We start from the raw sequence: 57,671 nt of genomic DNA, 5'->3' as shown, positions 1-57,671 counted from the left end.
CGGCATCTTCACCGGCCTCTGGGGCCTCATCTCCCCGCTGATCGCCCTCTTCGTGGGCGGCATCGTGGCCGGACGTTGCGCGGGCGTGCAGACGAAGGCGAGCGGCGGCATCCACGGGATGGTGATGTGGGGCCTCACCACGCTCGTGGGCATCTGGCTGCTCGGCAACATGGTCTCCGCCCTTGCGGGTGGGCTGTTCTCCGTCGGCAAGTCGGCCGTGCAGGCCACGGGTTCCGCGGTGTCCGCGGGCGCCTCGCAGGCGGGCGGCCTGGGACAGGTGGCCAGGAGCTTCGGGCTCGATGCCAATGATGCCCTGCGCCCCGTCAACGAGCGCCTGGTCGCGGAAGGCAAGCCCGCGATCACGGCGAACCAGCTCGAGGCCGCGACCAAGGACGTGGTGCAGACGGCGGTGCAGCAGGGCCGGCTCGACCGGCAGCTCCTGGTGAGCTCCATCGCCGAGAACACGGCCCTCTCGCGCGCGGATGCCCAGGAGGTGGCGAGCCGCGTGGAGTCCCAGTTCAACGCCGCCCAGGGCCAGGCGGGACAGGCCGTCCAGCAGGTGCAGACGGGCGCGCTCCAGGCCGCGGATGCCACCGGCAAGGCCTTCTGGGGCGTCTTCGGAGCCCTCTTCCTGGGGCTCATCTCCGCCATCCTCGGAGGCACCGTGGGCGTGAACAAGCGCCAGCGCATCTCCGCCGAGGGCGCCGTGGTGACGACTCCGCCCGAGGGTGGGCTGCCTCCGCCGCGCCGCGAGGTGTATCCGTAGACGCCTTGTCCAGGCTTGACGCCCTCAACGGGCCCGGTGCCTCCCACAGGCGCCGGGCCCGTTCGCACTCCGGACACCCCGAGAGGCCCGGGTTCCTGGACGAAGCCTGGACAGCAATGCGGCCGGGCGTCCGTCGTGACGCGCTGTGCCGCAACGTCCCACCGCCCCCATCGTTTGCCCTGGAACCACTCAACAGGAGGCAGCCATGTTCCAGCGCACGCAGTTGAGAGAAGGCATGACGGTCCGCAGCATCGACGGCGAGAAGCTCGGCAAGGTCTTCGCGCTGGGAGACGACTCGTTCCACATCGAGAAGGGACTATTCTTCCCGAAGGACTACCTCGTCCGGTACGCGGACATCAGTGACATCCGGGATGGGGAGATCATCCTCATGCACGGCCGCGAGAGCCTGCGGAGCCTGTCGGACACGGACAAGTACGGCAGCACCACCACCGGGTACGACACGACGAGCGGCCTCGGCACGAGCGCGGGCCTCGGCACGAGCGCGGGCCTCGGCACGAGCGCGGGTATCGGCACGGACACGGGCCTGAGAGCGGACGCGAGCACCGAAGTGGCCATCCCCGTGCACAAGGAGGAGCTGGACGTCACCAAGCGCGACGTGTCGGCCGGTGAGGTCCGCGTTCACAAGGACGTGGTGGAAGAGGTGAAGACGGTCAGCGTCCCGGTACGCCGCGAGCGCGTACGGGTGGAGCGCCGCGACGTCAATCCGGACCGGCCCGCCATGAACGCCTCCTTCCAGGATGAGACGGTGGTGGTGCCCCTGCGCGCCGAGGAGGTGGACGTCCACAAGCGCGCCGTGGTGGATGAAGAGGTGGTCATCCGCAAGGACTCCATCGAGGAGGAGCGCCGCGTGGCCGAGTCGGTCCGGCACGAGGAGGTGGAGATCAGCACTCCCGACGACGTGGACAGCAAGCGCTCGCTGAACCTCGGCCCCGATGACGATCCGCTCCTGCGCCGCCGGTAACACCCGGCGCCCAGGTGCACCCGGCCCCCCGGGTGAGGTTCTCCCGGGGGCCGGTCAGTGGACGACCTTCTCCGGCTCCCGCGCATCAGCGGGGTGCCTCGGCAACCGCACCGTGAAGGTGGTGCCCTCCGCATCGCGGGAGCGCACCTCCACGCTGCCCCCGTGGGCCCGGGCGATCTCCCGGACGATGAAGAGGCCCAGCCCCAGCCCCGACGTGGGGTGCGCATCGCCCTCCACCGCGCGCCGGAAGGGTTCGAAGATGCCCGCCAGCAACTGCTCCGGAATGGAGGGCCCCTCGTTGTGCACCTCCACGCGCACGGCCTCGCCCTCGTCATGGAGCGAGAAGCCCACGGACGTGTCCGCCGGGCTGTAGTCGAGCGCGTTCTTGCCCAGGTTGCCCAGCAACTGCGAGAGCCGGTCCGGGTCCCACTGCCCCACGAAATCGCCCTCGGCGTCCAGCCGCAGCTCCCGGCCCGGGAAGCCGATCTCCAGCTCCTCCATCACGTGCCGGCACAGGTGCCGGAGGTTGACGCGCTGGGGATGGATGGGAATGCCGCCCCCCAGCCGTCCCCGCGTGAAGTCGAGCAGCTCGCCAATCATCCGGCTCATGCGCTCCCCACTGGTGACGATGCGGCGCACCATCTTCGTGTGGCTGGCCGGAATGCCCTCGGTGCGCAGCAGCGCGTTGGCTGACAGCAGGATGGCGTTGAGCGGGTTGCGCAGGTCATGCGAGACCACGCCCAGGAAGCGCTCGCGGAACTCCGCCGTCTGGCGCAGCCGCTCCTCCTGCCGCTTGCGCTCGGTGATGTCCACCACCACGCCCCCCACCCCCAGCACCTGCCCGTCCCGTGCGCGGACCGGGAAGTAGTCCGCCATCCAGTGGTGCACGGTGCCCGGCTCCGTGGCCGTGATGGCGCTGTACTCGTGGGCTTGCATCGCCTCGCCCGTCTCCAACACCCGCCGCAACAGGGGCTCGATCAGCGGCGCCCTGTCCGGCACCACCTCGGCCACCGTCCGCCCCACGTGCTCCTCCACGGAGCGGCCGTTGGCGGCGGCCAGCGCCTCGTTGACGCGCAGGTAGCGCAGCTCCGTGTCGAGCAGGGCCATGCTCGCCGGCGCCCCGGCCAGCAGCGAGTCCAGCAGCGCGAGCGTCTCCGCCTGCTGGCGCTCCACCGCCCGCTCCCGGGCCGCGAGCTGCGCCTGGACGATGAGGCTCGTGGCCCGGCTCACCATCGCCCGGAAGAGCAGCTTGTCCTCGCTGGAGAACTCGAAGGCCGTGCGGCTGCCCATGTGCGCCACGCCGATGACCTCTCCCGCGTGCAGCAGGGGCACCCCGTAGAGGGCACGCGTCCCCCGGCTCCGGATGGCCTCGCTCTTCACCAGCGGATCCGTCGCCGCCGAGCGCACCTCCTTCGGGCACCGCTCGGCGGCGATCGCCCCGGAGAAGCCCTCGCCCAACCGCAGGCTGAAGCCGGAGGCCACCAGCTCCTCCAACCCCACCGAGGCGTGCACCCGGAGCACATCCCCCTCGCGCAGCAGCAGCGTGACGGAGTCCACCGCCTCGGTCGTCTCCAGCATCACGCGCAGCAGCTTGGGCAGGAAGATGTCCGCGTCCTCCGTGCCCAGCGCCGCCTCGGAGATGCGGTCGAGCGCCACCAGGGTGCGCTCCCGCGCCCGGGCATAGCGCGAGACGGCGGACGCCACGGCCTCGTCGAACGTCCGGTTGAAGCGCACCACCTCCTGCATCGCCACGGCCAGGGACGCCGCGCCGGCCGACTCGACGTGCTCCGCGTAGAGCTGGAGGATGCAGCCGCGCAGCAGGGCGTACTCCCCGGCCACCTCATCCAGGTCGAACCCCGAGTCCAACCGCTCCAGGGCATGCACCTCCGGCAGGTCCTCGAGCGACTCGTGGCCCCCGGTCCGCACCGTCTCCACCACGTGGGCGATCCGGTCCAGCAGATCTGGCAGGTGATCGAGCAGCCGGGGGCGGGAGAGATCTCGGGCAAAGGGAAGCCGGCGCACCGTGCGCTCCCACTCCTGCAAGAGGCGGACGCGGTTCTCCCGAATGAAGGAGCCAAGCTCCAACCGTTCCCGTTCCGTCCCGATGCCTTCGTTCTTGTTCATGACGAAGAACAGGAACCCCTGCCGCGCAGCGGATCTGGCGGCCTCTTCCGGGCGCCCGCTCCCCAGGCCGGTGGAGGAGGAGCCGGCGCCTCCCGGGCCCGTGGCTCAGTGCAGCGCCCTGTCCGGAGACGGCGCACGGGGGGCGTGCCGGGGCAGCCGCACGGTGAAGGTGGTGCCTTGCCTCTCGCGGGAGCACACCTCCACGCGGCCCCCGTGGGCCCGGGCGATCTCCTGGACGATGAAGAGGCCCAGCCCCAGGCCCGACGTCGGATGGGCGTCCCCCCGCACCGCGCGCCGGAAGGGCTCGAAGATGCCCGCCAGCAACTGCTCCGGAATGGGGGGCCCCTCGTTGTGCACCTCCACGCGCAGGGTGTCGCCCTCGTCGTGGAGCGTGAAGTCCACGGGTGTCTCCGCCGGGCTGTAGTCGAGCGCGTTCTTGCCCAGGTTGCCCAGGAGCTGCGAGAGCCGGTCCGGATCCCACGTCCCCAGGAAGTCTCCCGTCCCCTTCAGCCGCAACTCCCGGTCCAGGTGGACGGCCTCCAGCTCCTCCATCACGTGCCGGCAGAGGTGGCGGAGATTGGCCGGCCGGGGCGAGATGGGAATGCCCCCACCCAGCCGCCCCCGCGTGAAGTCGAGCAGCTCGCCAATCATCCGCACCATGCGCTCGGTGCTGGCGGTGATGCGGCGCACGGCCTTCAGGTGCTGCCGGGTCACGCAATCCGACTGCATCAGCGCATGGGCGGCCAGGAGGATGGCGTTGAGCGGATTGCGCAGGTCGTGCGAGACGATGCCCAGGAAGCGCTCGCGGAACTCCGCCGCCCGGTGCAGCTCCTCCTCCTTGCGCTTGGACTCGGTGACGTCCATCACCGCCGCGCCCAGGCCCATCACCCGCCCATCCGCCGCACGCACCGGGAAGTAGTCCGACACCCAGTGGTGGAGGACCCCCGGCTCATGGGCGCTCATGGCCTGGGCCTCGAGCCCCCTCAGCGGCTCGCCCGTCTCCAGCACCCGCCGCAGCAGCGGCTCCACCAGGGGGGCGTACTCCGGCAGCACCTCGGCCACCGTCCGCCCCCGGTGGGCCTCCACGGACAGGCCATTGACCCGGGCCAGCGCCTCGTTGATGTGCACGTAGCGCAGCTCCCCATCCAGGAGCGCCAGGCCCGCGGGCGCCACGGAGACCAGGGCGTCGAGCTGCGCCATCCGCTCCTCGGTCCGCTTGCGCTCGGTGATGTCCACCACCACCGAGCCCACCATGAAGACCTGCCCCCGCCCGTTCCACACCGGGTAGTAGCTCACCAGCCAGTGGCCCCGCTCCCCCGCCAGGCCCGGCGTGGTGCCCGACACCTCGAGTTCCAGCAGCGGCTCCCCGGTGCCGAGCACGTGCCGGTAGAGGGGCTCGACGGTGGGCGCCAGCTCCGGGAGCACCTCCCGCACGGTGCGTCCCACCGTGCTCCCCACCGGAATGCCATTGATGGCGGCGAGCGCGTGGTTGATGCGGACATAGCGCAGCTCCCGGTCCACGAAGGACAGGCCCACGGGCGCGGTGGCCAGCACCGTGTCGAGCAGGGCCAACGCCTCGGCCGTCTCCACCTCGCGCAGCAGCCGCTCCGTCTCGTCACGGGCGGTGAGCACCGCCCCGGCCAGCGAGCCGTCCGGCCGGCGGATGGGCAGCGCGGTGCCGCACAGCGTTCGCACCGAGCCATCCGGCCGGCGCACCACCCAGTGGGCCTCCGTCACCGGCGCTCCCCTCAGGGCGCGGGCCAGGGGCGCCTCCTCCCGCGACAGGGGACGGCCCTCCACGGTGAGCAGGCTGGACTCCAGGGCCCACCGGGGAGCGGCCATCTCCTCGCGGCTCACCCCGTGCAGCCGCTCGGCCTCCGCGTTGAAGATGCGAATCTGGCCCCGCTCGTCCGCCATCATGATGGCGTCCCCGCTCTGCTCGATGACCAGGCGCAGCAGCTCCTTGCGCTCCTGCGCCTCCTGGCGGGCCGCCCGCTCACGGGCGACGAGCCGCGCCTGGACGATGAGGCCCGTGGCCCGCGTCACCATCGCCCGGAAGAGCAGCTTGTCCTCGTGGGAGAACTCGAAGGCCGTGCGGCTGCCCATGTGCGCCACGCCCAGCACGTCCTCGCCCTCGAGCAGGGGCACCCCATGGAGGGCCCGGAGTCCCTGCTCCGCCGAGCGCAGCTCCTTCGGGCACCGCTCGGCGGCGATCGCTTCCGAGAAGCCGGAGGGCACCCGCGCCTCCAGCCCCACCGAGGCGCGCACCCGCAGCACGTCCCCCTCGCGCAGCAGCAGCGTGACGGAGTCCACCGACCCGGTCGTCTCCAGCATCACGCGCAGCAGCCTGGGCAGGAAGGCCTCCAGGTCCTCCGTCCCCAGCGCCGCCTCGGCCAGCCGGTCCAGGGCCACCAGCGTCCGCGCGCGCGCCCGGGCATAGCGCGAGACGGCGGCCGTCACGGCCTCGTCGAACGTCCGGTCGAAGCACACCACCTCGCGCATCATCCCGCCCGCTTCCCACGGGCCCACCCCCGCGAGGTGCTCGCCATAGAGCTCGAGGACGCAGGCCCGCAGCACCGCGTACTCCCGGGCCACCTGCTCCACGTCCAGGCCCACGTCCAGCCGCTCCGGCGCATGCTCCTCGGGCATCCCCTCGAGCGTCCTCTCCTCTCCGGTGTGCACCGTCTCCACCACCCCGGCCACCCGCTCCAGGAAGGCGGACAGGTGCTCGATCAACCGGGGGTGGGAGAAGTCCCGCGGCACCGCGAGGCGGCGGACCTCCCGCTCCCACGACTCGAGGATGCGGGGGCGGTGCTCGCGGATGAAGTCGCAGAGACGGACCCGCCCCTGGGCGGCAGGGGCCTCGTGTTCAGCCATACCTCCAAGAATGCGTCGACCCACTCCTCCGTGTTCGCCCGCGGGTACCTCGAGCACTCGGAGCTGTGCCTGCCTGGCGGCCCAGGTGACCTGGCCAGGAAATGCGAGAGAGAGTTGCAACACGGCAGGGCGCTTGACCTGCTAGGTTGAGGTCCTGGGAGGTAGACCTCGCGTGTCCGCACGTTTCCTTTCCCCAGTCCCAAGCGCGCCGTCCCTCTTCGCGACGAGGGGGCCATGAGTCCGCCCGACACGTCCCCGCTGCCACCCGGCACCCGCATTGGCGGGGACGTGGTGGAAGCCGTGCTGGGCTCCGGCGGCTTCGCCACCGTGTACCGGGTGCGCGGCCCCCAGGGCCACCTGTCCGCCCTCAAGCTGCTGCCCCTGGACGAGGGCCCCGAGCGGGCCGCGCGCGCCTGGCGGGAGATGTCGCTGGGCCTGCGCCTGCGCCACCCCAACCTCGCGCGCCAGTTGGGCGCGGGCCAGTGGCCTCCGGACAAGCCTCGCTTCCTCTGGGTGAAGCTGGAGCTGATTGTCGGCTCCACCCTCGAGGAATGGGGTTGGGCGCCCGGGCGCACCGTGGGCGAGGTGGTGGACCGGGTGTTGGAGGTGGCGCGTGCGCTGGCGGTGGCACACGAGGCCGGTGTCATCCACCGGGACGTGAAGGAAGCCAACATCCTGGTGCGCGAGAGCAACGAACAGGCGGTGCTGGTGGACTTCGGGGTGGGCTACCACAAGGGGGACCCCACCCTGACGAAGGGGATGTTTCCTCCCGGCACGCCGCCCTACCGCGCGCCGGAGGCCTGGGCCTATGGCCGCGCGCACGCGGGCGAGCCGGGCGCGCACTACCGGGCCGGGCCGGGAGACGACCTGTACGCGTTGGGGGTGGTGCTCTACCGGCTGCTGACGGGCCGCTTCCCCTTCCGGCCCCACGAGGACGGGGGCGAGGACGTGGAGGCGGTGCTGCACCAGACGCCCCTGCCGCCGCACCTCGTCAACCCGCGCGTGCCCCGGGCGGTGGAGGCGGTGTGCCTGCGGCTGCTGGCCAAGAGTCCGGAGGCGCGCTACCCGGGCGCCGTGGCGCTGTACGAGGCGCTGGAGGAGTTGCGGGCCCGGGAGGACGTGGCCTGGAATGCGCCGCTGCACCCGGAGACCCGGCCCCCCGTGAAGCGCCGGGCGCGCGGGGGGCGGCTGCTGGCGGCGGTGGGCCTGGGGTTGGCCGTGGCGTTGGGGGCCTGGTGGCTCGGCTCCGGCCAGGAAGTGGCGCCCGGGGGGCACGCACCGGAACCTGTGCGGGCCGTGGCCACGCCTCCCGCCGAGGCGCCCCGAAAGGACGATGCTCCCGTGAAACCAAAGCAGCCGCAGCCGTCTGGCCCCCAGCCCGAAGCCCCCGCCAGGCGCCGGACGCCCGCCGTGCGCACCGCGTGCCTGGGCCTCACCGGCGCCGCCCTCCAGGCCTGCCTGGGCACCCCTCAGCAGGTGCCTCCCGTGCGCCGCGCCCCTCCTCCCGAGGCGTGCCCCGCCGGAGCCGTGGAGCTCATGACGGACACGCTCGGCCTGGACGTGGGGGAAGTGAGGAGCATGGCGTGGAACGAGGACAACCTCCGCACCAAGAAGCCCGTGCGCGTGGACGCGGACGTGTCCCTCTTCGTGCCGGGCGACTGGGAGGCGGGGGCGCATCTCAGTCCCGGGATGGTGGGCTACAAGGTCGCGCTGCCGGGCGACACCCGCTTCTTCGGGCGGCTCTACTTCGGCGAGACGCGCGTGTACGGCCGCTTCACCGAGGCCCGCACGCCCACCGGGGAGACGTACCCGGTGTGCATGGAGCTGACGGACTCGAGCGAAAACGTCGGCCTCGAGTACAGGGCCGGCAGCGGGCCGGGGAAGGTGCTGGTGGACGCCGTCGTGGGGCTGCGGGTGGTGGACCGCTTCAAATAGGCCGGCCTGGAGCCAGCACGGGCGGAAAGCCGGGCGGGCCCGGACACCACCGGACAGGAGATGTGGTAGAGGCCAACTTCCCCGGTCTCGTCCGCTCTCCCTGGAGGTTCGCGCCCCGTGTCCGTCCTGCCCGCCGTCATCCTCGTGGGAACGAGGCTGCTCTTCGCCCCCACCACCGCCGAGCCTTCACCCCTGCCCCGCTGTGAGAGGGGCACGCGCCACCTCGAGCTGGCAGCGGAGGGCTCCGGCGGGGCCCCCGAGGTGTGCATCCACCCGGGGCTCTCCACCACCCTTGTCTTCGACACGAAGCTGGTCCGCATGGAGCTGGCAGGGCCAGGACGTTTCCGGGTGGCGGACCTGGGGACGGAGTCCCTGACACTCGTGCCCACGAAAGCGCTGGGAGATGGGGAGCGCGTGCCGCTGACGGTGTTCTTCCAGGACGGCGCGGCCCCGGCGAGCGCCACCTTCTCGCTGGTGGTGCACCCCTCCGAGGCCGAGCGGCAGGTGGAGGTGACGCGCGAGCCGTGCACATGTGCCTCCTGCCAGGAGGGAGAGCGGCGGGCGCGGGAGGAGGCCCGGCAATGCGGGCAGGAGAAGGCGCGGCTGGAGGCGGAGTGCGCCGGGCGGAGGGGTCTCCTGGGTCTCATCGCCCAACGGCTCCTGGGCGAGGGCGGCATCGCCGATGAGAACATCGCCAAGAGCGTCACCTGGCGCCCGGGCAATACGCTCACCAGCAGCAGGGCACGCAGCTACCGCTCCGACACCGGGCGAGTGGAGGGCGGGGACCGGGTGGTGCGGCTGGCCCTGGAGCAGGAGGTACGGAACCTGGGGACCCGGCCCTGGACGCCCGCGGGTGCGGTGCTGATGGGGCCGCGGCACACGGAGTGGAAGGCGCTCGGCGTGTGGACCCAGGGGCCCATCCCGCCGGGGAAGACGCGCCGCATCGGGGTGGAGGTGGAGATGACGGAGGAAGAGGCGCGCGGCACCTTCACCCTGAAGCTGTGGAGCCAAGACGGTGGCCCCGGGGAGTTCTTCGACGGCGTGACGTTCCCGTAGCTCGACGTGCGGTGCGGCCGTCAAACCCCGGAGAGAGGATGAGGGTTGTGCGTGCCCGGCATGGCGCCTGCCCGGCGGCTCACGAGCCCGGCATCGACCGCCGCGCGATCTCCGTCAACGTGAGGCGCTTGCGCACGGGGTCCACCTCATAGACCGCGATGTGGTTGCCCACCGACAGGGAGCGGGTCTCCAGGGGCCGGATGTACTTCTGCGGCAGGGGAGCGGGCGTCTCGGGCCTCATCCGGGCCGCGATCGCGTCCAGGGCCTCGCGAATACGCTGGTACGTCTCCAGCGGCAGATGGGCCATCTGCCTCCAGGCGTTCGGACTCACTTCCACGGTGTATCGGGTGAGGCTCTCGGGTCGACGCATTCCGAAGCTGTTCAGAGCAGGATCCGGGCCAGCTCCCTCGTCTGTCTTCTTCAACACTTATCGCAGGGCTCGAGAGCGAGCCTGAAGTCCTTACAGGCACAAACCGGAAGAATGTTCAGTCCGGTGCTGTGGGAGCTGTGCGATCAGGATGGGGGGCAGCCGGGGGAATGTTCGCTCTCCCCGGGGAAAGGGGAGCCTCGGGTGCGAGCCCGAAGGGGCCTGCATATGTCCCTTGAATGACGGCACCGCGCATCCACGAGCTTGTCCGGGAGTCCGGCCGGTTCCACGCATGAGCGGGAGACCGGAACCTCTCCATGAGCCCGCATCCGACCATCCCCCGCCCCTTCGATGCCTCGCCCTGGAGCGGACCGGACACGCTCATCTCCGCGCAGTTCGCCTCCTTGTGGGAGGCGCCCATCGGCCTGGCCTTCCTCGACGAGCACCTGCGCTACCTGCGCGTCAACAAGACGCTGGCCGCCCTCAACGGCCTGCCGCCCGAGGCGCACCTGGGCAAGAGCATCACCGAGGTGCTCCCGCAGCTCGAACGCGTCCTGTCCACGGGCCAGCCGGTCATCGACGCCCTCCTCACGGGCCGGACCCGCGCCACGGGCGGCCAGGCCCCCCCTTACCTGGCCGGCTACTACCCGGTGAGGGATGAGGCCGGAACCCTCGTGGGCCTGGGCGCCACCGTCCACGACATCACCGGCGAGTCGCGTTTCCGCTCGCTGGTGATGGCCACGGCCCAGGTGGTCTTCACCGGCCAGCGGCCAAGGGAGGAGCTCGGGTGGGAATGGGTGGGGACGAACACCGATGACTCCAGCGACAAGCGGGCCCAGGAGGAGCGGGCACGGCTGACGGTGCGGGACGAGGGCATCGGCATCGCGCCGGAGCACCTGCCGCGCATCTTCGGCCGCTTCGAGCGCGCGGTGTCCGAGCGCCACTACGGGGGCGGGGGCCTGGGCCTGTACATGACGCGGCGGCTCGTCGAGGCGCTGGGCGGCACGGTGCACGTGGAGAGCACGCCCGGGGCGGGGACCACCTTCACCGTGGAGCTGCCGTTGCGGCCTCCCGCGGAGGGGAGCCGCCCGTGAACTTCGATCCGCACGCGTCGGAGTCCCCGCCCACCACGCTGGCGGACGTGCTGGAGACGCGGCACGAGGAGCTCATCCAGCGGTGGACGGAGCGGCTGCGCGAGGGGCTCGCCCCGGCCCCCCGGACGCAGGCGGCGCTGGAGGACCACATCGGCGAGTACCTGTGGGAGATGGCCCGGGTGCTGCGCCGGCACACGGCCCCCGGCGCGCCCCCGGTGCCGGAGTGGCTGCCGGTGGCACGCGAGCACGGAGGCCAGCGGCTGCGCATCGGCTTCGACGTGCAGGCGCTGGTGCGCGAGTACCACGTGCTGCGCGAGTGCATCCTGGACCTGGTGGAGGAGACGGGCGTGCGCGTCACCCTGGGGGAGGTGCGGGCCCTGACGGCCTTCATCACCACCGGCATCGCCGAGGGCGTGGCCGAGTACCAACGCCAGCGCGACGCCGTCCAGCGCGTGGAAGCGGAGCGACTCCGGGCGCTGCTGGACCAGGCCCCCGTCTCCATCTTCGCCAAGGACGCCGAGGGCCGTTACCTCTATATCAACCGCCACCAGCAGCAACTCATGGGCCGCCCGCTCGAGGAGATATTGGGCCGGGACGACTCCGCGCTCTTCCTCGCGCCGCTGGCCGGGACCGTCCGGGCCAACGACGCCCGGGTGCTGGCGGGCCGGGCCGGCACGTTCGAGGAGGTGGTCGAGTTCGACTCGGGCCCGCGCACGTACCTGTCGGTGAAGTTCCCCCTGGCCGGCGCCGAGGGCCTTCCCACGGGAGTCGGGGCCATCTCCCTGGACATCACCGCGCGCAAGGCCGCCGAGCAGGCCGTGCGCGAGAGCGAGGCACGCTTCCGCCTGCTGGTGGAGGGCGTGGAGGACTACGCCGTCTACCTGCTGGACATCGAGGGCCGGGTCATCAGTTGGAACACGGGCGCCGAGCGCATCAAGGGCTACAAGCAGCGCGAGGTGCTCGGCCAGCACATCGCCCTCTTCCACACGCCGGAGGATCGGGAGGCCGGGGTGCCCGAGCGGTGCATCCGCGCCGCGGTCACCCAGGGCCACTGCCGGACGGAGGGGCAGCGCGTGCGCAAGGACGGCAGCCGCTTCTGGGCGGAGATCGTCATCACCGCGCTGCGCGACGAGGCGGGCGTGCTGCGCGGCTTCTCCAAGTTCACCCGCGACATCTCCCGGCGCAAGCGCGCCGAGCAGACGCTGCTCGAGACGACACAGCGGCTGCGGGCCATCCTGGAGACGGCGGTGGACGGCATCATCACCATCGACGAGCGGGGCCGCATCCAGGGCGTCAACCCGGCCACCACGCGCCTCTTCGGCTACGCGCCCGAGGAGCTCATCGGCCAGAACGTCAGCATCCTCATGCCCGAGCCCTACCGCGGCGGGCATGACGGCTACATGGAGCACTACCTGCGCACGGGCGAGCGCAAGGTCATCGGCATCGGCCGCGAGGTGCACGGCCGGCGCAAGGACGGGAGCGTCTTCCCCCTGGAGCTGCACCGTCAGCGAGACGCTGCTGCCCCAGGGGCGCCTCTTCACGGGCATGGTGCGCGACATCACCGCGCGCAAGCGCGCCGAGCAGAACCAGGCCTTCTTCCTCGAGGCGGGCACCCTGCTGTCGCAGTCGCTCGACCTCGCCACCACCCTGAAGAAGCTCACCTCCCTGGCCGTGAGGCACCTGTGCGACTACTGCATGGTGGACCTGCTGGGGGAGGACGGACAGTTGCACCGCCTGGAGCTGGCGACCCGCCATCCGGAGATGGACGGCCTCCTCCAGCGCACGCGGCCCTACCCGCCCTTGATGGGAAGCCACAGTCCGCTGATCCGGGCGCTGGAGAGCGGCGAGGCCCTGGCCGTGCCGGAAGCTCACCTCCGCGTGGCTGGATTCCGCCGCACGGAACGCGGAGCACCGGGCCCTGCTGGAGGCGCTCGGTCCGAAGTCCGTGGCCCTGGTGCCCCTGGTGGCCCGCGGCCGCAAGCTGGGCATCATCAACCTCGCCTGGCTCCAGCCCCACACCCACCGGAACGCATTCGCCGAGGACCTGGAGGTGGCCAAGGGCCTCGCGGACCGTGCCGCCGTGGCCATCGACAACGCGCGCCTCTTCCAGCAGGCGCAGGAGGCCATCCGGGTGCGCGAGGACGTGGTCGCCATCGTCAGCCACGACCTCCGCAACCCCCTCAACGCCATCTCCCTGTCGGCCACCCTGCTCGAGCGCGAGGCCGTCAACGAGCGCACCACGAAGACGGCCCACCGCATCGCCTCGGCGGCGGACCGGGCCAGCGGGATGATCCGCGATCTGCTCGACTTCACCCAGGCGCGCGTGGGGGGCGGCATCCCCATCCATCCCCAGCCGCTGGACTTCCATGAGCACGTGCGGCGCGTGGTGGAGGAGGTGCGGCTGGCCTGGCCCGGGCGCCGCATCGGCTTCCAGGCCAGCGGCGAGGGCCGGGGTGAAGCGGATGAGGGCCGGCTGGCCCAGGTCGTCACCAACCTGGTGGGCAATGCCCTGCAGCACAGCCCTCCGGGCACCGCCGTCCGGGTGTCCACCCGGGGCGTGGACTCGAGCCTCGTGCTCGAGGTGCACAACGAGGGCCCCGCCATCCCCGCCGAGCTGCTGCCCACGCTCTTCGAGCCCTACCGGCGGGGAGCGGAGGCCGGCGCGGGCCGGGGCAGCCTGGGCCTGGGCCTCTACATCACCCGGGAGATCGTCCTCGGCCACGGCGGCACCCTGGACGCGCGCTCCACCCCGGAGGACGGCACCACCTTCACGGTGCGGCTGCCCCGCCATCCCCCCGCGAAGGGCGGCTGAGCCCGCCTACGTCCCGCGCGCCTCGCGGTAGAGCAGCGCGTTGTCCACGGCGAGCCCCGCCCGCCGCGCCAGCTCCTTCACGAGCGGCAGATCCTTCTCACTGAACTGCCGGCCGCTCTCGGACTGCACCAGGGTGAGGGCGCCCAGCACCCGTCCGCGCGACAGGAGGGGCACACACAGCGAGGAGCGGAACCCCAACGTGCGCGCCAGGCGCAGGTGCTCCTCGCTGCGCGCCAGGGAGGGCAACAGCTCCTCCGGCATGTGCGGCAGCAGCAGGGGCTCGCCCGTGCGCAGCACCTGGCCAATCCCTCCATGGGAGATGTCGATGGGCCAGCGGCGGGCGATCTCGAAGGCGAGCGCCGCCTTCTCCGGCTCGCAGTGATCCGCGGCCACCCGCTCCACCACGCCCGCCTCGGAGAGCAGATCCACCGCCGCCCAGTCCGCCAGGCGCGGCACGACCAGCTCCGTCAGCTTGCGCAGGACGGTGCGATCCTCCAGGGAGGAGAGCAGCTCGCCCGCCTCGGCCAGCAGCCGGAAGCGGCCCTCGCTCTCCCGCAGCGCCTGCTCGCGGTTGCGCGCCTCCGTCACGTCCCGGGCCACGGCGAGCACCGAGCGCACCTCTCCGTGCGCGTCCCGCTCGGGCACCACGTGCGCCTCGAAGGCCCGGGACCCCGACGGCGTGGAGAAGACGAACTCGAGCGAGGTGTCCCGGCCCGCGAACGCCTCGGTGAAGGAGTCCTTCCACTGGCCCACCCGTTCCGCCGGCATGCCGAGCTCGCTCATGGTGCGGCCCTGGAAGTGCTCCGAGGGCTGTCCCAGGAGGCGCTCGATGACGGGGTTGACGTAGAGCAGGCGGCGCTGGGGATCGAAGCGGGCCACCAGGTCGGGGATGTTCTCGGCCAGGCCGCGGAACTCGGCCTCGCGCTGGCGCAGCTCCGCCTCGGCGGCCTCGAGCTTGCGCCGCGCGTGCACCTGCTCCGTCACCTCCACCGCATGGGTGAGCAGCCACGCCACCTCGCCGTGCTCGTCCCGGAGCGGCTGGTAGACGAGGTTGAAGAAGGTCTCCTCCCCGCGGCCCTTCCCCTGCCTGTCGAGCGTCACCGGGAACTCGCGGCCCACGAAGGGCTCGCCGGTGCGCATGGCGCGCCGCTGCGCCTCCATCACCGCCGGCTGCGAGGCGATCTCCGGCATCACCTCGCGCAGCGGCCGGCCCAGGGTGACGGGCCGGCCCAGCATCTTCTCGTAGAGCGGGTTGGCGAACTCGAAGACGAAGTCCATCCCCCGGGTGAGGGCGATGGCCGCCGGCGTCTGCACCAGCAGGCTCAGCAGGCGCGCGCGCTCCGTCTCGGCCTTCTCGCGCTCCGCCTGCACCTTGAGCCGCTCGCGGTGCAGGTACAGCTCGACGAACACCTCCACCTTGGCGCGCAGCACCTGCGGATCGAACGGCTTGAAGAGGAAGTCCACCGCCCCCATGGCATAGCCGCGGGAGGTGAAGGCCACGTCCGCCGTCAGCCCGGAGATGAAGATGATGGGGGTGCGGCGCGAGCGATCCCGCTCGCGCATGAGGCGCGCCACCTCGAAGCCGTCGATGTCCGGCAGGTGCACGTCCAGCAGCACGAGCGCGCAGTCCATTCCCAGCAGCAGCCGCAGCGCCTCCCCTCCCGAGGAGGCCGTCACCAGCCGCTGGCCCAGGGGTGCCAGCAACGCCTGGAGTGCCACGAGCTGGTTGGGGCTGTCGTCGACGATGAGGATGCTCGCTTGATCCGTGGCGTGGGAGGGCCCGGAGAGCGGCGCGGCGGACTTCATGGCCTGGGAGCCTGTCGAGGGGGTGTCACGAGCGGGGGGGATTCTGGGACCCAGTCTCCAGGCTTTGTCTCATGGAGACGAGAGCCCCTGCCAGGGCGTCCCCGGCTCTGTCACCTGGACAACCGTGGGGGAAGGCTCAGCGGCGCCGGTAGACGTGCAGCGGCGCGGAGAAGCCGTCCTGCTCCTCGTAGGCCACGCCATCGAGCGTCAGCGTGCGGCCCTCCAGCTTCACGCCCGGATCCTTCACCAGCGTGCCCTGGTCGAAGCGCACGAGGTACTCCGGCTGGGCCAGGCGCAGGTGCTTGCGGAAGGTCTCCCAGCGCACGCGGGCCAGCCGCTCCTCCGGCAGGCCGGAGAAGAAGGCGAGCTGGAGATCCATGTAGTTGGGATCCTGATCCACCACGGCCGCGCCGCCCTTGGCGGCGACCTCCTCCTCGAGGAAGCGGGCCACCTGCATGAGGGGCACGGGGTTGGTGGAGGTGGGGCTCACCGGCCGGAGGCTGTCCTGCCAGCGGCCATCCGCGCGGAAGGTGAAGAGGCCCAGGGCGAGGGGCACGGCCACCGCCAGCACGGTGCACACGCCGGCCACGGCCTTGCGCGCCCCGGCGCCGCGCACCGCCTCGAGGCCCGGCACGACGAAGGGCAGCAGCACCGCCAGCTCCGTCACCGTGAAGCGGCCCAGGGGCTGGAAGTCGAGCAGCACCACGGCGCGGAAGGTGAAGTAGGCGGCGGGCACCACCGCGGCGAGCACCAGCCAGCGCGTGTCCGGCCGCTCCCGCCACGAGCGCCACATGCCCACCATGCCCAGCAGCGCCACGCCCGGCGACAGCGTCAGCAGCGCCACGCCCGGCCAGAAGCCCAGGCTCTCCAGCCGGAAGCGCCACTCGCCCACCCGGGCCACGCCCTCGCGCGTCCAGTCCGCGTGGAATTGCTCCACCACGTGGATGGGGAAGAAGGGGTCTCCGTGCGCCATCTCGTTGCCCTGCATCCACAACAGCGGGAAGGGCAGGCACAGCAGGCCGAAGCCCACCGCGCGCGTGAGGGCGGCCACCCGGTCCTCGCCCCAGAAGAGCAGCGCCACGGCCAGCAGCGGCATGAACATCCACGCGTCGTAGCGCGTGGCGCACGCCAGGTTGAGCACCAGCGCGGCCCCGAAGAGGGGCCCCATCCGGTTCTCGTCCAGCCCCTGGGCGATCAGCGCGAACACCCCCAGCATGAAGAAGAGCGACATCGCCTCGCTGGCCGCCGTCGTGGACATCTGCAGGTGCATGCCCCAGACGGAGAAGGCCAGGGAGGCCCACACGCCGGCGCGCCAGTCGAACAACCGCCGGGTGAGCGCGAAGAGCGGCACCACCGACAGCACTCCGAAGAGCAGGCTCACCAGCCGGCCCGCGAGCGCCTTGTCCTGCACCACCTTCAGCGCGGCGCCCACCCCGTACAGGTGCAGCGGCCCGAACTGGTAGGCCCCATCTCCATAGGAGGTGATGAGGTGCGGCTCACGCACCCAGCGCTCGGCGAGCTCCGTGCGCGCCACCGCGTCCCCGTAGAAGTTCTCATTGAAGGGCATGAGCAGCAGCCGCGGCAGCAACGCCGCGCCCAGCAGCAGCAACAGCAGCAGCCGGGTGCTCGGCTCCGGGGCCACATCGGGCACGGCGGAGAGGACGGGGGAGGCGCCCGAGGGGCGGGGGGAGGCGGGAACGGACGAAGCGGACGGCATGAGGGCGCGCAGAATACGCAGGCCCGGCCCAAAGCCAAGCGAGCGCCCCCTTCCCACGGGTCTTTTTCCACCCTCCCCCATCAGGTTGTCTGTTGGACAGACAGGCGTGTACCCTGCGGCCCCGCCCGAATCCGGGCGATCCAAAGGGGGAATCACCCAACATGTTGTCTTCCCGTTCTCTGCGTCACGTCGTCCTGGCGTTCGCGGCCACCCTCGCGGTGGGCTGCGCGCCGACTCTGAAGGTCAATGTCCTGCAGCCGGCCCGTGTGAACCTGGGCGCCGCCAAGCGGCTGACGGTGGTGCAGACCGAGGGCCGCAAGGGCGCCCGCGACTTCCTCATCGATGAGCTGACCCGCCAGGCCCGCGGCGAGGGCTATTTCCAGGTCACCGACCGTTCCGACGAGGGCATCGTCGTGAAGGTGGCCGGCCGCTCCGTGCAGATCCTCAACACCGGCTCCGGCCCGGCCCAGGGCCAGGATGAGATCGGCATCCGCATCGACGTCAACGACTGGGACGCCGAGAAGAAGACCGAGACCATCAAGGGCACCGACAGCAAGGGCAACGCCACCGAGCGTGAGGAGAAGTTCTACGAGGCCAAGACGGTGGTGAGCGTCACCGCCTTCAACGCCTCGGGCAAGGCCCTGCTGGCCGAGGAGGAGTACGAGATGGTCGGCCGTGGCGAGGACAAGGACGCCGCCATCGGCAACGCCGCCCGCGCGCTCGTGGGCCGCATCCTCTATGAGATCACCCCCAAGTACGTGACCAAGTCCATCCGCATGGACGGGGACGACAAGGCCCAGAAGCCCATCATCGAGGTGGCGGAGAAGGGCAACGTTCCGCGCGCCATCACCGAGATGGAGTCCTACGTGCAGACCAACCCGCAGAACCCCGCGGCGCTCTACAACCTCGCGGTGCTGCTGGACGCCTCGGGCAAGTACCCGGAGGCCCTGGACCTGTACACCAAGGCCATCTCCCTGTCCGCCAAGGACTACTACGTGGACATGAAGGCCGAGTGCGCCAAGCGCCTGGCCGATCAGCAGGCCCTGGCGCAGTAAGCCACCGCTGAGCTGACTCACCAGCCGGGCCGTCGCCAGGGAGCATCCCTGGGGGCGGCCCGGTTGTCATTTGGGCGCGCGTCATGTGTTACCGAGCCGACGTGGATCTCCCTTAGGACCCCGGTACAAGGGGGCTGTGAGGTAAGCGTCCTGGAACACCGCCTGAATGGACCCGACACCTCCGAGCACCCCCACCCCAGGCACCTCCGAAAGGAAAGGAGCCCCCACCGCCAGGCGCTCGCGCCGCCTGCCGATGCCGGTGCTCGCCGGTTTCCTCGCGGCCTCGCTCGCCGTGGTCCTCATCGCCGGCCTCTTCCTGCGCTCCACCCGGCAGCTCGCGTCGGGCTCGGCCCGGGTGACGCACACCCTGGACGTCCTCAACGAGGCGGAGCTGCTGCTGTCGCTGATGAAGGACGCGGAGACGGGCCAGCGCGGCTACCTGCTCACCCGCGAGCCCCATTTCCTCGCCCCCTATGAGGAAGCCCGGCAGCACATCCGCCCCACGTTGGAGCGCCTGCGCGCCCTCGCCTCGGGCGACACCCGCCAGCAACAACGGCTCGATCAGATGGAGTCGCTCATCCAGCGCAAGCTCGCGCTGATCGAGCGGACCGTCCAACTGGAACGCCGGGGCCAGTCCGCCGCCGCGCTCGAGCCGGTGCGCTCCGGCGAGGGCAAGCGACTCATGGACGAGCTGCGCGTGCTCGCGGCGGAGCTGCGCGTGGAGGAGCAGCGGCGCCTGGAGGCACGCAACGCGCGGCTGGAGGAAACCGCCCGGAGCACCGACCTCGTGGTGCTCTCGGGCAGTGGCTTCCTGCTGGGCTTCATCGGGCTCACCGCCGTGTCCTTCCTGCGCGACTTCCGCTCGCGGCAGCGGGAGGAGGCCGAGCGCGAGGCGGAGCTGGAGCGCGAGCAGTCCGCCCATGTGCGGGCCGAGGCCGAGCGGCAACGGGCCCGTTTCCAGGCCATCCTCACGCAGGTGCCCGCCGCGGTGGGCGTCTACCGGGCGCCGGATCAGCTATGCGAGCTGGCCAACCCGGGCCTCCAGCGGCTCCACGGAAACCGGCGGTTGGTGGGCCGGACGGTCCGCGAGGCCCATCCCGAGCACGCGGCCTCCGGGCTCCTCGAGATTTTCGACGATGTCTTCCGCACCCGGCAGCCGTTCACGGCCACCGGGAGCCGGGTGATGTTGGATCGCAACAACGACGGCCAGCCCGTGGAGGGCTATTTCAACATCACCTACCAGCCGCTGCTGGACGCGGAGGGGCAGGTGGAGGCCGTGCTCCTCTTCGCGGTGGAGGTGACGGATCAGGTCCGTGCCCGGCAGGCGGCGGAGGAGGCCCTGGCCTACCGCCAGCGGGCGGAGGCCGCGCTGCGCGAGAGCGAGGCCCACCTGCGCAGGACGCTGAAGGCCGCGGAGGTGGGGGCCTGGGAGTGGGACCTGAGCAGCCGGCGCGTGGTGTGGACGCCCAACATCGAGCCCATGTACGGCCTGGAGCCCGGCACGTTCATGGGCACCACCGACGCCGCCCTGGCGCTCATCCACCCGGAGGACCGCGAGTTCGTGGCCCGCTCGCTGGAGCAGACGGCGCGGGAGCAGGGCGAGCACCGGCTGGAGTACCGCATCGTGCGCGTGGACGGCGGCGTGCGCTGGCAGGAGAGCCGCGGCCGGCTCCTGCTCGACGAGCACGGGCAGCCCTCGAAGCTGGCGGGCGTGCTGATGGACATCACCTCCCGCAAGCACGCCGAGCAACAGCAGCGCGAGTCCGAGGCACGCTTCCAGTTGCTCACGGAGGCGCTCCCCCAGCTCATCTGGAGGGCGCGGGCGGACGGCTACGCCGAGTACTTCAATCCGGGCTGGTACGAGTACACGGGGCAGACGCCGGAGCAGACGAAGGGGGACGGCTGGCTGCGGAGCGTCCACCCGGAGGACCTCGGGAAGACGCTGGTGGCCTGGCGGCACGCGGTCTCCACGGGCGAGCCCTACGCCGTCGAGTACCGCATGCGGCGGGGCACGGACGGGGCCTACCACTGGTTCATCGCGCGGGGCCTGCCCCTGAGGGATGGAGCGGGGCGCATCACGCACTGGTTCGGCACCTGCACGGACATCGACGACCAGAAGCGCGGCGCGGAGACGCTGCGCTACCTCTCCGAGGCGAGCGCGGCGCTCGTGGCCTCGCTGGACCAGGCGGCCACGCTCAAGCAGGTGGCCCGCCTCGCCGTGCCGGCGCTGGCGGACTGGTGTCTGGTGGACCTGGTGGGAGAGGACGGCCGCGTCGAGCGCGTCGAGGTGGTCCACGCCGACCCCGCGCTGACGGAGCTCGCGGAGCGGTTGCGCCACTTCCCTCCCGTGCGCAACCTCGAGCACCCCTCCGCCCGGGCGATGCGCTCGGACAAGACCATCTACGTGACGGAGGTGACCGGCGCTTTCGAGGAGCAATCGGCGCAGAGCCCCGAGCACCTGCGGGCCATCCGGGAGATGAAGATCCGCTCCATGATGTCCGTGCCCCTGATGGCGCGGGGGCGGACGCTCGGCGTGCTGACGTTCGCGACGACGGAGTCCTCCGGCCGCCGCTACGGGCAGGGGGACGTGCTGCTGATGGAGGAGGTGGCGCGCCGGGTGGCGATGGCGCTGGACAACGCGCGGCTCTTCTCCCTGGCCCGCGAGGAGCGCCAGCGCGCGGAGGAGGCCAACCGGCTCAAGGACGACTTCCTGGCCACCGTCAGCCACGAGCTGCGCACGCCCCTCACGGCGATGATCGGCTGGGTGAAGATGCTGCGCACCGGGCGGCTGCCGCCCGAGAAGCACGCCAAGGCCCTGGAGACGGTGGACCGCAACACCCAGGCGCAGGCCCAGCTCATCGAGGATCTGCTGGACGTGAGCCGCATCATCTCCGGCAAGCTGCGGCTGGAGATGCAGCCGGTGCACCTGGTGGACGTCATCCAGGCGGCGCTGGAGTCGGTGCGTCCCGCGGCGGACGCCAAGAGCATCCGGCTCCAGGCGGAGCTCGAGCCGGGTGGGGATCTGGTGATGGGGGACGCGGGCCGGCTGCAGCAGGTGGTGTGGAACCTGCTTTCCAACGCGGTGAAGTTCTCCCCCGGGGAGAGCCGTGTCGGGGTGCGGCTGCGGCGCGTGGAGGCCTCGGTGGAGGTGACGGTGACGGACGAGGGGCCGGGGATTCCGGCGGACTTCCTGCCGTACATCTTCGAGCGCTTCCGCCAGCTCGAGGGCGGCACCACGCGGCGGCATGGGGGACTGGGCCTGGGGCTGGCCATCGTCCGCCACCTGGTGGAGCTGCACGGGGGGACGGTGCACGCCGCGAGCGGCGGACCGGGCCAGGGGGCCACCTTCACGGTCCACCTGCCCTCCGCCATGCCCCGGCCGAGCACGGCGGAGCGCCCACCGGAGCGCCCCGCCCCGGGCACGGCCCTGCCCATGAATGCGGTGCTCGCGCGGCGGCGCATCCTCGTGGTGGACGACGAGGAGGACAACCGCGAGGTGCTGAAGGTGCTGTTGGAGGAGTCCGGGGCGCACGTCTTCACCGCCGCCTCCACGTCCGAGGCCCTCCGGGCCGTGCGCGAGGCGAGGCCCGAGCTGCTCGTCTCGGACATCGGCATGCCGGGGGAGGACGGCTACCGGCTCATCGCCCAGGTGCGGGCGCTCCCGGCCGAGGAGGGGGGCGGAGTCCCAGCGGTGGCCCTCACGGCCTACGCACGGGTGGAGGACCGGGCCCGCGCCCTGACGGCCGGCTTCAACATGCACGTGGCCAAGCCCGTGGAGCCCACCGAACTGCTCTCCATCCTCTCCAACCTGGTGGCGCTCTCCCCCGGCAACTAGTGGAGACCCGTGGAGGTCCCCTCTCCCTATGGGAGAGGGCTAGGGTGAGGGTCTTCCCCTGGAAGAGGAGTCCGTGAAGGTCATGCTGGAAATCGAGGCCCTCGCGCTGGAGAAGAGCTACCCCCGGCCGTGGTGGTCGTGGGCGCGCCTGCGAGGCCGCCAGGAGGCCCCCCGGACGGCCCTCCGGGGTGTCTCCTTCGAGGTGCGGGCAGGCGAGGTGGTGGCGCTCATCGGCCCCAATGGCGCGGGGAAGAGCACGCTGTTACGCATTCTCTCGGGCCTGCTGCTGCCGGGGGCCGGCACGGCGCGGGTGGCCTCGCGCGACGTGGTGCGCGATCGCCCCGGATGCCGCCGCGAGGTGGGCGCCGCGCTCGCCGATGACCGGGGCCTGTCGCCGCGTCTCACGCCGCGCCAGAACCTGCGCTTCTTCGCCGCGCTCTACGGCGTGCCCCCGCGCGAGGTGGAGGCGCGCATCGAGGAGCTGTCCGGACTGCTGGAGGCCCGGCGCCTGCTGGACCGGGAGGTGCGCACGCTCTCCACCGGAGAGAAGGCGCGGGTGGTGTTGATGCGCGCCCTGCTCCACCGGCCGCGGGTGCTGCTGCTCGACGAGGTGACGCGCTCGTTGGACCCGGGAGCCGCGCGCCGGTTGCGCACGCGGTTGCTGTCGGACGTGGCCGCACGGGGAGCGGCCGTGCTCTTCGCCAGCCATGACCTGGCCGAGGTGGAGGCCGTGGCCCACCGGGTGCTGCTGTTGGACGGGGGCCGCATCACCGCCTCGGGCACCTTCGCCGAGGTGCGGCCGGCCGCCGAGGCCGTCTTCGCCGCCGTGCCCCGGGAGGAGGAGTGATGCGCCGGGTGCTCGCCTTCCTGCGGCGCGATCTGCAGATAGCGACGGCCTACCGGCTCAACGCGGTGCTGCTCTTCTCCGGGAGCCTCTTCACCCTCACCCTCTTCTATTTCCTCGCCCGCACGGTGGGGGAGGCCCCGGCGGTACGCGGCCGCTACGGCGCGGACTATTTCTCCTTCGCATTGGTGGGGCTGGCCACCGCGTCCCTGCTGCGCGCCCTGCAGACGGGCTTTGGTGGCGCGGTGCGCGCGGCGCAGAACGACGGCTCCCTGGAGCCGCTGCTCGGCGCGCCCCTGTCCACCGTGCACGTCGTCACGCTCATGGGCACCTGGCCCGTGGCCAATGCCTTGCTGCGCGCGGTGGGACTGCTCGCCCTGGGCGCACTCCTCTTCGGCGCGCGGCTGCACCTCCACCCCGTCTCGTTCGTCCTCACCTTGTTGCTTAGCGCCCTCACCTTCTGCGCGCTCGGCCTGTTGTCGGCCGCCTTCGTGCTCGTCTTCAAACGGGGCGACCCCTTCACCTACGCCCTGGACGCGCTCAGCTACCTCTTCGCCGGCGTCCTCTACCCGACAGACGTGCTGCCCCCGCTGCTGCGCACGATGGGCCGCCTGCTTCCGGCCACCCATGCCCTGCATGGCCTGCGCGAGTCCGCCCTGCGCGGCGCCGGTCCCGGTGAGCTGCTGCCAACCTGGGCCACACTGTTCATCTTCTGTCTGGTGCTGTGGCCATTGGCCGCGTGGGCGCTCTCCGCCGCGCGCCGACATGTAGAGCAGGCAGGGACGCTGCCACACAGTTGAACGTCCGATTTCCACCCTTCCTCTCGTACTGTCGTTCGCCGCGGACGGAGAAATCGCATCCCCACCTCCCCGACGGTGGGCAGGCCCTTATAATGGAGTGTGCCTTTTCACCCCGTGGAGGCGGGGCCCGCCGCATCGGCGACGAGCCCTTCCGACACGAGCTGGCCACGCGGTCCCACCCCGCGGCGGGGTCCCGAAAGGGCAGGTCTGGCGTTCGTGTCGTCTGGGACCCGTCATGGGTGGGAATTGGAATGGCCCAGTACCCCCCCAGGTTCACTTTTTGGCCCTCCAAAGGCGCGGAATCCCGCGCTTTCGGGTGGCCCGAGGGAGCGTCATGAAGGACGTAGAGAGCAAGGGTTCGTGGATCGCGAGGATCGCCGCGTTGCAAGACGCGAAGACCTACGCGGAGCTCCACTGGGAGGGCTCCTTCGAGGATTACCTCGAGATCGTCCGCAAGAACCCCAAGGTCACCCGCACCGCCTTCCAGAGGATCTACGACATGATCCTCTCCCACGGGAAGACGGAGTACATCGACAACAAGAAGAAGCTCATCCGCTACCACTTCTTCAGTGACGAGAAGTTCGGCGGCCGTGACGCCATCTTCGGCCTGGACGTGCCGTTGATGAAGCTGGTCAACGTCTTCAAGTCCGCGGCCCAGGGCTACGGCACCGAGAAGCGCGTCATCCTGCTGCACGGCCCCGTCGGCTCGTCCAAGTCCACCATCGCCCGCCTCCTCAAGAAGGGCCTGGAGGAGTACTCCAAGACGCCCGAGGGCGCCGCCTACACCTTCTCCTGGCTCACCGACAAGAAGGGCCCGGACGGCGTCACCGTCCGCGAGAAGATGAAGTGCCCGATGAATGAGGAGCCGCTCAACCTCATTCCTCGGGAGTGGCGCTCCAAGGTCCTCACCGAGCTGTGCCCTCCGGAGTCCGGCTACACCATCCCGGATGGCAGCGAGCTGTGCCCCGCCTGCCGCTTCGTCTTCAAGGACCTGATGACGCAGTACAAGGGCGACTTCGCCAAGGTCATGGAGCACGTCCGCGTCAACCGCCTCATGTTCAGCGAGAAGGACCGCGTCGGCATCGGCACCTTCCAGCCCAAGGACGAGAAGAACCAGGACTCCACCGAGCTCACCGGTGACATCAACTACCGGAAGATCGCCGAGTACGGCTCGGACTCCGACCCGCGCGCCTTCAACTTCGATGGCGAGTTCAACATCGCCAACCGCGGCCTCATCGAGTTCGTCGAGGTGCTCAAGCTCGACGTGGCCTTCCTCTACGATCTGCTGGGGGCCTCGCAGGAGCACAAGATCAAGCCCAAGAAGTTCCCCCAGACGGACATCGACGAGGTCATCATCGGGCACACCAACGAGCCCGAGTACAAGAAGCTCGAGAACAACGAGTTCATGGAAGCCTTGCGTGACCGTACGGTGAAGATTGACATCCCGTACATCACCAAGCTGAGCGAGGAGGTGAAGATCTACGAGAAGGACTTCAACTCCCGCGCCATCAAGGGCAAGCACATCGCTCCGCACACGCTGGAGATGGCGGCGATGTGGGCGGTCCTCACGCGCCTGGAGGAGCCCAAGAAGCACAACCTCTCGCTGTTGCAGAAGCTCAAGCTCTACAACGGCAAGACGCTCCCCAACTTCACCGAGGACAACATCAAGGAGCTGCGCAAGGAGGCCATGCGCGAGGGCCTCGAGGGCATCAGCGCCCGCTACATCCAGGACAAGATTTCCAATGCCCTGGTGAGCGACAAGGGCGAGGGCTGCATCAATCCCTTCATGGTGCTCAACGAGCTGGAGGCCGGTCTCAAGGGCCACTCGCTCATCAACAGCGAGGACTCGCGCAAGCGCTTCAAGGAGATGCTCACCTCCGTGAAGCAGGAGTACGAGGACATCGTCAAGAACGAGGTCCAGCGGGCCATCAGCGCCGATGAGGACGCCATCAGCAAGCTGTGCGGCAACTACATCGACAACATCAAGGCCTACACCCAGAAGGAGAAGGTCAAGAACAAGTACACCGGCCTCTATGAGGAGCCGGACGAGCGCCTGATGCGGTCGATCGAAGAGAAGATCGACATCCCGGACAGCCGCAAGGACGACTTCCGCCGGGAGATCATGAACTACATCGGCGCGCTCGCCGTGGAGGGCAAGACCTTCAACTACCGGACCAACGAGCGGCTCCACAAGTCGCTGGAGCTCAAGCTGTTCGAGGATCAGAAGGACAGCATCAAGCTCAAGAACCTCGTCTCCAGCGTGGTGGACAAGGAGACCCAGGAGAAGATCGACCTGGTCAAGGACCGGCTGATGAAGAACTACGGGTACTGCGAGATCTGCTCCACCGACGTGTTGAACTTCGTGGCCAGTATCTTCGCGCGCGGTGACGCCAAGGAGTAGTCACCCAAGGGGGTTGTCGTGTCGCTGCGGATCCATCAGGACCACTCGCGCTTCAAACAGATCGTCCGCGGGAAGATCAAATCCAACCTGCGCAAGTACGTGCAGAAGGGGGAGATGGTCGGAAAGAAGGGGAAGGACACCATTTCCATCCCCATCCCCTTCATCGACATCCCCCACTTCAAGTACGGCCACAAGGAGCAGGGTGGCGTCGGACAGGGAGAGGGTGAGGTGGGTCAGCAGCTCTCCCCGGGCTCGGTGCAGCCCGGGGATGGGCACCAGGCCGGCCAGGGAGAGGGCGACCACTCCCTGGAGGTCGACGTCACGCTCGACGAGCTCGCGCAGATTCTCGGGGAGGAGCTGCAGCTCCCCAACATCGAGCGCCGGCACAACGAGAAGATCGTCACCCAGAAGATCAAGTACACCGGGGTCAACACCACGGGCCCCGAGTCGTTGCGCCACTTCAAGCGCACCTACAAGCAGGCCCTGAAGCGGCAGATCGCCATGGGCACGTATGACCCGGCGCGGCCCGTCATCGTGCCGACGCGCGAGGACCGGCGCTACCGCAGCTACAAGATGCAGGAGCTGCCGGAGACGAACGCGGTCATCATCTACATGATGGACGTGTCGGGCTCGATGGGTGACGAGCAGAAGGAGATCGTCCGTATCGAGAGCTTCTGGCTCGATACGTGGCTGCGCCACCAGTACAAGGGCCTGGAGGCCCGCTACATCATCCACGACGCCGTGGCGCGCGAGGTGGACCGGGACACCTTCTTCCACACGCGTGAGTCCGGCGGCACGATGATCTCCAGCGCCTACAAGCTGTGCCGGGACATCATCAAGGCGGACTACCCGAAGAGCGCGTGGAACATCTATCCGTTCCACTTCTCGGACGGAGACAACTGGAGCGCGGATGACACGCGCCAGTGCATCGAGATGCTTCGCGAGGACATCCTCCCCGGCGTCAACCAGTTCGCCTACGGACAGGTGGAGAGCCCCTACGGCAGCGGCCAGTTCATCAAGGACTTGCGCGAGGCCATTGGAGATTCCACCAACGTGGCCCTGAGCGAGATCGCGGACAAGGACGCCATCTACTCTTCCATCAAGGATTTCCTCGGCAAGGGCCGCTGACCGCGGTCACCTGGAGCTCGCGATGCCCAAGAGCCTCACCCCCGGACTGAGTAAGCTGAAGGAGGAGATCGAGGGCTACGCCCGGCAGTTCGGTCTCGACTTCTTCGAGACCATCTTCGAGGTTCTCACCTACGACGAGCTCAACATGGTGGCCTCCTACGGAGGCTTCCCCACGCGCTACCCGCACTGGCGCTGGGGCATGGAGTACGAGCAGCTCTCGAAGGGGTACGAGTACGGGCTCAGCAAGATCTACGAGCTCGTCATCAACAACGACCCCTGCTACGCGTACCTGCTGGAGAGCAACTCGGACGTGGATCAGAAGCTCGTGATGGCGCACGTGTATGGCCACTGCGACTTCTTCAAGAACAACTTCAGCTTCCGCCACACCAACCGCCGGATGATCGACGACATGGCGAACCACGCCACGCGCGTGCGCCGGTGGGTGGACAAGATTGGCGTGGAGAAGGTGGAGGACTTCATCGACCGGACGCTGTCGCTGGAGAACCTCATCGACCAGCACGCGCCGCACATCCGCCGCAACCCGGACCCCAAGCGGGCCGAGGACGAGATGAAGTCCAACGAGCGGGTGGAGGGTTTCAAGGTGGACCGCGAGTACATGCGCGGCTTCATCAACCCCACCGAGTTCCTGGACAGCCAGCGCAAGAAGGTCGAGGACGAGAAGCTCAAGGCCAAGAAGTTCCCCGAGCGCCCGCAGCGCGACGTGCTGCTGTTCCTCCTGGAGCATGCGCCGCTCGAGCCGTGGGAGTCGGACGTCCTGTCCATCATCCGCGACGAGGCCTACTACTTCGCGCCGCAGGGCCAGACGAAGATCATGAACGAGGGCTGGGCCAGCTACTGGCACTCGACGATCATGACCCGGCGCGCGCTGAAGGATGACGAGGTCATCGACTACGCGGACCGGCACTCGGGCACGATGGGAACGCGGCCCGGGACGCTCAACCCGTACAAGCTGGGCATCGAGCTGTGGCGGGACATCGAGGAGCGTTGGAACAAGGGCCGCTTCGGCAAGGAGTGGGACGAGTGCGATGACCTGCGCGCGCGCCGCTCCTGGGACAAGAAGCTGGGCGTGGGCCGCGAGAAGATCTTCGAGGTGCGCAAGCACTACAACGACATCACCTTCATCGACACGTTCCTGACGCCCGAGTTCGCGATCGAGCAGAAGCTGTTCGTGTACGGCTTCAACGAGAAGAGGAACTCGTGGGAGATCCTGGACCGTGAGTTCCGGAAGGTGAAGAACAAGCTGTTGCAGGGGCTGACGAACTTCGGGCAGCCGATCATCGAGGTGGTGGACGCCAACTACGAGAACCGGGGCGAGCTGCTGCTGGCGCACAAGCACGACGGGCAGGACCTGAAGGGTGACTACGCGCGGGAGACGCTGCGCAACCTGCAGTCGCTGTGGCGGCGGCCGACGTGCATCATCACGCGCTACGACAACAAGGGCGTGCTGCTGCGCTTCGACGGGCAGAACCACACCGAGAAGAAGATCGACCTGTAGCCCCGCGCCAATCACCGCGAGCAGACCACCGCGAGCAGACCACCGCGAGCAGACCACCGCGAGCAGACCACCGCGCACAGAACCCCTCTCCCCCCGGGAGAGGAGCCCCCCGTCGTTCAAAGGGGGGGCAAGCCCCCCGGGGTGAGGGTGCCCGGCCCCCGGGTTCCCCCCGTGCCGGAAAACCACCGTCCCCGTGAAGCCCGCGAAGCAACCAGGCGGGCGAGCCCCGGGGAATGGTGGCCAGAAGTTAGGCACAGGCCTGTAGCTCCACTACACTGCGCGGGCCCCATGAGACTCGCGACTGCCTTTGTGTGCCTGGGCCTGCTGCTGGCCGCGCCCTTTGCCGAAGCCTCGACCGTCCGTTACACCGTGAAGAACCGCCGCATCGAGCCGAACCAGCCGATGGCGGTGGCGCTGCAGGAGGCGGGGCTGCCGCCGGAGCAGGTGGGGGCGGTGATCTCGGCGCTCGAGGGCGTGTTCGACTTCCGCAAGTCGCGGGTGGGAGACCAGTTCCGCATCGTCATCCGCGAGGGCGAGCTGGACTTCTTCGGCTACCGGCAGAGCGCGGTGGACAAGTGGCAGGTGCGCCGGGACGGGGACAAGTTCGTCGGCAGCAAGCGGGCCATCGAGGTGGAGAAGCAGGTGGGCCTGGTGTCGCTGGAGATCAACCACTCGCTCTACGAGGCGGCGCTGGCCGCGGGCGAGGATCCGGTGATCGGCATGGTGCTGGCGGACGTGTTCGCCTGGGACATCGACTTCTACCGGGACGTGCGCAAGGGAGACCGGGCGCGGGCACTGGTGGAGAAGTTCGTCTCCAAGGGGCGGATTCTGCGCTACGGCGAGGTGCTGGCGGCCACGTACGAGGGCGAGTCGGTGGGCACCAAGCGGGTGTTCCGCTACGAGCTGCCGGACGGCAAGGCCAGCTTCTTCCAGGAGGACGGGGCGAGCGCGCGCAAGGCCTTCCTGAAGAGCCCGCTGAAGTACGCGCACGTCACCAGCCGCTTCGGCAGCCGGGTGCACCCGGTGCTCAAGTACGTGAAGGCGCACAACGGCGTGGACTACGCGGCGGCCATCGGCACGCCCGTGTGGGCCGTGGCCGACGGCACCGTCACCGTGGCGCACAACACCGGCGCCGGCGGCAACACCGTGTGCCTGCGCCACACCAACGGCTTCGAGACGTGCTACCTGCACCTGTCCAAGTACGGCTCCGGCGTGCGCGCGGGGGCCCGCGTCAGCCAGAAGCAGGTCATCGCCTACTCGGGCAACACCGGCCGCAGCACCGGCCCGCACCTGCACTACGCCCTCAAGCGCAACGGCAGCCACGTCAACCCGCTCAACCAGAACTTCCCCCGCACGGAGCCGCTGCCCAAGCACCTGCTGGCGGACTTCCGCTCCAAGGTCGCTCCGCTCGCCCAGCAGCTCGACGCCGTCTCCGTCGCCGCGGCGGGCGCCCAGCCGTAGACTTTTCCAGCCCCACCTGAAATGTAGGGTTACACCTGATTTCCTCGTTAAGCCCGCTGCTTGCCGGCTGACCTGTCTGATAGGATGGGGTGTTACCTGCGTCAGCCCCCCCACTCCCCCCAAGACAGAATGTCCGCCATCGCCGAGTTCATCCAGACCGCCGAGGAGCTCCATCGTGGGCTCGTCCGGCTCAGTGAAGAATTGCAGCAAGGGCTTCCCGAGCGCCTGGCGCACTTTCCGAGGGACCCGCAGCAGCGCCAGTCCATGCAGGAGGAGCAGGCAGCGCTGCTCAAGAAGCGCATCCCGGAAGTCACCGCCTGGCTCGACGAGCACTTCGCGAAGCTCACCGAGCTGGACATCCACCTCACGGACGAGGAGCGCGAGCGGGCGCTGGAGCACCACCGCTCGGCCGTCCAGCCCTTCTTCCTGCAGAGCCCCTTCGTGCGGCGCGCCGTGGACAAGCCCCTGGGCTACCCCGGGGACTACGTCACGGTGGAGATGATCTTCGACAGCGAGGACCGGGGCGTGTCCACCCTGGCCCGGCTGCTGACGCACTACTCCATCAACTGCGGGCCGGGGAAGGCACACCGGGCGCGAGTCCCCTGGCTGCTCGGCCACCTGCACCGCCATGCCCAGACGCTGGGGCGGCCCCTGCGCGTGCTGTCCTTCGCCTGCGGCCCCGAGCACACGCTGCGCGAGTACACCGCCCTGGGCGGCACGGGCTCCTTCACCCTGTGCGACTTCGATCCGGCCCCGCTCGACTTCAACCGCCGCCAGTTCGAGAAGCTCGCGCGCCTGCCGCGCAACGGCGTGCCTCCGCCCGAGGTGACCTTCACCCAGCTGTCCACCTACCAGCTCCTGCGCCACCGCGACGCCCCGGACAAGCTGCGCCACCCGGACGGGCCCATGGACGTGGTCATCGCCGCGGGCATCCTCGACTACCTGAAGGACAACGTCATCGCCCGCTTCCTGGACACCATGGGCTCGCTGCTCGCGCCCGGTGGCCTGCTGCTGCTGACGAACCTGCACCAGGAGAACCCCTGGCGCTCCTTCATGGAGTACGTCTGCGACTGGCACGTCATCCACCGCACCCAGCCCCAGTTCCAGGTGGTGTGCGAGGGGACACCCGCGCGCAACATCAAAACGGTGGAGAACATCACCGACTCGCTCTCCAACACCAACATCTTCTGGGCCGGGCAGAAGCAGCGCTGAGCCGAGGGGCGGGGGACGGCCTTCAGTCGTACTCGAAGAGGTACTGGGCGTGGTTGATCGCCAGGGCCGTCCCCGTCACCTTGCCGTTACCGCGCATCACGTGCACCGCCTCGGTGAGCGTGCCCTCGTGGAAGTAGATGGGCTGCATGTCGCCCTTGTAGTCCAGCCGGAACCGGTTGGGCCCCAGATCCTCGTAGGAGCGCTTCCCGTAGCTCACCAGCGTGGAATAGACGGTGTCCACCGAGGTGAAGAGCCGCTTGGGATCATTCATCCCGATGAGCTTCACCAGCGTGTTGCCGACGTAGGACTTGAAGAAGCCCGTCGCGGTGGAGGCGCCGCACGCCCGGAGCGCGTCCTCCACCGAGGGGTACTGCGGCTCCAGGATGTCCGCGGCCGCGTAGAGCAGCCGCAGGAAATCCGCCACCGGATAGGAGAAGAAGTCCACCGGCATCTTGTTGACCCGGAGCTGCTGCATCAGCCGCTCCGTGCCCGTACTGCCCGCGCGCTGCTCCACCAGCCCGTACACCGACTTGAAGATGAACCCGCGCACGGTGTCCTCGGGCTTGCAGACGGCTATCCGCTGAGCGAGGTCGTTCTTGTCACTAGGCATGAAAGAACCTTCCGGGTCCCAGGCCGGGGGCAGGACCTGGATGCCCTGCTTCCTACCAGACTCTTCGCCTGATCGGCGAGGGATCAGAAGGGCCGCCACCCGCCCGCCATTCCCTCCGGGAACACGCTCGCGGCCGTCTTCCGCGCGGGGGCCGGGAAGGGTCTCGCCCGCTGGCTCCGGGCCCAGGCGGGAGAGGGCCGCAGACCCGTAACTCCCGATCAGGCCGCGCCTGGAGTGCCTGCCCGCTGTGGAAGCACGCATTTTTTCTTTCGGTGCGGGACGGCCCGGTGACAGATACCCTGGCAAGCCCCGCGCACCGCCTACCGGCGGGCGCATGACGCCACCTGATTCACCGAACGAAGAGCTCCACGAACTATGTCCACCCTCGCTCCCGTCGATGTGCCGCCCACCTCCGCGTCCGATTCCCAGGACACGGGGCGTGAGTCCAGCCGCACCGGGCTGGACCCGCGCAACGTGCGCCGGGGCGTGCTCGAGCACGTCCGCTTCTCGCGCGGGAAGAACCCCGAGACGGCCACCGCCCACGACCGCTTCATGGCCCTGGCGCTCGCCGTCCGCGATCGTCTCGCGGACCGCTGGGTCCGTACGGCCCGCACCTATTACGAGCAGGACGTGAAGCGCGCCTATTACCTCAGCGCCGAGTACCTGCTGGGGCGCGCGCTCGGCAACAACCTCATCAACATCGGCATGTACGACGCCGCCGAGCAGGCCATGCGCGAGATGGGCGTGGACCTCTCCACGCTCATCGAGATGGAGCCGGACGCGGGCCTGGGCAACGGCGGCCTGGGCCGGCTCGCCGCGTGCTTCCTCGACTCGCTGGCCACGCTGGGCTACCCCGGCATGGGCTACGGCATCCGCTACGAGTTCGGCATCTTCACCCAGGACATCGTCGACGGCTACCAGGTCGAGCGCGCCGACGAGTGGCTGAAGTTCGGCAACCCCTGGGAGATCGTCCGTCCGGAGAAGGCGGTGCCGGTGCGCTTCTTCGGGCGCGTGGAGCACCACCAGGGCGCCGACGGCCGCCCCGTGGCGCGCTGGGTGGGCGGCAAGACGGTCATCGGCGTTCCCTTCGACACGCCGATCGCCGGCTACGGCAACAACACCGTCAACACCCTGCGGCTGTGGCAGGCGCGCGCCAGCGAGGAGTTCGATCTCCTGCTCTTCAACGCCGGTGACTACGAGCGCTCGGTGGTGGAGAAGAACGACTCGGAGGTCATCTCCAAGGTCCTCTACCCCAACGACGCCTTCCAGGCCGGCAAGGAGCTGCGCCTCAAGCAGCAGTACTTCTTCGTCGCCTGCTCCATCGCGGACATCGTCCGGCGCTACCTGAAGAACCACACGGACTTCCGCGACTTCCCCAACAAGGCGGCCATCCAGCTCAACGACACCCACCCGGCCATCGCCGTGGCCGAGCTGATGCGCGTGTTCGTGGACGAGAAGCGTCTGCAGTGGGACGAGGCCTTCGCCATCACCCAGGCCACGTTCGGCTACACCAACCACACGCTCCTGGCCGAGGCCATGGAGAAGTGGCCCGCCACGCTCTTCGAGCGCCTGCTGCCGCGCCACCTGGAAATCATCTACGAGATCAACCACCGCTTCCTGCGGCAGGTGCAGATCCGCTACCCGTTCGACAACGACCGGATGCGGCGGATGAGCCTGGTGGAGGAAGGCCCGGAGAAGAAGATCCGCATGGCGCACCTGGCGGTGGTGGGCAGCCACAGCGTCAACGGCGTGGCGGAGCTGCACAGCAACCTGCTCAAGCGCGACGTGCTGCCGGACTTCGCGGAGATGCTCCCCGAGCGCTTCAACAACAAGACGAACGGGGTGACGCCTCGCCGCTGGCTGACGTGGAGCAACCCGCGCCTGTCCAAGCTCATCACCAGCCGCATCGGCGGGGAGTGGGCCACGGATCTGGATCAGCTCCAGAAGCTGGCGCCGCTCGCGGACGACGCGGAGTTCCGCAAGGCCTTCGCCCAGGTGAAGCAGCAGAACAAGGAAGACCTGGCCCGCTACCTGCGCGACACCTGCCAGGTGGACCTGAACCCCAACGCCATCTTCGACGTGCAGATCAAGCGTCTGCACGAGTACAAGCGCCAGCTCCTCAACGCGCTGCACATCGTGTCGCTGTGGATGAAGGCTCGCAGGGATCCGAGCACCATCATCGCCCCGCGGGTGTTCCTCTTCGGGGCCAAGGCGGCGCCGGGCTATCACGAGGCCAAGCTCATCATCCGGCTCATCAACGGCATCGCCGAGGTGGTCAACAGCGACGCGGGCACCACGGGCCTGCAGGTGCTGTTCGTCCCCAACTACCGGGTGAGCCTCGCCGAGCGCATCATCCCGGCCACGGACGTGTCCGAGCAGATCTCCACCGCGGGCATGGAGGCCTCCGGCACGGGCAACATGAAGTTCATGATGAACGGCGCGCTCACGCTGGGCACGCTGGACGGCGCCAACGTGGAGATCCGCCAGGCGGTGGGCGACGAGAACTTCTTCCTCTTCGGCCTCACCGTGGACGAGGTGCTCGCCCGCAAGCGCGCCGGTTACAAGCCGCGCGAGGAGTACGAGCGCAACGTGGAGCTGCGCGAGGCGTTGGATCTCATCGCCTCGGGCTTCTTCTCGCCGGAGGACAAGAACCTCTACAAGCCGCTGGTGGAGGGTCTGCTCAACGAGGACCGCTACCTGCTGCTGGCGGACTTCGGCGCGTACGCGGCCCGGCAGCAGGACGTGGCGCGGGCCTACAAGGACCAGGAGAAGTGGACGCGCATGGCCATCCACAACGTGTCGCAGGCGGGCATCTTCTCCTCGGATCGCACCATCAAGCAGTACGCCGAGGAGATCTGGCGGGTGAAGCAGACCCCCGTGCTCCCCTGAGTGACTCACGAGGAGCCCGCGGCGCGCTGACGCCGCGGGCACCCTCCCCGCCGGGGCTCACTCGGTGGTGAAGGACTGCGCCGCCTGCCGCAGCTCGTCCTGGAGGCCCGTGAAGTTCTCGGTGGGGCCAAAGGCGATGAACTGGTAGGCCGCGCCCGGCGTGGAGAACAGGCGGATCTCGTACTCGAGCGCCATCATGTTCGCGCTGCCGCTGCCGCGGATGAGGCAGGTGGGAATGCCCCCGAAGTTGTCGCAGATGGGCTCCTGCGCCTCGAAGACACTCATCCCCTTGCGCAGGTTGTTGACGACGTTCTTCCCGAAGAGGCTCAGGTTGAGCTGGCTGCCCGCGGGAATCTCCTCGCCGATGATGAGCAGGTTGGCCCCCGTCTTGGGATGGATGAGCCAGCGGTCCACCAGCGCGTTGTCCTTGGCCGCGGACTCCTCGCTGCGCATGCGCCAGGACGCCCCCGGCACGTTCATCCGGTAGGGGAAATTCCTTCCCGCGACGACGCCGCCCTTCACCTCCTTGGCGCCGGAGAACACGCCGCCGAACAAGTCCCGGCCGGTACGCAGCGCGTAGAGGCCCGCCACCTCGAGCAACATGCAGAGGGCCACGCCCAGCACCCCCAGGCCGCGGCGCAGCCCGGACGGAGTCCCGGCCAGCAGCATGAGCAGCGAGGCGGAGAAGACGCACTGCACCACCGCGGACACCATGTCCCCGCGGAACAGGTGGAGCCCGGTGAAGACCAGCAGCCCCAGCGCCGCGCGCAGGGTGGCGAGGCCGCGGTAGCGCTCGCTCCCGGTCAGCAGGGAGATGCCCAGGGCCGCGTCGATGACGATGGAGACGACACCCGCCCCCCCGATTCCGCCCGGCCCTTCCCCCGCGAGCCCGGGCACCAGGATCCGCTCCGCCATGACGAGCACGGCATTGAGCAGGAGGACGCCGCCCGGAAGACGCAGCGCCGGGTTCACGTCCTCGGAGCCGGAGGCCTGGGCCGCTTCACCCCCGTTCCACGGAAGCGCCGCCGAGGCGTCGGCGGCCGGCGCCGGTGGGGCGAATCCCTCAGGAGCCACACCGATGGCGCCCCCACACCGCGGACACGTCCCCTCGGGACGGCTGCGGTGTTTGAGCTGGCAGGACGGACAGGTGACCCAGGCGCTTTCCAAGACATTCCCCCTCACACCTCCGGAAGCGGAGGCGCTCGCCATTTAACATTTGGCGATGAGGGGACACCATTCACCCCGGGTGCAACGCCCGGAGGCTCGGGGTTCAACCCGTGCGGATGCCCGGAAGGCCGAGATCATGCCGGATGCGCGCGGCCTCGGCGCCGAGCCCGCCCTCCTCCAGCTTGCCCATCACGAAGCGCAGGGCCGAGTCCATGTCGGCGACGGCGGCATACGGCATGGGCAGGGGTTTGAGGTGGAAGATGAGGCTCAGCGCCAGGCGGATGGGCGCCGAGGTGATGATGTTGGCGTTGCCCAGCACCCGCTCGCGCAGGAGGGGCTCCTGCTTGCGGATCCAGTCCGCCTGCATCTGGCGCTGCACGGCCGAGGGCAGACCGGCCTGGGCGATATCGAAGATGCTGACGTACCTGTCCCCGCGCTCCAGATAGGTGTTCGACCGCGCGAGGAACTCGCCGAACTGCTTGTCGGTCATCGGGCCGGTGACACGAAGCATGAGCAGCGGCCAGCGCGAATCGTCGAACATGATGATTGCACTCATGCCAACTCCGGCACAGGCGACTCCTGGTGAGTGGGAAAACGGCTATCCGACCAACACCCGAGGCCGGTATTTCCCTGCCTCCCCCCACGCCCGGCCTGTCGCGAGCGGACGTCTGAACACCATACAGCCCACTTCCTCCCGGTACGAACGCCCCCGGCTGGGGGTGTCGGGCCGCTGAAACGACTCCGGCGCCGCTGTGTACCAGCCAACGCCCTGGGAACCGGCGGAAGACGGTTGGAGCTCCCACGAAGCCGAAAACGAGAGGCCGCCCCGGGTAGCCCGGAGCGGCCTCCTGTCACCTCGGCTGGACGAGCGGCCCGCTACGGCAGTTCGACGGCGCTCGAGGAGTTCTGCGGCTGACGCGTCGTGCGCACCACGAAGTCGTTCGCGTTGTTGTCGCTGTCGTACCCGTTGCCGCGGTTGGCATCAGCGCCTCCCACCGCCATCGTCTCCGCGGTCGAGGTGGAGACCGCCTTGCGCTCGTAGCTGCCACTCGAGCCCGGGGTGCCCTTGATGGCGGCGCCGCCCTCGGCTGCGTTCGCCGAGCCGTAACCCAACGTGTCCACCACCGTCGTCCCATCCGAATGGAGGAGGCGCACATGGCCGCCGGCCGCGCCCATCGCCAGGCTGTAGGACCCATTGGGGATGGCGGATCCGGAGTAACTGGTGCCGCTCAACGCCAACAGGAAGTAGCCGCGGGCGGGGATCTTCGCGCCGATCGAGAAGGTATAGCTCGTCGAGTACGAAGCACCGGTCGCCGACTTGTACTGGAGCTTCCAGTTGGACACGGTCACGTCGGCATCGGTCGGGTTGTGGATCTCGACGAACTCGTCGTTGGCGCCAGTCGGCCCCTCCGCGGCGAGCTCGCTGATGACCAGGTGATTGGTCAGCACGGGAGGCGCGGGCGTGACGACGGTCACGGTCCCGTAGGTGCCCGCCGGAGGAGTCACGAGCCCGCTCTGGTCACAATACACGTAGGGGCCGTAGCTGCCCGTGGCCGCATCCCGGAGCCGGTAGCGGAAGCCGTACTGGTAGGTGCCCGCGGTGGGGATGGTCAGCGTACCCATCACCTCGTCGTTGTTGCTGAAGGCGCTGGAGTAGCCCCCGTTGGGCAACGCCGCCGTCCACGTCCAGCCCGCCGGGTTGGCGGGATCCGTGCCGTAGCCCAGCTCGGCGGACACGTGCGGGTAGAAGTCGTTGCCCGTGGTCCGCTTGTTGGTCACGCCCGGTCCGTAGACCTGGCTGTAGATGCTCCACGAGGTGCCCGAGTTCACGGTGTCCGGGTAGCTGCCATCCCCGGACGGGAACGTCTTCGGGTACTGGATGTTGCACCACTCCAGGGCCGGAGTCTCCGGCATGCCGCAGGTGGAGTTGCGGGCGTTGGGCGTCCCCAGGTCACCGCCCGCCATGAGCGGCGTCTCCGAATCACACCAGTACCACCCATGCGCGGAGGCCTTGGTGCCCACCACCAGCGACGAGAGGTTCATCGCCCTGCCCAGCGTCTGCGGGAAGGACGGCGTGTACTCGAAGAACTCCAGCGTGGTGCTGGCATTCGAGAGCTGGAGCAGCCCCGAGCCCTCCAGGGCGAAGTCCGCGCCGTACTGGTAGTTGGCGGAGACCCCACCGTTGGTGGCGGTGTCCTTGTTCTGCGCCAGGACGAAGGTGCCCTTGCGGTCGATGATCACCGGCACGCTGCCGCCGGAGCTCACGACGAAGGACGACGTGACACGCGCGCTGTTCCGGTAGGACACCGTCAGGCCGTTGAGGTTGAGCAGGTTGCCGGTGTTGTTGGTCAGCTCGATGTACTCGGTGGTGCTGGACGAGGGCGAGTGCATCAACTCGGAGATGCTGAGCTGGTCGATGCCCGGAGGAGCCGCCGTGTCGCACGCCTCCTTGAAGCAGACGGCATGGGCGCCAGGGCAGGCGGTGGCCGTCTCCGTCTCCTCGCAGGTGGCGGTGCCCGCCACGTCAACGCACGCCGCCGTGTAGGTGATGCGCGAGACGCCATCCGGGGCGCAGGCGGGCTCGAGCGCCGTACAGGTGATGCCGGCGCACGGGTCCGCGTTCATCGTCGTGTCCAGGCGGGAGACGGCCGTGTTGCCGGCGTCGTCCGTCACCTTCAACATGAAGTAGTAGGTGGTGCTCGGGCTAAGCCCCGTGATGACGGCCGACTCCTCACTCCCCGGATCCTGGGGAGCGCCCAGGGCCACCGACGAGATGCTGCCGGGCGGCGCGGTCTCGACGGGGATGGTCGCGTAGAGCAGCTCGTGGCTGGAGGCGATGTCTTCCATCCCGTCATCGCCCACGGCCGTCCAGCGCAGCTCCACCTGAACGCTCGTCTTGGACACCAGGGCGAGCGACACGGCCGCCGGCGCCACATCATCCACGATGGTGAACGTGTTGCTGCGGGCGCTGTCCAGCGTCCCGCCCAGGGCCTCGAGCTGGAAGCCCGTGCCCTGCTGGTTCACGGTGAGGCCGGAGAAGGTCGCGATGCCTCCCACGGGCTTCACGGCCGGCGTACCGCCACCGAGCACGGCCGCGGGGTTGCCCCCGGTCAGGCCCAGCGTGACGTCCGGTGCATCCACGGCGAGGAGGTTGCCGAACTCGTCGGTAACGCCCACGGTCACCGCCGCCAGTGTCGCGCGAACCTTGCCGCCCGTGGGCTGGTCACGGAACGCGAGCTTGCGGGCCGGGCCGGGCTCGACCACGAGGGAGGAAACCGTATCCGTCAGGAAGGCCCGGGTGGTGTCCTTCACGGACAACGAGTGCTCGCCCGCGGTCTTCAGCGTCACGGAGAAGACCTTGTGGCCGGCATCCGTGCCGGTGAGCTCGCCGCTGGCGGGGGGCACCAGCTTCGGGTCGCTCGAGGTGAAGTCGAGGGTGCCCGTGTAGCCGGTGGCCACGTTCCCGTAGCTGTCCTTCAGGGTCACATCGACGGTGAAGGCGATGCCCGCCCCCACCGGTCCGGTGGGAGCCACCATCACGAGCGAAGCGGCCGGAGCGTGGGTGACCGACACGTCATGGGTGACGCTCAGGCCCTCCGAGTCCGTCACGGTGATCTTCGTGGCGACGGCCTTCTCCAGCGTGAAGCCGAACATGCGGCTGCCCTCGTCCGGGAGGGTGAACGTGTAGGCCGCCGGAACGGTGGCCCCGTCGGCATCCGCGGAGAAGCTCACCTGCCGGGTGTAGTCCTTCACCGCGTTGCCATGGGCATCCACGGCGGTGACCTTCACGGACAGCGGGGCGCCCGCCTCCACGGAGGCCGGAGCCTCCACCACGAGGCGCGCCACCGGGAGCCACTTCACCGTGGTGTCGGCCTTCGCGTTGAGCGTGGCCGGAAGGGCCTTGTCCTGCACGGTCACGGACTGAGCGCCCGCGGTCACCAGCGTCACGGGGAACTTCTTGAAGCCCTTGTCCGTGGCGGTGAAGGTGTACTCCGCCTCCAGGGTGGCCTTGCTGTCGGTGGAGCTCAACACCACCGTGCCGGTGTAGCCGGTGGCCCGGTTGCCGAAGCCGTCCCGCACCTCGAGCGAGAGCTCGGACACCTCACCCGCGTTCACCTCGGAGGGCAGCCCCGTCAGCACCAGCGTGCTCGGGTCCCCATGGCCCACGTCCGTGCGCAGCGTGGCCTCCAGCAGGCCCGGGGCGGACACCGTGAGGCTCTGCTCGCCCAGGGTGCGCAACACCACCTCGAAGGAATGCTGGCCCTTGTCGGTGGCGAGGAAGGCGTAGTCCGCCGGCGTGCTGGCGGCGGCGTCGCTGGAAGCGAACGACACCGTGCCGGTGTAGTCCTCGGCGGTGTTGTCGAACGCGTCACGCACCGTCACCGTCACGGGGTTGTTGGCGCCAGCCGTCGTCGCCGGGCCCAGACCCGCCAGCTCCAGGCGCCTGGCCTCGGCGTTGGCGATGTCGAAGGCAACGCTGTCCGCGTCAGTGAGCGAGGGCGAGGTGGCCTGCAGGGTGTAGCCCTTGCCCGCCTTGTCGATCCGCACACCCGAGAAGGTGGCCAGGCCCTTGTCCGACGTCACGGTGTAGGGGCCGAAGCCCGTGGTGCCCACCACCGTCAGCGTCACCGCCAGGGCCGCGCTGTCGACGCGCAGCCCGGCCGCGTCCTGGATCTCCACCGAGATGGGAGCCAGCGCCGTGCCGGCCTTCCCGCTCTTCGGCTGCTCGACGAAGACGACCCGGGTGGCCGTCAGGTGCTTGGTGGAGGCCACGAGCGTGTCCGAGCGCACCGCGTTGCCACTGTTGTCCGTCACCCGCAGGGCGACGAAGTAGCTCGTACTGGAGGAGAGCCCGGGGATCGTCACGGTCCGGGTGCCCTCGGAGGGCACGGGCGCCGCCACCGCCACCGGGGTAGCGCCGTCGAAGTCCGCATCCGAGACGATGGCCGCCGCGGAGTAGCGGAGCTCGTAGCTGGACGGCGTGCCGAGCATCCCGTCATCGCCCACCGGCGCCCAGGAGACGGTGATGGACGAGGCGGAGTTGGCCGTCTGGACGAGCTTCCGGCTTCGCGGGCGGCACCTCGTCGATGACGTTGAAGGCGTTGCTGGGCACGGAGCCCACGCCCGCGGCCGTGGCCGTCAGCACGTAGCCCGTGTCCTCCTCGGCGATGGAGAGGCCCGTGAAGGAAGCCACACCATCCACCGGCACCACGGTGCCCAGGCCCGTCACCCTATCCGCCTTGTTGGCGGAGAGCGTCACGGCGGGAGCACCGGCCTGCACGAGGTTGCCGAACGCGTCCGTCAGCGCCACCTGCACGCCGAAGGACGAGCGCACCGGGCGGTGGGCCAGCGTCTCGGTGAAGGCGAGCGCCGTCACCGGCCCCGGCACCACGGAGAGCTCCAGCGTGGAGGTGAAGGCCGCCTCCGCCAGGTCCGTCACCGTCAGCCGCCGGGCGCCCGCGCGCCGCGAGGTGATGCCCTCCGTGAAGACGTGGCGGCCCTGGTCCGCCTCGGTGAACGTGTAGTCCCCCGGCAGCACGGCCGAGCTGTCATCGGAGGTGAAACGCACGGTGCCGGTGTAGCCGGCCGCGTCGTTGCCGTAGAGATCCCGGACGAAGACCTCGAAGCTGTACGGAGTGCCCGCCGTCACGGGCAGGCCCGAGTGGCTCAGCACCAGCAGGGCGGGCGCGCCGGACGCCACGTCGAAGGGTCTGCTCGTCGCGCCCGTGAGGCCCTCGGCGCTCGCCACCAGGATGTAGCCCCGCGCGGCCTTCTCGAGCACCACGCCCTCGAAGCGTGCCACGCCATTCACCGCCGCCACCGACACCGTCCCCTTCAGGCTGGCCGCCGCCGGACCGGCACCCACGGCCACCGTCACCGTGTCCGTGGCGTCGCTCAACGTCTCGCCCTCGGCGTTCTGGATGGCGACCTCGAAAGCGCCCAGCGCCACGCCCGCCGTCCCGGAGGAGAGCGCCGTGGTGAAGGCCAGCTTGGAGGCGGGCAGCCGGACGAACTCGACGGTGGGCCGCGACGACAGCGTCACCGCGCCGCCCTCGGCCTCCACCGACGCGGTCACCGTCTTCACGCCCGCCACGGTGGACACCAGCTTCGCGCTCGTCAGGCCCTGCTCATCCGTGGGGCCCGCGGGCTGCGTCACCGTGTTGCCCTCGCCGGAGACCGTCACCTGCACCGTGCGGCCCACCAGCGGCGACCCGTCCTCCTTGCGCACCGTCACCTGGATGTCGACGGAGTCCTCACCGTTGGCCCGGACGCCCAGCGTCCTGCTCACCACCACCGTCGAGCGATCCGCGTCCGGCATCTCGCGCGCCGCCGGCGGGTTGGGAGTGGGATCTCCACACCCCTGCCCACAGCCCACGGATAGACCCAACAACAACACACTCCACGCGACCAGCCGCGCGAAGGCGGGGGAGGCATGCATCATGAACAACTCCAGGAGACAGGGGAGACCAGCGCCCGCCAGGGAATGGCGGGCACGCTCTGTATTCTACCAGACACCCTGTACCTGGAAAAACTCAGCCCCAGAGGACGAAACAGCCTGCTCCCTCGGGCCGAGCCGGGCGTTTCTCACATTCCCATAGCCTGGAGCATGAGGCCGGAGCCGAGCAGCGACTGGCCTCCATCGCACACCATGATGGAGCCGGTGATGAATGAGGCCGCATCGGACGCCAGGAAAAGCGCGAGTTGCGAGATGTCTTGCTTTGTTCCGAAGCGCTGCAGGGGCATGGCGCGGGTGAGCTTCTCGCGGGTCTCGTCGCCGGGAGCGAGCCGGCGCATGCCCTCGGTGTCGTCGATGGGACCGGGAGTGATGGAGTTGACGCGAACGCCCGCCCCACCCCACTCGATGGCGAGGGTGCGGGTGATCATGTCCACACCGGCCTTGGCGGCGCAGACGTGGGCCTGCATGGCCATGGGCAGGTAGGCCTGGGGCGCGGAGATGTTGAGCACGCAGGCGCCCGGCTTGCGCAGGTGCTCGAAGGCGGCGCGGCAGGCGTTGAAGGTGCCCAGCACGTCGATCTCCAGCACGGACTTGAAGGCGTTGGAGGACATGCCCACCGCGGGAGCGGGGAAGTTGCCGGCCGCGCCGCACACGAGAATGTCCAGCTCCCCGTACGCATCCCGCACCGACTGCAAGGCCCTCTCCACGGACTCGTAGTTGCGCACGTCCGCGGCCAGGCCCATGGCGGTGCCGTGCTGCTGGAGGCCCTGCACGGCGGCCGCCAGCTTCTCCACGTTGCGGCCGTTGATGGCCACCTTGGCGCCGGCCTTCACGAAGGCCTCGGCGATACCGAGGTTGATGCCGCTGCTGCCACCGGTGATGAACGCCACCTTGCCCTGGAGCAGCCCCGGCTTGAACACGTCCGACATGTGATTCATCTCCCCTGGAAACGCGGAGGCCGCCGCTCCGCGAACGCGGCGAAGGCCTCGGCGAGGTCATGCGACTGAAGGAAGGCGGAGTTCCACACCGCCACGTAGCGCAGGCCGTCCGCCACGGACTTGTCCGCGCAATACTCCATCACCTGCTTGGCGCCCTGGACCACGAGCGGCGGGTTGTCGGCGATCTTCCGCGCGGTTGCGCGCGCCGCGGCCAGCAGCTCCTCGGGGGTGGCGAAGACCTGGTTCACCAGCCCCATCTGGAGGGCGCGCTCCGCGTCCACGTCCCCGCCGGTATAGGCCAGCTCGCGCGCGTTGCCCTCGCCGATGATGCGCGGCAGCCGCTGCAGCGCGCCGAGGTCCGCGGTGATGCCCACGCGCACCTCGCGCAGGGAGAACTTCGCCTCCCGCGAGCAGTAACGGAAGTCGCACGCGGCGATGAGATCGATACCGCCGCCGATGCACCAGCCCTGCACCGCCGCCAGCACCGGCTTGCGGCAGCGGGCGAGCCCCTCGGTGGCGGCCTGCATCTTCTCGATGAGCTGGAGCAACTTCGTGCGCTCGAGCGCGAGATTGCCCTCGCCCAGGATGAGCGGCCCGAGCGTCTCCGTCATCGCCATCAGGTCCAGGCCGTAGGTGAAGTGGGCGCCGTCGCCGCGCAGGAGGATGACCCGGACCGAGTCATCCGCGTCGAGCGCCCGGAGCGCCTCGGGCATCTCGCGCCAGAAGTCCGGCCCGAGCGAATTGCCCTTGCCAGGGCCGGTGAGCACCAGCTCGGCGATGCCGTCCGCCTGCTCGATGCGAAGAGACTGGTATGCCGCCGTCGTCATTCAGGCCCTCCCTCGCGAGGAAGGGCCACTTGAGCAGAACGGGCGGGCAGCGTCCACGCCCGTGCAACTTGTCTTTGGCACAAGTGCGCACACGTCAAACTTGATCACCGCCCGTACAATCCAACTCCTCAAAAAACCAGGAAACAACAAGTATCAGCACCACAATTCACACCCAGCCATTCTCGCGTATCGTCTTCTGAACCTCAACGTCCAAAGCTCGAAAAGCAGGCACCTGCAAGAGTGGCGAGTAATCCGACAATATCTGCGCAAGCCTATAAATGCGCTCTCGCGCATCAAAGCTTTTCAGACGACGCCCCGAACGCCCACTCACCTTCTTCAACAACTCATGCAACACTTCCTTGGGATCCAAAACTTCTTCCAAAGAAGATAAAGCTGGGAGCTGAATTCGTTCTCCCCCGTTCGGGTTATCAGCGGCCTCTCTAAGCGCCACCTCATTAAACAGCAGCCAAGCCTCCTGCATTCTAACCGGCACAACACAAACAGTTGGCGGTGCCTCCACTGCCTCCAAGGCTCGCCTGATTTCAGCTACTCTTTCCGAATGAGTAGCCGACTCCGCATCACGGTGCACAAACAGCAACTCACAAGGATACAAGTCCAAACAAATCTTTATTCTCTCAACCAACCCACGAGGAGGTCGAGGCAGGCGCCTCAGCTCAGCCCACTCACCAGCAAAAGCATGCCTGGAGTGCCGACGCAACAGCCAATCAATGGCTGGCATCAACACTCGATCGGAAGGCCCATCAGAAAGAAATGAATATCGAAAGCACTTCATGACGCATCCGCGGCAGTTGGCAACGGCAACATCATCTGAAGGTCCAAACGCTCCATCACCCGCTTACCGGTCTTCCGCTCCTTTGGCTTGTCAATCCTCCGTTCTTGCTCAATCACCCCCAGAGGATTAAGGTACGCCAATAGCTTCCCTCGAGATACAGATTCAACCTGAGGAGTACTGGGATCCCTCCATGTATCCGGCAACCACCTGAAAGAAGCCACAGAGAACCGCTCTCCCTGCAACATCATCGGCTCAGAAGCAGCCACCACCAAGCTGTCATCAGGAACAATACTAACGACAGCAGGGGAATGGGTGTTAATGATGACTTGCCGAAGCGGATTGTCAGGCCCTATCGGCTCATCCACATCGACAGCCAAGTCCTGCATGAGGCGAATCATTGCTGGTATTCTTTCAGGATGAATACCATTCTCGGGCTCCTCTAGACACAGAAGACCTTGAGCTTCCGGATCGCTCTCCAAAACGCACAACGCGAGAAAGCGGAGTGTGCCATCCGAAAGACCTCTTGCCTCATGCTCCGTGCCGTCACGGTCACGTACAACAAGAGTCAGGAGTTCTCTCCGTTCATCCGCATCTATACGCACAGATCGGATGCCTTCCACCAACTGAGCCAACCGGTTGGCTATGCGCGTGTAAATTTGTTCGGATACCCCAGACTTCTCACGCCTTCCGCGATGAATTTGAGCCAACCGTCCCAGTGTCGCAGGAAGATGCGCTCCACTAGTACCCAGCCTACTAGGAGCGCTATAGGGATCAGGCGCACGCAACGCCGAAGGTTCAAGCTGCAAGAGTCGCCAAGACTGCATTTCACGACGCGCCAGAAGGGCCGTAGGACTCTCCGCAGCAGTCGTACTAGACAGAACCGTGCGAGGAAGACTTTCAGCCAAAAATTGGCGCGTTCGTCCCACTTTACCACCATCACCGTGAAGCTTGATGTACGTCTGTTCCCCTGATCTCTCAGTGGAAATGAACGGGCTCGTCCTACGACCCGTAACAACCGAACGCCGCCAGCTAAAACTATGATCAAAGGGCAGGTGCGCCTTTGCATCGCCCAAGCTAATGTGCTTCAAAGACTCGTGTCTAATCTGTAGCCCATCAAGCGAGCGTCCCCCTTCATCTTCGCGGTATTCCAATTCCAACTCATACCGCAGAAAGGTGATGCTAGCTTTAGCCTCCTGCCCCAGATCGTCCACGCCTCTGCGCGGAACCAACATCTCCACTTCGAAGGACATGGTACGCCCGTACCGCTCGCCCACGTGATGGAAGATACTGCGTAGGTCCCCCCCAACGCCTCCTTCACTCCGAACAGACAAGGCAGCATCAAGAAGGGGTCGGTCAGCAAGCGCACTTAGGAATCGAATCGCGTCGAACAAATTCGACTTTCCAACCCCGTTTCCCCCTGCAACACATGTGAAAGGGCCAAAACGGATGTCGACAGCTTTCAAGTTTTTGAAGCCGTCAATCTTGAGGCGGGTCAACATGTCGAAATCAGCCTCTCGCAGGGGTTATGACTCATCCTAATCTCCTTCACGTCAACCCGTGAAGGAGTAGATACCACCGCATCGCTTTTGCACAGCCTCTCCAGCCCCTCTGCATAGGATCCAGAGACTGCGTCAGCCGAACTCGACCACCTTCATGCCGAAGAGCCGCTCCACGGATTGGATGAGCTCGTCCGTCACCTGCACCTTGAGCGAGGTGTTGGCGATGAGCGCCTCGGCCTCGTTGGTGAAGAGCAGGCTCACCGCCACGGGCGTGGCGCCCTCGTACTGCTTGACGATCTTCGCCAGCTTCTCCATCCGCTCGTCCGTGGCCAGGTCCGCCGGCAGCCGGAACTCCAGCCGCTTGGTGCGCTTCTCGCGCACGGCCTTGAGGCTCTGGATGTCGTCGACGATGAGCTCGGCCACCGGCGTGTCCTCGTCGCGCTGGTTGATCTGCACCGTGCCCGTCACGAGGATGGGGTCATCGCTCTTGAGCAGCGGCTCCCACTGCTCGAAGCCGGGCTTGGGCCCCTGCTTGGACCACTTGCCGTCCTTGCCCATGACGTTGCGCGTGCCGTCCTTGCCCGGGAAGCACACCAGCTCGATGGAGCCGGACAGGTCCTCCAGCGTCACCCACGCCATGCGCTTGCCCGTCTTGGTGGGCCGCTCGCGCAGCGCCGCCACGATGCCGGCGATGGTGATCTTCTCGTCCTTGCGCGCACGCGCCACCGCGGTGATGGGCCGGGCGTAGCGCTTGAGCTCCTTGTCGTACTGGTGCAGCGGGTGGCCCGACACGTAGAAGCCGATGGCCTCCTTCTCCAGCGACAGGCGCTCCTTCTCCGGCCACTCCTCCGCCTGGACGTAGTCGTCCTTCATCGCGGCGGCGCCGCCCGAGGAGCCACCCAGCATGCCGAAGAGCGAGCTCTGCCCCGCGGCCTTGTCCTTCTGGCTGCTGGAGCCGCGGCTCATCGCGCGCTCGATGCTCTCGAAGAGCTGCCGCCGCGGACGGTTCTCGAAGTCGAAGGCTCCGGCCTTCACCAGCGCTTCGAGCACCTTGCGGTTCACCTTGCGCGAGTCCACGCGCTCGCAGAAGTCGAACAGGCTCTTGAAGGGGCCATCCTTGCGCGCCTCGACGATGGACTCGATGGCGCCCTCGCCCACGCCCTTGATGGCGCCCAGGCCGAAGCGGATCTTCCCCTCCACCGCGCCGAAGGCCATGTCCGACTGGTTCACGTCCGGCGGCAGCACCTGCACGCCCGACTGGCGCGCCTCGCCGATGTGCAGCACCACCTTGTCGGTGTTGTCCTTCTCACTGGTGAGAAGGGCCGCCATGAACTCCACGCGGTAGTGCGCCTTGAGCCACGCCGTGTGGATGGTGACGAGGCCGTAGGCCGCCGAGTGGCTCTTGTTGAAGCCGTACTCGGCGAACTTCTCCATGAGGTCGAAGATTTCCCCGGCGACCTTCAGGTCGACGTTGTTCTTCGCGCAGCCCTCGAGGAAGCCGGCCCGCTCGGCCTGCATGACCTCGGCCTTTTTCTTGCCCATCGCGCGGCGCAGCAGGTCCGCGCGTCCCAGGGTGTAGCCTCCCAGCACCTGGGAGATCTGCATCACCTGTTCCTGGTAGACGATGACGCCGTAGGTGTCCTTGAGGACGGGCTCCAGCGCCGGGTGCGGGTACGTCACCGGCTCGCGGCCGTGCTTGCGGTTGATGAAGACGTCCACCATGCCCGAGTCGAGCGGACCCGGGCGGTAGAGCGCGCCGGCGGCGACCACGTCTTCGAAGCAGGACGGCTTGAGCTTCATCACCATTTCGGTGAAGCCGCTGGACTCCATCTGGAAGACGCCGGCCGTGTCGCCCTCGGCCATCAGCTTCCACACCTCGGCATCGCCCACCAGCGGGATGTCGTCACGCAGGATGGGCTTGCCGTCCGGCGGGTTGCGGTTGATGAGGTTGAGCGCGTTCTGGATGACGGTGAGCGTCTTGAGGCCGAGGAAGTCGAACTTCACCAGGCCGGCGGCCTCCACCTCGTCCTTGGCGAACTGGGTGATGAGGGTGTCCTCACCCGGAGGCTGGTAGGTGGGGACGAACTCCCACAGCGGCTTGTCGGCGATGACGACGCCGGCCGCGTGCATGCCGGGCTGGCGGTGCAGACCCTCCAGCGCCAGGGCGATCTCCAGCACGTCCTTGGTGGTGACGTCCTTGCCCTCCACCTGCCCGATGGCGGTGGGCTTCTCCATCATCTCCTTGAGACGCGGCTCCATCTCGATGGCGTCCTTGAGGGTGATGCCGAGCACCTCGGGCACCAGCTTCGCGATGCGGTCCCCCTCGCTGAAGGGCAGCGCGAACACGCGGCACACGTCGCGCAGCACGCTCTTGGCCTTGAGCGAGCCGAACGTGATGATCTGCCCGACGTTGTTCTCCCCGTACTTGCGGCCGACGTACTTGATGACCTCGTCGCGCCGGTCCTGGCAGAAGTCGATATCGAAGTCCGGCATCGACACGCGCTCGGGGTTGAGGAAGCGCTCGAAGAGGAGGTTGTACGGGAGCGGATCCAGGTCGGTGATGCGCAGGCAGTAGGCCACCAGCGAACCGGCGCCCGAGCCACGGCCCGGACCCACCGGAATCCCGTGCTGCTTGGCCCAGTTGATGAAGTCCTGGACGATGAGGAAGTAGCCGCTGAACCCCATCTTCGTGATGACGCCGATCTCCAGCTCCAGCCGGGCCTTGTAGGGCTCGCGGTCCACGGGCGGCTGGCCGGCGCGGTAGCGCGCCAGGTCGATCTCCTTGAAGCGCTCCTCGAGGTTCTTGCGCGCCAGCTCCGCCATGAAGCTGTCGGCGGTGTGGTCCCCGGGCACCTGGAAGGTGGGCAGCATGGGCTTGCCCAGCTTCAGCTCCAGGTTGATCTGCTCGACGATGCGCTGGGTGTTGTGGACGGCCTCGGGCGTGTCCTTGAAGTACTCCAGCATCTCCTGCGGACTGGTGACGTAGAGCTTGTCCGTGGAGTGCTTCATGCGCTTGCCGTCCGCGAGCGTCTTGCCGCTGGCGATGCACATGAGGAGCTCGTGGGCGCGCGCGTCCTCCTTCTTGATGTAGTGCGCGTCCGCGGTGGCGCACAGCCCGATGCCCAGGTCCCTGCCGAGCTGCTTCAGGTTCTCGTTGGCCTTCTCCTGCTCGGGCATCCCGTTGGACTGCACCTCGAGGAAGAAGTGCTCGGGATCGAAGATGTTCTTGTACTCGAGCGCCGCCCTGCGGGCGTGGTCCATGTCCCCGCGGAAGGCCGCGCCGGTGACTTCACCCCCCAGGCACGCGGTGAGCCCGAAGAGACCCTTGCTGTGGTCCTTCAGCAGCTCCTTGTCGATGCGCGGGTGGTAGTAGAAGCCCTCGCGGTAGGCCATGGACGAGAGGTACTTGAGGTTGTCGTACCCCTCCTTGTTCTTGGCCAGGAGGATGAGGTGGTGGCCCACCTTCTCCGTACGGTCCTTGCGGCCCTTGGGCCCGGCCACGTACGTCTCCATCCCGATGATGGGCTTGATGCCGGCGTCCTTGGCCTTCTTGTAGAAGTCGATGGTGGCGAACATGTTGCCGTGATCCGTCACGGCCACGCTCGTCATCCCCTTCTCCTTCACCGTCTTGATGAGGTCCTTCATCCGGATCGCCCCATCGAGGAGCGAGTACAGGGAGTGCAGGTGCAGATGGGTAAAGGACATGGCAGGAAAGTAGTCAGGAAGAGGGCCTACAGCACCACATTTGTTCAGGGTCGCGGCGCTCGCCAGTTTCCGGCCGGACGACGCGTCCGGAGCCGGAAAATCGGCCCCGGCGCTTTGTGCCATCCCCCACACGCGCCGTGAAGGAGCCGTCAGGTCGGGCATGGCTCGGGTGCCCTGGCACCTGGGGTATCCCTCGGAAGGCGCCCCGCCGGGCGGCCGAGCGGGCCTGTCAGCCGAGGACAGGGCCTCTCGCGGCCTTCACACTTCTTCACCCCAGCGAAAAACGCCCGCAATGGGCCTCTCGCATTCTGTACACCGTCGCCGATTGACGGCGTCCACGAACAGAAAGCGGGCCCCCGAGGCCCCTGGGAGTATCCGTCATGAACACCAAGAACAAGCTGCTCATCGCCGGTTCCGCCGTCCTCGCCTTCGTCCTCCTCTCGGGCTTCCGCGGCGGACACTTCGGCGGCCCCCGCGACCCCGAGCGCGTGAAGCAGATGATCACCTGGCGGCTGGATGACCGCATGGAGGACCTGAACGCCACCGAACAGCAGAAGCAGGCCATCCACGGGCTGAAGGACTCGCTCTTCGAGGACGGCAAGCGCCTCCACGAGGAAAACAAGGGCGCCCGGGCGCAAATGCTGGAGCAGTGGGACTCGGCCAACCCGGACTCCCGGGCCGTGCACGCGCTGGTGGATGCGCGCGTGGACGCCTTCCGCGCCTTCGCCCACAAGGTGGCGGACGCCGCCCTCCAGGCCCACCGCATCTTCACCCCGGAGCAGCGCCAGCAGTTGACGGCCAACGTTCGTGAGCACATGAACGGTCGCTAGCGCGCGCCGGGCCCCCCGTATCTATCCATGCACACATCCGGGCACAATCGGGCCCACGGACACTTCGGGGCTGTCCCCCAGGTGAATAACCTGGGGGCGTGCCCCAGAACTATGACGAGTACGCCCGCCGCATCCGCGGCTACGCCCAGTTCGCCGAGGTGAACGAGTACGCCCGTGTCGTCGAGGGTGGTGTCGAGTACCCACTCTTCCGGCTCACGACACCCGGCGACCGTTGGCTGGTCATCACCTCCGGCTTCCACGGTGAGGAGCCCGCCGGGCCGCTCACGCTCTGCCACCACTTCGCGGACATCGCCGCCTATGCCCGCGACCGCGGCGTGGGCCTGCGCGTGTACCCGTGCATCAACCCCTCGGGCTTCGTGGACGGCACCCGCTACAACCGCAGCGGAGAGAAGCCCAACAACGACTTCATGCGCTACGAGACGGCGCCCGGCGAGTGGAAGGGTGAGCTCAACCGCGACGAGCCCTTCCTGCGCTGGGCCCTCTACGAGGGCGGTCCCAAGGAGACGCGCGCGGTGCGCTCGGACATCGCGCGCTACCCCGCTCCCGCCGCCGCGCTCGACATCCACCAGGACAACTACCTGCCGGACCCCGCCACCTACGCCTATACCTTCGGGGACAAGGACGCCTACCGGCCCCTCATGAAGGCCGCCTCGGCGTACGCCCAGGTGATGCGCGAGGAGAAGGTGGACGACGTCAACCGCACCGACCCGGACGGCCTCATCGAGTACCACGATGGCAGCGTCACGGATTACTTCATGCGCCTGGGCGTGCCGTATACGACGGCACTGGAGACCACCACGCGGACTCCGCTAGAAGCCTGCCACGCCATCAACCTCATCTGGATTCGCGGCTTCATCGACCTGGCCGCGCGTGGAAGCGGGAGCACCTGATGATTCGCCGTCCTCTGGGCAACACCGGTCTGCAGGTCTCCGTGCTGGGTTTCGGAGCGGGGCCGGTGGGCAGTCCAGAGCTGTCCGAGTCCGAGGCCGAGGCCCTCCTGAAGGGCGTGCTGGACGCGGGCATCAACCTCCTCGACACCGCCCCCAGCTACGGGCAGTCCGAGGAGCGCATCGGCCGCGCCCTCCAGGGGCGGCGGCAGGACTTCGTCCTCTCCACCAAGTGCGGCTACGGCGTGCCCGGCGTGGAGGACTGGACGGGGCCCTGCATCACCCAGGGCATCGACCTGGCCCTGCGCCGGCTGCGCACCGACTTCCTCGACATCGTGCACTTCCACTCGTGCCCGGTGGAGGTGCTGGAGCGCCCCGGGGTGGTGGATGCGCTCCGCGACGCCGTGCAGCAGGGCAAGGTGCGCGTGGCCGCGTACTCGGGGGAGAACGCCCCGCTGGGCTGGGCGCTGCACTCGGGGGCCTTCGGCTCCGTGCAGACGTCCGTGAATCTCTTCGACCAGAAGGTGATGGACTGGGGACTGCCCGTGGCCCGGGAGAAGGGCATCGGCGTCATCGCCAAGCGCCCCCTGGGCAACGCGCCCTGGCGCCACGCCGAGCGCCCCTCCACCCCCGATGTCGCCACCTACTGGGACCGGATGCGCGCCATGGGGCTGGACACCGAGGGCCTCGACTGGAGCGAGCTCGCGCTGCGCTTCGCGGCCTTCGTGCCCGGTGTGGCGAGCTGCATCGTGGGCACCACGCGGCTGGAGAACCTCCAGCGCAACGTGCACGCCCTGGAGAAGGGTCCGCTGCCCGAGGCCACGGTGGAGCGCATCCGGAATGCGTTCCGCCAGCATGACCACGGGTGGGACGGGCTCATCCGAGAGCGAGCAGGAGGCCGGCGGCTCCGCTGCCCGGCCCCCCAGGCCCGTGCCTGCCCGGTCTCTTGCCCTGACCGCCCCGCATCCGCATCGTCCAGGAAGTGCATCAACAATGAGGACGGGTGGGTGGATGCCGAGTGAGCGGCGCTTGGGCCCCGTGGAGATGCTTCGCAACCTGGCCGTGTCGCTCGAGCGCCTGGCGGCACACGAGGCCGCGAGCAGTGTCGTGCGCGGCACGGCGGACGGGCTGCGCCAGGAGATGCCGGAAGCTCGAGGGGCAACTGCGCACGCTCCTCCAGGACACGCTGACGGTCCTCGGGCGCCTGGCGCATGAGGCGGCCGAGCGCCAGCAGGTGGATCCCGCGGCCGCGGCGCGCGCGATGGCCGCCTCGGTCACCCAGGGATTGCTGGAGGTGCTGGAGCGGGAGTGGCAGGACGGCGGCATGCCCCTTCACGCCTTCGTCGAGCGGCTCAACCGGCTCCTGGATGGCGTGGTGGACTTCACCCACTTCCGCGCCGAGGAGATTCGCACCCCGAGGGAACGGGCCCAGGCCATCACCGAGACCATGGTGAGGACGGTGGTGCAGCAGCTCCGGGAGGAGGTGCCGGCCTTCGCGGAGGAGCTGCGGATGATGGCTCCCGTGGGAGAGGAGGTCGCCTCGAAGGTAGGGCGGGGGCTCGTCGCGGGCATCGAATCGAAGCTCCGGGAGAACCCGGACGTCTTCGGAGACCTGCTCGAGAACGCGGGCCGGAAGCTGGTACGCGGGTTGGCCGCCGGCATTCGCGAGGAGCTGGCCGCCCACCCGCCGGTGTCGGGCGAGGCGTTGGGAGCCTCCCTCGAGACGCTCGCCGAGCGCACCGCCGCCGCCACCGTCCGGGGCGCGGGCGGAGCGCTGCGGCAGGTGACGCGGGAGCTGACGCGGGGAGCGATGGAGGCGCTCGGAGGAGGTCTTCGCCGCCCACTGCTCGCCGTCGCGAGCGCGGGCAGTCTCCTCACGCTCGCCCTGCTGTCGATGCGCCGACGGCAACCGTCCTGAGTGTTGAGCCCATCACCAAACGCACGCGGGGAGGGCGCACCCCGGCTCCGCCGGATGGTATGAGCCCGGGATGATTCACTCGGTGCTCATCCCCGTGGACCTCCTCCCGAACTCGGAGCGAGTGGTGGAGCGGACCGCACTGCTGCCTCTCGCCGCGACCGCGAAGGTCACCCTGCTGCACGTCGTCCCGAAGCTGGGCCTGCGGCGAGCCGGCCAGCATGTCGAAGAGGATGCGCTCAAGGCGCTCAAGACGCTCGGCAGGAAACTGGCGCGAGCGCTCCCGCGGAAGGCAGAGCTCACCACCGTCGTGAAGACCGGCACCCCCCACGTCGAGATCACCCGGCACGCCCGCTCCCTGAAACCCGAGTTGATCGTGATGGGGCGGGTGGGCAGCCGCGCCTTCCGCGAGCTCTTCATCGGCTCGACGGCGGAGCGCATCATCCGGCAGGCGCTGCTGCCCGTGCTGGTCGTGCGTCTTCCGGCGCGAGGCCCCTACCAGCAGCCGCTGTTCGCGCTGGAGGACGACCCGGCAGCCCAGGAGGTTCTGGCCTTCGGGCTCCAGATGATTCCGGAGCCGCGCCCTCCGCTCGCCCTGGTGCACGCCTACGATCCGCCCCTCCAGGGGCTCGTCTATCCGAGCCTCTCGCCGGAGACGTTGATGGAGCACCGGCGGCACTACCATCAACAGGCCATCCATCGCATGGCCACGCTGCTGAGCATCGCGCAGCTCTCGGGGCGGATTCCCGGGCTCGAGGAGGCGAGCTGGAAGCACTACGTGCGCTACGGCTCGCCCCGGATGGTCATTCCGAAGACCGTCACCCAGAGGGACGCCGATCTCCTGGTGCTCGGAACCCAGGGCCGTTCCGGTGTCGCGCATGCCTTCCTGGGGACCGTGGCGGGGGATGTGCTGCGGGAAGTGCCCTGCGATGTCCTGGTCGTTCCGCCCCGCCACACCCCGAAGGGCCGGACGCGGAAACTCCGCCGCGCTAATCGATGAAGTGGCGCGTGCGAGGGGGCTTCGTCCGGGTCAGGTCGTTCTCCCGGGTCCGCTCCCACAGCGGCACGCCCATGCGGAACGCGGCACGGGCGATGAGCTGGGCGGCGACCGGGATGATGGCGAAGGTGAAGATGAGGGTGAGCAACACCAGCGCCACGGTGTTGAGGCTCCCCATCGCCACCACCGCCCCGCCCAGCAGTCCGCCGAGGCCGATGGTCGCGGCCTTGGCCGTCGCCTGCATGCGCATGAAGAGGTCCGGCAGCCGCACCATGCCCAACCCCGCCAGCAGCATCCCCAGCGTGCCGAACACCAGGAAGAACGCGGTGATGACTTCCCTCATGACTCCTCCCCTTCTCCAACGTCCTCGGGGTCACCACTGAAGAGGTAGCGGGCGATGGCGATGGTGCTCAGCGAGCTGATGATGGCCAGCACCACCCCCACGTTCAGCAGGCCCGGCTCCTCGATGAGCACCGCATACGCGGCGATGCCTCCCACGAACTGCAGGGAGATGAGGTCCATGGCCACGACCCGGTCCGGCATCGACGGCCCGCGCACCAACCGGTAGAGCGAGAGCAGCGCCGACACCCCCAGGACCACCAACACGCCCCGCAGCAGAATCTCGAACCAGCCGCTCATCGCAACACCTCGAGTAGCGGGCGCTCCATGTGCTCCCGCGTGTTCTGGATGAACTGCTCCCGGGTGGTGGTGAACATCACATGCACGTAGAGCACCCGTCTGTCCCGCGAGACATCCAGCCCCAGGGTCCCTGGAGCGAAGCTGACGATGAGCGTGAGCAGCGTTATCTCCATGTCCGTGCGGGCCTCCATCTCATAGGCGTAGATGGACGGCTGGTTGTTCACGCCCGGAGTGAGGATTTCGTGGGCGAGCCGCCAGTTGGCGGAGAGCACGTTCCAGAGAACGAGCGCCAGCAGGCGGCCCACGTACAGCAGCTTCAAGGCATAGGGCGAGGCGCCGGGCTGTGTGGTGGCGAAACCCAGCAGGAGCAATCCCACGCCGAAGCCGATGGCCAGGTTGGTGGGGGTGATTTCATCCAGCATGGCGGCCCAGAGGAAGGCCAGGATGACGTTCCACAGGAAGGTGCTCATGCGCCGCCTCCCAACGAGGCCAGGATGTAGGCGCTCGGATTCAACAACTGTTCCGCCACGGCATCCGCCAGCGCGAACAGGGGACGCGCCCCCAGGCCCAGCGCCACCATCAACAGCGCCAGCACCACACAGGGCCCCAGCAGCGCCGCCGGGCCCGCGTCTCCCCGCGCCTCCTGGAGCGGTGGTTTCCAGAAGGCCTCGCGCCACACCTTCATCATCGAGTACAGCGTGAGCAGCCCCACGGCCGCGGCGGTGCCCGCCACCAGCCACGCCTCGCCCAGCAGCGCCGCGCGGATGAGCGCCATCTTCGCGAAGAAGCCCGAGAACGGAGGGATGCCCGCCAGCGAGAGGGCGGGCACCAGGAAGAGCGCCGCCACCAGCGGGTGGGAGCGCGCCAGGCCGCCCATCCGGGCCAGGTCATGCGTGCCCGACACCCGCCACGTCACCCCGGTGACGAAGAAGAGCGCGGACTTGGCGAAGACGTAGTGCACCCAGTACGCGATGGCCGCCGCCAGGGCCACCCGGGAGAACAGCGCCAGTCCAGCCAGCAGGTAGCCAATCTGGCTGATGATGTGGAAGGAGAGCAGCCGCCGGAAGTCGTACTGGGCCACCGCGCCCAGCACGCCCGTCACCATGCTGAGCAGCGCCATGGCCAGCAGCACCCGGTGGGTGAAGGCCGTGTCCCCCGGGTAGAGCAGGGAGAGGGTGCGGAAGAGGGCGTAGACGCCCACCTTCGTGAGCAGCGCGGAGAAGAGCGTCGTCACCACCACCGGGGGCGTGTGGTACGAGGCCGGCAGCCAGAAGAAGAGCGGGAAGGCCCCCGCCTTCAGCCCGAAGACGATGAGCAGCAGCATGGCCGTCACCGTCACCAACCCCGGGTACTCCGCCTTGGGCAGCCGCCGCGCCAGCTCTGCCAGGTTCAGCGTCCCCGCCAGCCCGTAGAGCAGTCCCAGCGCGGTGAGAAAGAGCGCCGAGCCCAGCAGACTGAGCGTCACGTACTTGAGGCAGGCCTCCAGACGCGCCCTGCCGGCCTCCAGCGCCAGCAGCACGAACGAGGCAACGAGCATCACCTCGAACCAGACGAAGAGGTTGAAGAGGTCCCCGGTGAGGAAGCTGCCGCACACCCCGGCCACCATCACCAGCACCAGCGGATAATGGGCCCCGGCCTCCTGCCGCGGCTCCAGCGAGCCCGCCGAGTACACCACCCCCGCCAACGCCATCATCGCCGAGAGCAGCACA

The 57,671-nt window shown here is 68.7% G+C and carries 39 protein-coding genes and 4 pseudogenes (2 of these 43 running past the window's edge); 24 read left to right on the top strand and 19 right to left on the bottom strand.

What is annotated here, in order from left to right; translation table 11 throughout:
- Together ACN28I_RS40690 and ACN28I_RS40685 are read left to right on the top strand one after the other, a co-directional pair.
- Positions 1-766, top strand: partial view of a hypothetical protein gene (locus ACN28I_RS40690; RefSeq protein ID WP_420947271.1) — the 3' portion only. Its footprint begins 188 nt before the window's first position; 766 of the gene's 954 nt are visible here — the last part of the coding sequence; its start codon lies beyond the left edge, outside the window; the stop codon is at positions 764-766.
- Positions 767-971: 205 nt separating this feature from the next.
- On the top strand, positions 972-1,748 hold the full coding sequence (locus ACN28I_RS40685; RefSeq protein ID WP_420947270.1) for a YsnF/AvaK domain-containing protein: 777 nt from the start codon (positions 972-974) through the stop codon (positions 1,746-1,748).
- Positions 1,749-1,802: 54 nt separating this feature from the next.
- Here ACN28I_RS40685 and ACN28I_RS40680 read toward each other — a convergent pair whose 3' ends face one another.
- Positions 1,803-3,872 (bottom strand): ATP-binding protein, encoded by a 2,070-nt coding sequence (locus tag ACN28I_RS40680; RefSeq protein ID WP_420947269.1) that lies wholly within the window; start codon positions 3,870-3,872, stop codon positions 1,803-1,805.
- A 105-nt stretch (positions 3,873-3,977) separates the two neighbouring features.
- Positions 3,978-6,749: a PAS domain-containing protein gene (locus ACN28I_RS40675; RefSeq protein ID WP_420947268.1), complete on the bottom strand. Its 2,772-nt coding sequence runs from the start codon at positions 6,747-6,749 to the stop codon at positions 3,978-3,980.
- Positions 6,750-6,983: 234 nt separating this feature from the next.
- Here ACN28I_RS40675 and ACN28I_RS40670 point away from each other — a divergent pair, with 234 nt between their 5' ends.
- Positions 6,984-8,684: a serine/threonine protein kinase gene (locus tag ACN28I_RS40670; protein ID WP_420947267.1), complete on the top strand. Its 1,701-nt coding sequence runs from the start codon at positions 6,984-6,986 to the stop codon at positions 8,682-8,684.
- A gap of 117 nt (positions 8,685-8,801) precedes the next feature.
- Positions 8,802-9,740, top strand: coding sequence for a DUF2381 family protein (locus tag ACN28I_RS40665; protein WP_420947266.1), 939 nt, complete (start codon positions 8,802-8,804; stop codon positions 9,738-9,740).
- A gap of 79 nt (positions 9,741-9,819) precedes the next feature.
- Here the strand turns inward: ACN28I_RS40665 and ACN28I_RS40660 are convergent, their stop codons facing one another.
- Positions 9,820-10,110 (bottom strand): type II toxin-antitoxin system RelE family toxin, encoded by a 291-nt coding sequence (locus ACN28I_RS40660; RefSeq protein ID WP_420947265.1) that lies wholly within the window; start codon positions 10,108-10,110, stop codon positions 9,820-9,822.
- Positions 10,111-10,424: 314 nt separating this feature from the next.
- Here ACN28I_RS40660 and ACN28I_RS40655 point away from each other — a divergent pair.
- The 5 genes and pseudogenes from ACN28I_RS40655 to ACN28I_RS40635 all read left to right on the top strand — a co-directional run.
- Positions 10,425-10,811, top strand: a pseudogene (locus ACN28I_RS40655) (PAS domain-containing protein); the annotation flags it as partial.
- 144 nt (positions 10,812-10,955) lie between these two features.
- Positions 10,956-11,201: pseudogene (locus tag ACN28I_RS40650) on the top strand (sensor histidine kinase); the annotation flags it as partial.
- Positions 11,198-12,697: pseudogene (locus ACN28I_RS40645) on the top strand (PAS domain S-box protein); the annotation flags it as partial. The pseudogenes ACN28I_RS40650 and ACN28I_RS40645, both read left to right, overlap by 4 nt.
- Positions 12,698-13,146: 449 nt before the next feature.
- Positions 13,147-13,230 (top strand): annotated as a pseudogene (locus ACN28I_RS40640) (hypothetical protein); the annotation flags it as partial.
- Positions 13,231-13,332: 102 nt separating this feature from the next.
- The gene (locus tag ACN28I_RS40635) at positions 13,333-14,013 is read left to right on the top strand and encodes a sensor histidine kinase (protein WP_420948806.1); all 681 of its coding nucleotides are present in this window, start codon (positions 13,333-13,335) and stop codon (positions 14,011-14,013) included.
- Positions 14,014-14,019: 6 nt separating this feature from the next.
- Here ACN28I_RS40635 and ACN28I_RS40630 read toward each other — a convergent pair whose 3' ends face one another.
- Positions 14,020-15,819, bottom strand: a complete 1,800-nt coding sequence (locus ACN28I_RS40630) for a PAS domain-containing protein (protein WP_420947264.1) — start codon at positions 15,817-15,819, stop codon at positions 14,020-14,022.
- A 136-nt stretch (positions 15,820-15,955) separates the two neighbouring features.
- A complete protein-coding gene (locus ACN28I_RS40625; RefSeq protein ID WP_420947263.1) occupies positions 15,956-17,536 on the bottom strand; it encodes an ArnT family glycosyltransferase in 1,581 nt (526 codons plus the stop codon).
- A gap of 161 nt (positions 17,537-17,697) precedes the next feature.
- Here ACN28I_RS40625 and ACN28I_RS40620 point away from each other — a divergent pair, with 161 nt between their 5' ends.
- From ACN28I_RS40620 to ACN28I_RS40580, 9 genes are all read left to right on the top strand, one after another.
- The gene (locus tag ACN28I_RS40620; protein ID WP_420947262.1) at positions 17,698-18,591 is read left to right on the top strand and encodes a tetratricopeptide repeat protein; all 894 of its coding nucleotides are present in this window, start codon (positions 17,698-17,700) and stop codon (positions 18,589-18,591) included.
- A 166-nt stretch (positions 18,592-18,757) separates the two neighbouring features.
- Positions 18,758-22,426 (top strand): CHASE3 domain-containing protein, encoded by a 3,669-nt coding sequence (locus tag ACN28I_RS40615; protein ID WP_420947261.1) that lies wholly within the window; start codon positions 18,758-18,760, stop codon positions 22,424-22,426.
- An 82-nt stretch (positions 22,427-22,508) separates the two neighbouring features.
- Positions 22,509-23,273, top strand: coding sequence for an ABC transporter ATP-binding protein (locus ACN28I_RS40610; RefSeq protein ID WP_420948805.1), 765 nt, complete (start codon positions 22,509-22,511; stop codon positions 23,271-23,273).
- Positions 23,273-24,070, top strand: a complete 798-nt coding sequence (locus ACN28I_RS40605) for an ABC transporter permease (protein ID WP_420947260.1) — start codon at positions 23,273-23,275, stop codon at positions 24,068-24,070. Before ACN28I_RS40610 ends, ACN28I_RS40605 begins: the two co-directional genes overlap by 1 nt.
- Before the next feature lie 334 nt (positions 24,071-24,404).
- A complete protein-coding gene (locus ACN28I_RS40600; RefSeq protein WP_420947259.1) occupies positions 24,405-26,471 on the top strand; it encodes a PrkA family serine protein kinase in 2,067 nt (688 codons plus the stop codon).
- Between the two features lie 18 nt (positions 26,472-26,489).
- Positions 26,490-27,599 carry a DUF444 family protein gene (locus ACN28I_RS40595; protein ID WP_420947258.1) on the top strand — a complete coding sequence of 370 codons (1,110 nt, stop codon included), beginning with the start codon at positions 26,490-26,492 and terminating at the stop codon, positions 27,597-27,599.
- Positions 27,600-27,621: 22 nt separating this feature from the next.
- Positions 27,622-29,115 carry a SpoVR family protein gene (locus ACN28I_RS40590; RefSeq protein ID WP_420947257.1) on the top strand — a complete coding sequence of 498 codons (1,494 nt, stop codon included), beginning with the start codon at positions 27,622-27,624 and terminating at the stop codon, positions 29,113-29,115.
- Between the two features lie 288 nt (positions 29,116-29,403).
- Complete coding sequence (locus tag ACN28I_RS40585) at positions 29,404-30,576, top strand: peptidoglycan DD-metalloendopeptidase family protein (RefSeq protein ID WP_420947256.1); 1,173 nt, start codon at positions 29,404-29,406, stop codon at positions 30,574-30,576.
- A gap of 129 nt (positions 30,577-30,705) precedes the next feature.
- Positions 30,706-31,788 carry a class I SAM-dependent methyltransferase gene (locus ACN28I_RS40580; RefSeq protein ID WP_420947255.1) on the top strand — a complete coding sequence of 361 codons (1,083 nt, stop codon included), beginning with the start codon at positions 30,706-30,708 and terminating at the stop codon, positions 31,786-31,788.
- Positions 31,789-31,810: 22 nt separating this feature from the next.
- On the opposite strand, the gene ACN28I_RS40575 is transcribed toward ACN28I_RS40580, so the two are convergent.
- Positions 31,811-32,398: a DUF2378 family protein gene (locus ACN28I_RS40575; RefSeq protein WP_420947254.1), complete on the bottom strand. Its 588-nt coding sequence runs from the start codon at positions 32,396-32,398 to the stop codon at positions 31,811-31,813.
- Between the two features lie 375 nt (positions 32,399-32,773).
- Between ACN28I_RS40575 and ACN28I_RS40570 the strand changes: the two genes are divergently transcribed.
- Positions 32,774-35,287 (top strand): glycogen/starch/alpha-glucan phosphorylase, encoded by a 2,514-nt coding sequence (locus tag ACN28I_RS40570; protein WP_420947253.1) that lies wholly within the window; start codon positions 32,774-32,776, stop codon positions 35,285-35,287.
- Positions 35,288-35,344: 57 nt separating this feature from the next.
- Here ACN28I_RS40570 and ACN28I_RS40565 read toward each other — a convergent pair whose 3' ends face one another.
- The 9 genes from ACN28I_RS40565 to dnaE form a co-directional block, all read right to left on the bottom strand.
- Complete coding sequence (locus ACN28I_RS40565; protein ID WP_420947252.1) at positions 35,345-36,361, bottom strand: hypothetical protein; 1,017 nt, start codon at positions 36,359-36,361, stop codon at positions 35,345-35,347.
- Between the two features lie 196 nt (positions 36,362-36,557).
- Entirely contained in the window at positions 36,558-37,010 is a 453-nt protein-coding gene (locus ACN28I_RS40560; protein WP_420947251.1) for a hypothetical protein, read from the bottom strand.
- Positions 37,011-37,330: 320 nt separating this feature from the next.
- Positions 37,331-41,446, bottom strand: a complete 4,116-nt coding sequence (locus ACN28I_RS40555; RefSeq protein ID WP_420947250.1) for a lamin tail domain-containing protein — start codon at positions 41,444-41,446, stop codon at positions 37,331-37,333.
- Between the two features lie 4 nt (positions 41,447-41,450).
- A complete protein-coding gene (locus ACN28I_RS40550; protein ID WP_420947249.1) occupies positions 41,451-42,896 on the bottom strand; it encodes an Ig-like domain-containing protein in 1,446 nt (481 codons plus the stop codon).
- Between the two features lie 143 nt (positions 42,897-43,039).
- A complete protein-coding gene (locus ACN28I_RS40545) occupies positions 43,040-43,840 on the bottom strand; it encodes an SDR family oxidoreductase (protein ID WP_420947248.1) in 801 nt (266 codons plus the stop codon).
- A gap of 5 nt (positions 43,841-43,845) precedes the next feature.
- Complete coding sequence (locus ACN28I_RS40540; RefSeq protein ID WP_420947247.1) at positions 43,846-44,676, bottom strand: crotonase/enoyl-CoA hydratase family protein; 831 nt, start codon at positions 44,674-44,676, stop codon at positions 43,846-43,848.
- Between the two features lie 166 nt (positions 44,677-44,842).
- The gene (locus ACN28I_RS40535; RefSeq protein WP_420947246.1) at positions 44,843-45,469 is read right to left on the bottom strand and encodes a hypothetical protein; all 627 of its coding nucleotides are present in this window, start codon (positions 45,467-45,469) and stop codon (positions 44,843-44,845) included.
- Entirely contained in the window at positions 45,466-46,968 is a 1,503-nt protein-coding gene (locus tag ACN28I_RS40530) for an AAA family ATPase (RefSeq protein ID WP_420947245.1), read from the bottom strand. Before ACN28I_RS40530 ends, ACN28I_RS40535 begins: the two co-directional genes overlap by 4 nt.
- A gap of 132 nt (positions 46,969-47,100) precedes the next feature.
- Positions 47,101-50,673 carry a DNA polymerase III subunit alpha gene (dnaE, locus tag ACN28I_RS40525; RefSeq protein WP_420947244.1) on the bottom strand — a complete coding sequence of 1,191 codons (3,573 nt, stop codon included), beginning with the start codon at positions 50,671-50,673 and terminating at the stop codon, positions 47,101-47,103.
- Positions 50,674-51,053: 380 nt separating this feature from the next.
- Here dnaE and ACN28I_RS40520 point away from each other — a divergent pair, with 380 nt between their 5' ends.
- The 5 genes from ACN28I_RS40520 to ACN28I_RS40500 all read left to right on the top strand — a co-directional run bounded on the left by ACN28I_RS40520 (position 51,054) and on the right by ACN28I_RS40500 (position 55,326).
- Positions 51,054-51,503 carry a Spy/CpxP family protein refolding chaperone gene (locus ACN28I_RS40520; RefSeq protein WP_420947243.1) on the top strand — a complete coding sequence of 150 codons (450 nt, stop codon included), beginning with the start codon at positions 51,054-51,056 and terminating at the stop codon, positions 51,501-51,503.
- Between the two features lie 98 nt (positions 51,504-51,601).
- On the top strand, positions 51,602-52,414 hold the full coding sequence (locus ACN28I_RS40515) for a hypothetical protein (protein WP_420947242.1): 813 nt from the start codon (positions 51,602-51,604) through the stop codon (positions 52,412-52,414).
- A complete protein-coding gene (locus tag ACN28I_RS40510) occupies positions 52,414-53,433 on the top strand; it encodes an aldo/keto reductase (protein WP_420947241.1) in 1,020 nt (339 codons plus the stop codon). The genes ACN28I_RS40515 and ACN28I_RS40510 overlap by 1 nt, the downstream gene beginning before the upstream one ends.
- Positions 53,434-53,513: 80 nt before the next feature.
- A complete protein-coding gene (locus ACN28I_RS40505; RefSeq protein WP_420947240.1) occupies positions 53,514-54,329 on the top strand; it encodes a hypothetical protein in 816 nt (271 codons plus the stop codon).
- A 70-nt stretch (positions 54,330-54,399) separates the two neighbouring features.
- Positions 54,400-55,326, top strand: a complete 927-nt coding sequence (locus tag ACN28I_RS40500) for a universal stress protein (RefSeq protein WP_420947239.1) — start codon at positions 54,400-54,402, stop codon at positions 55,324-55,326.
- On the opposite strand, the gene mnhG is transcribed toward ACN28I_RS40500, so the two are convergent.
- The 4 genes in view from mnhG to ACN28I_RS40480 are tightly spaced (each overlapping or abutting the next) and all read right to left on the bottom strand, a layout consistent with a single transcriptional unit that may run on beyond the window.
- Positions 55,316-55,666: a monovalent cation/H(+) antiporter subunit G gene (mnhG, locus tag ACN28I_RS40495; protein WP_420947238.1), complete on the bottom strand. Its 351-nt coding sequence runs from the start codon at positions 55,664-55,666 to the stop codon at positions 55,316-55,318. The genes ACN28I_RS40500 and mnhG overlap by 11 nt on opposite strands.
- Positions 55,663-55,962, bottom strand: coding sequence for a monovalent cation/H+ antiporter complex subunit F (locus ACN28I_RS40490; RefSeq protein WP_420947237.1), 300 nt, complete (start codon positions 55,960-55,962; stop codon positions 55,663-55,665). The genes mnhG and ACN28I_RS40490 overlap by 4 nt, the downstream gene beginning before the upstream one ends.
- Complete coding sequence (locus ACN28I_RS40485; RefSeq protein WP_420947236.1) at positions 55,959-56,432, bottom strand: Na+/H+ antiporter subunit E; 474 nt, start codon at positions 56,430-56,432, stop codon at positions 55,959-55,961. Before ACN28I_RS40485 ends, ACN28I_RS40490 begins: the two co-directional genes overlap by 4 nt.
- Positions 56,429-57,671, bottom strand: partial view of a proton-conducting transporter membrane subunit gene (locus ACN28I_RS40480; protein ID WP_420947235.1) — the 3' portion only. 242 nt of this gene lie beyond the right edge of the window; the window shows 1,243 of its 1,485 coding nt (coding positions 243-1,485); the start codon falls outside the window, past its right edge; the stop codon is at positions 56,429-56,431. The genes ACN28I_RS40485 and ACN28I_RS40480 overlap by 4 nt, the downstream gene beginning before the upstream one ends.

Source organism: Archangium gephyra, assembly GCF_049060025.1.
In the GTDB taxonomy this organism is placed as follows: domain Bacteria; phylum Myxococcota; class Myxococcia; order Myxococcales; family Myxococcaceae; genus Archangium; species Archangium gephyra_A.
Note: the sequence above shows the minus strand (reverse complement) of the source record. Positions and strands in the feature narration are given on the sequence as shown.

What these genes read in the sequence shown, in the direction of transcription:
- ACN28I_RS40685 (WP_420947270.1), top strand. Translation starts at nt 972, where the DNA reads ATGTTCCAGCGCACGCAGTTGAGAGAAGGCATGACGGTCCGCAGCATC.
- ACN28I_RS40680 (WP_420947269.1), bottom strand. Translation starts at nt 3,872, where the DNA reads ATGAACAAGAACGAAGGCATCGGGACGGAACGGGAACGGTTGGAGCTT.
- ACN28I_RS40675 (WP_420947268.1), bottom strand. Translation starts at nt 6,749, where the DNA reads ATGGCTGAACACGAGGCCCCTGCCGCCCAGGGGCGGGTCCGTCTCTGC.
- ACN28I_RS40670 (WP_420947267.1), top strand. Translation starts at nt 6,984, where the DNA reads ATGAGTCCGCCCGACACGTCCCCGCTGCCACCCGGCACCCGCATTGGC.
- ACN28I_RS40660 (WP_420947265.1), bottom strand. Translation starts at nt 10,110, where the DNA reads ATGCGTCGACCCGAGAGCCTCACCCGATACACCGTGGAAGTGAGTCCG.
- ACN28I_RS40630 (WP_420947264.1), bottom strand. Translation starts at nt 15,819, where the DNA reads ATGAAGTCCGCCGCGCCGCTCTCCGGGCCCTCCCACGCCACGGATCAA.
- ACN28I_RS40625 (WP_420947263.1), bottom strand. Translation starts at nt 17,536, where the DNA reads ATGCCGTCCGCTTCGTCCGTTCCCGCCTCCCCCCGCCCCTCGGGCGCC.
- ACN28I_RS40620 (WP_420947262.1), top strand. Translation starts at nt 17,698, where the DNA reads ATGTTGTCTTCCCGTTCTCTGCGTCACGTCGTCCTGGCGTTCGCGGCC.
- ACN28I_RS40615 (WP_420947261.1), top strand. Translation starts at nt 18,758, where the DNA reads ATGGACCCGACACCTCCGAGCACCCCCACCCCAGGCACCTCCGAAAGG.
- ACN28I_RS40610 (WP_420948805.1), top strand. Translation starts at nt 22,509, where the DNA reads ATGCTGGAAATCGAGGCCCTCGCGCTGGAGAAGAGCTACCCCCGGCCG.
- ACN28I_RS40605 (WP_420947260.1), top strand. Translation starts at nt 23,273, where the DNA reads ATGCGCCGGGTGCTCGCCTTCCTGCGGCGCGATCTGCAGATAGCGACG.
- ACN28I_RS40600 (WP_420947259.1), top strand. Translation starts at nt 24,405, where the DNA reads ATGAAGGACGTAGAGAGCAAGGGTTCGTGGATCGCGAGGATCGCCGCG.
- ACN28I_RS40590 (WP_420947257.1), top strand. Translation starts at nt 27,622, where the DNA reads ATGCCCAAGAGCCTCACCCCCGGACTGAGTAAGCTGAAGGAGGAGATC.
- ACN28I_RS40585 (WP_420947256.1), top strand. Translation starts at nt 29,404, where the DNA reads ATGAGACTCGCGACTGCCTTTGTGTGCCTGGGCCTGCTGCTGGCCGCG.
- ACN28I_RS40580 (WP_420947255.1), top strand. Translation starts at nt 30,706, where the DNA reads ATGTCCGCCATCGCCGAGTTCATCCAGACCGCCGAGGAGCTCCATCGT.
- ACN28I_RS40575 (WP_420947254.1), bottom strand. Translation starts at nt 32,398, where the DNA reads ATGCCTAGTGACAAGAACGACCTCGCTCAGCGGATAGCCGTCTGCAAG.
- ACN28I_RS40570 (WP_420947253.1), top strand. Translation starts at nt 32,774, where the DNA reads ATGTCCACCCTCGCTCCCGTCGATGTGCCGCCCACCTCCGCGTCCGAT.
- ACN28I_RS40560 (WP_420947251.1), bottom strand. Translation starts at nt 37,010, where the DNA reads ATGAGTGCAATCATCATGTTCGACGATTCGCGCTGGCCGCTGCTCATG.
- ACN28I_RS40555 (WP_420947250.1), bottom strand. Translation starts at nt 41,446, where the DNA reads ATGCTCGGCACGCCGTCCAGCTACGAGCTCCGCTACTCCGCGGCGGCC.
- ACN28I_RS40550 (WP_420947249.1), bottom strand. Translation starts at nt 42,896, where the DNA reads ATGATGCATGCCTCCCCCGCCTTCGCGCGGCTGGTCGCGTGGAGTGTG.
- ACN28I_RS40545 (WP_420947248.1), bottom strand. Translation starts at nt 43,840, where the DNA reads ATGTCGGACGTGTTCAAGCCGGGGCTGCTCCAGGGCAAGGTGGCGTTC.
- ACN28I_RS40540 (WP_420947247.1), bottom strand. Translation starts at nt 44,676, where the DNA reads ATGACGACGGCGGCATACCAGTCTCTTCGCATCGAGCAGGCGGACGGC.
- ACN28I_RS40535 (WP_420947246.1), bottom strand. Translation starts at nt 45,469, where the DNA reads ATGAAGTGCTTTCGATATTCATTTCTTTCTGATGGGCCTTCCGATCGA.
- ACN28I_RS40530 (WP_420947245.1), bottom strand. Translation starts at nt 46,968, where the DNA reads ATGTTGACCCGCCTCAAGATTGACGGCTTCAAAAACTTGAAAGCTGTC.
- dnaE (WP_420947244.1), bottom strand. Translation starts at nt 50,673, where the DNA reads ATGTCCTTTACCCATCTGCACCTGCACTCCCTGTACTCGCTCCTCGAT.
- ACN28I_RS40520 (WP_420947243.1), top strand. Translation starts at nt 51,054, where the DNA reads ATGAACACCAAGAACAAGCTGCTCATCGCCGGTTCCGCCGTCCTCGCC.
- ACN28I_RS40510 (WP_420947241.1), top strand. Translation starts at nt 52,414, where the DNA reads ATGATTCGCCGTCCTCTGGGCAACACCGGTCTGCAGGTCTCCGTGCTG.
- ACN28I_RS40500 (WP_420947239.1), top strand. Translation starts at nt 54,400, where the DNA reads ATGATTCACTCGGTGCTCATCCCCGTGGACCTCCTCCCGAACTCGGAG.
- mnhG (WP_420947238.1), bottom strand. Translation starts at nt 55,666, where the DNA reads ATGAGGGAAGTCATCACCGCGTTCTTCCTGGTGTTCGGCACGCTGGGG.
- ACN28I_RS40490 (WP_420947237.1), bottom strand. Translation starts at nt 55,962, where the DNA reads ATGAGCGGCTGGTTCGAGATTCTGCTGCGGGGCGTGTTGGTGGTCCTG.
- ACN28I_RS40485 (WP_420947236.1), bottom strand. Translation starts at nt 56,432, where the DNA reads ATGAGCACCTTCCTGTGGAACGTCATCCTGGCCTTCCTCTGGGCCGCC.